Source organism: Nocardia concava NBRC 100430, assembly GCF_000308815.1.
GTDB lineage: Bacteria > Actinomycetota > Actinomycetes > Mycobacteriales > Mycobacteriaceae > Nocardia > Nocardia concava.
In genome coordinates this window covers 57,672-114,785 of record NZ_BAFX01000023.1, presented here as the reverse complement: position 1 = coordinate 114,785, position 57,114 = coordinate 57,672, and the positions used below count along the sequence as shown (strand labels likewise).

Here is a 57,114-nt window from a genome sequence, read left to right as displayed (position 1 = left end):
GAGTAGATCGAGTCAACCGGAATCCGGCCGATTTCCGCACCCGACGCCTTGTTCTGCACGGCCGGGACGTAGCCGCGACCGCGCTCGACCACGAGCTCGATCTCCAGCTTGCCCTTGTCGTTCAGGGTGGCGATGTGCATATCCGGGTTGTGCACGGTCACGCCCGCCGGGGGGACGATGTCACCGGCGGTGACGGTGCCCGGGCCCTGCTTGCGCACGTACATGGTGACCGGCTCGTCCTCTTCGGACGACACGACCAGGCCCTTGAGGTTCAGGATGATGTCGGTGACATCTTCCTTCACGCCCGGAACCGTGGTGAACTCGTGCAGCACGCCGTCGATGCGAATGCTGGTGACAGCCGCACCAGGAATCGACGACAGCAGCGTGCGCCGCAGCGAGTTGCCGAGGGTGTAACCGAAGCCCGGCTCCAGCGGTTCGATGGTGAACCGCGACCGGTTCTCGGACACGACCTCTTCGGTCAGCGTCGGTCGCTGTGAAATCAGCATTTCTTCCTCCTTCGAGCGCCCACTATTTGACGCTCACGATTGGGAGCTGTTGCGGCCCTGAGGAACTCAGGGCCACAACCAGCGGTGCGCTTGACGCGCAACCTAATTACTTCGAGTAGTACTCGACGATCAGCTGTTCCTGGAGCGGAACATCGATCTGCGCACGCTCGGGGAGCTGGTGCACCAGGATGCGGAGACGACCCGGGACGACCTGCAGCCAGCCGGGGACCGGACGGTCACCGACGGTCTCGCGGGCGACCTGGAACGGCAGGGTGCCGGCCGACTTCTCCTTGACGTCGATGATGTCGTACTGCGACACCTGGAACGACGGGACGTCGACCTTCACGCCGTTGACCACGAAGTGGCCGTGCGACACGAGCTGACGGGCCTGACGACGGGTCCGGGCCAGACCGGCGCGGTACACGACGTTGTCGAGACGGGCCTCGAGCAGACGCAGCAGGTTGTCGCCGGTCTTGCCCTTCTGGCGGTTCGCCTCTTCGTAGTAGCGGCGGAACTGCTTCTCCATGACGCCGTAGGAGAAGCGAGCCTTCTGCTTCTCCTGCAGCTGCATCAGGTACTCGGACTCCTTGATCCGCGCGCGGCCGTGCTGGCCCGGCGGGTAAGGACGACGCTCGAACGCCTGGTCGCCTCCAACGAGGTCGACACGCAGACGACGCGACTTGCGGGTGATAGGGCCGGTGTAACGAGCCATTTTTCTACTCTTCCTTTCCCGCTAGACGCGACGCCGCTTGGGCGGACGGCAGCCGTTGTGCGGCTGCGGAGTGACATCGGAGATCGAACCGACCTCGAGGCCGGCGGCCTGGAGCGAACGGATGGCGGTCTCGCGACCCGAACCCGGGCCCTTCACGAAAACGTCGACCTTCTTGACGCCGTTCTCCTGCGCCTTGCGGGCAGCGTTCTCGGCGGCCAGCTGCGCGGCGAACGGAGTCGACTTACGCGAGCCCTTGAAACCGACGTGGCCGGAGGACGCCCAGGAGATGACGTTGCCCTCGGGGTCGGTGATGGACACGATCGTGTTGTTGAACGTGCTCTTGATGTGCGCGTGGCCGTGCGGGATGTTCTTCTTATCCCGGCGACGCGACTTCTGAGTCTTCTTCGGGCCAGCGGCCCGGCTCTTCGGAGGCATGCGCTATCCCTACTTCTTCTTGCCGGCGACGGTCTTCTTCGGACCCTTGCGCGTGCGGGCGTTGGTCTTGGTCCGCTGGCCACGCACGGGCAGGCCACGGCGGTGGCGGATGCCCTGGTAGCAGCCGATCTCGATCTTGCGACGGATGTCGGCCTGCACCTCGCGGCGCAGGTCACCCTCGACCTTCATGTCCGAGGCTTCGATGAAGTCGCGGAGCTTGGTCAGGTCGTCGTCGCTGAGGTCCTTCGAGCGCAGGTCCGGGCTGACGCCGGTCTGCTCGAGGATCTCCTTGGCGCGGGTACGGCCGATGCCGAAGATGTAGGTCAGCGCGATCTCCATGCGCTTTTCGCGCGGGAGGTCGACGCCCATCAGACGTGCCATGTTTGGCGATTCCTTACTTTTGCGGAGGTCTGCTCCCTGTCCGTCCCCTCGTGAGTGGGGCCCCGGCCTCCGTACCGGGGGTAGGCCGCCGTCCGTCCCCTGCGGGACTCGCCGACGGCGACTGGAGCTGGGAGTTCTTCTTCAATTGCCAATCCGAACCGCGATTCGGTGCTTGGCGGTGAATCAGCCCTGGCGCTGCTTGTGGCGCAGGTTCTCGCAGATCACCATGACTCGCCCGTGACGGCGAATCACCTTGCACTTCTCGCAGATCGGCTTGACGGACGGCTGAACCTTCACGTCAGATCCAATCTGGGTTGGTGTTCACTGGCCGTGAACACAGTTTTTCCCCGGCCGGTTTGACCGGGGAAAACCCGGGATTCGCATCCCGGAAGTCTGTTCGCACCCGCGAGGGTGACTCACTTGTAGCGGTAGACGATGCGGCCGCGGGTCAGGTCGTAGGGCGAGAGCTCCACGACGACGCGGTCCTCGGGCAGGATGCGGATGTAGTGCTGCCGCATCTTGCCGCTGATGTGGGCCAGAACCTTGTGACCGTTTTCCAGCTCGATCCGGAACATCGCATTGGGCAACGGCTCGATAACCCGGCCCTCGACCTCGATGGCCCCTTCCTTCTTCGCCATATCCTCCGCGATCCCGGTTAGGCTGAACCTGGTTGGTTCAAGCTCATTACGGCAGGTCGGCCGGAAGTTTCGTGGTGCATGACGGCCAACCCGGTGACATACTCACTGGAGGCGGCACGAAGACATGCCACAGCCACTATGTAAGTCACCAGCGGCCAAGCTTACCCGTTTCCCCAGATCCGGCCAAATACGGGTGCTGTGACTTGGCACTATTACGCGCGAAGTCACCCCCGCGCTCCCCCACACCGGGCACGGCCTTGCCGAAGCTCGCTAAACTACGGCCTGTCCAGCAAGATCGGTCGAGCTTCCGGGGGTAGATGTGAGTCGCGAGAACGACGGCCTCCCCATGCTCCCGCCCTGGCTGTCCGAGAGCGACGTCTCCGACTCCGGCTACGAGGCCCCCGTCCAGAACCTCCCCCACGACGACCTCATCCCGGAAAAGAAAAAGGGCGGCCGCCGCATCTTCGGCAACCGCAACCCCCGCAAGGGCCCCGCCGCGGACCCCACCCCCCAGCCCCAGACCCCCGCGGACCCGACTCCCCCGGCTCCCCGCACCAACGCCGACCGGTCCGACCAGTGGGCTCAGCCGCAGCAGGCAGCCCAGGCCCCACAGCGCGAGTCGATCCCCCAGCGCGATCCCGGCACCCACTTCAACCTCCCCCCGCGCGGCAACCAGTCGCAGCAGCCCGCCGCCCCGGCCAACGGCCACCCCGCACCCCAGCTCAACGGCAACGGCTCGACGCCGCAGCAGTCCAACGGCCAAGGCTTCCCCTCCCCCTCCGCACGCCCCAACACCCCGGCCTCCGGCGGCACACCGCCCACCGCCCAACCGGCGCAACAACATCCGGCCCAGCCGCCCCAGCAGCAGACGCCCCCGCACCTCCTCGGCAGCCAGTTCCCCCAGACCCCGACCACTCCGGAACCGCCCCGCCCGGCACCGAATCCCGGCCCGGCCGAGCAGACTTCAGGACCGGTCGGCCCTACCCCGGGTCCTGCCGGTCAGAACTCCGAATCGCAGTTCTTCACCCCGCCGCCGCTGCCGCCTTCACCCACGCCGCAGCAGGGCGTCGGCGCGTCGCTCGCGGGCACACCGGATCCATTGACCCCGGCCCGGCTCCCGGCCGATCCGACCACCCGCATGCCACTGCCGCCCGCCCCCGGTGAATCCGATTCCCCGGCAGGCGATCCGGCACTCCGCGCGTCCCGTCCGCCGCTGCCGCCCGCCCCCGGCGAGGTCGACTCCGCGACCCCCGACGTCGGCGATCCGGTCGGTGCCACCACGAAGTTCTCCCAGCCGCCCCTGCCCCCGGCCCCGGGCGAGCTCGACGCGACCGGCTCCGGAATCATCACCCCGCCAACCGGTCCGGTCCCGAACACCACCGCCAGCGCGCATGAGCTGCTGGACGCCCAGCTTGCCAGCCTCGGCGGCGCACTCGCGGGCCCGAGCCCGCTGTCACCCAACGCCGACGATGCCGCCTCCGGCGCTGCCGAAAAGTCCGACCCGAATACGGATTTCGACCAGCCCATGGTCCCCGGCCGCCATCGCGCGCTGGACGTACCGCCGCCGCCCGGCCCCAGCCTGACCCCCGGGGAAGGTCGCCACAGTTCCGGCCCCATCCCTCAGGTACCTGGCCCGGGTCTACAAGGCACCGGACCGAGTCCGCAGAGCACCGGCCCGGCTGGACAGGGTGCCGATTCGACGCCACAGGCGCCCGGCCCGCTCGGGTTCGACCCTGCCCCACACATTCCGGGGCCCGGTCCGCAGACGCCCGACGGCGGCCAGTGGACGCCACCGGCCCCGCCCGTTCCCGGTCCGATTCCGGGCGCTCCCGGCCCTGATTCGGCCGCGGCGTCGATGACGGCCAACCAAGCGTCGGGAGCCGTTCCACCGCAGCTGAATCCGTGGGCTCAGGCCCCCGGCCAGGACGACACCGACCCGGACGCGAACCCCTGGGCCAACGCGCCCATGTCCGAGGCTGCCGCCGCGGGCCTGACCGGTCGGCATACGATCCCCACTACTCCAGGACAGCCCGACCCGGCACAACAGGATTGGGCCCAGGGCCCATCCGGCCAACCGGCGAACGGCCAGTTCCCCGGTGCGAACGGCCCCGGTCAAACCCCCTGGGCCGCACCGAACCAGCAGTCCGCCCAGCCCGGATATCCGAACATCCCGAACCAGCCTTGGCCCGCCCCGGGCCAAGACGGCCCTGGCACAGGACAATTCGTCGGCAACGCCCCCGAGGGTGCGGCCCCGGGCGCGCCCGGCCAGATGCCATGGGCTCAGCCGGGGCAGCAGTCCGACGGGCAGCACCCGGTCCCCGGCATGCCGGGGCAGGCCCCCTGGGCCTCCCAGGAACAGCACACCGGCCAGCCCGCTCCAGGCCCTTGGTCCGGACCGGGTCAAAGCAGCTCGGGCACAGGGCAAGTCAGCGGTGGCGCTTCGGGCGAGCCGAGTATTGCCGCGCCCGGGCAGATGCCATGGGCTCAGTCGGGCCAGCAGGCTGATGGGTCGAACCCGGGCAGCGGCCTGCCCGGGCAGGCTCCGTGGGCTTCTCAGGAACAGCCGCCGGGCCGGCAGGACCAGTCGGCCGGACCCGGCCAGGGGCCTTGGCCCGGACCGGGGCAGACCGGCTCGGGCGCAGGGCAAGTCGGCGGGGGCGCATCGGGCGAGACTGGTGTTGCCGCGCCGGGGCAGATGCCTTGGGCGGCAGCGCCGCAGCAGGGTCAGCAGCCGGGGTATGCGACCGGCGACCATTTCCAGAGTCCTTGGGTCGCGCCGGGCCAGCCCTCGACACCTCCGGGTGATCATGGCGAAGTCGGTCAGGCGCCGTTGGGTGCGCCGGGTCAGTACGGACCGGGGGCGGCCGAGCAGTATGGGCCGGCGGCGGCCGGACAGTATGGGCCGGGAAGTGCCGGGCAGTACGGTGCGCCCGGGCAGTACGGCGGTCCGGGGCAGCCGGGGCAGTGGGGGGCGAATGGGCCTGGCGGGCCTGTGCCTTCGCTGGATGATGTGCAGGTGCGGAGGGCGAAGAAGGCGCCTGGGTCGGGGTGGCGGAAGGCCGTGCACCATATGTCGGGCGGGTCCATCAATCCTGGGATGTCGGCGGAGGAGCGGCGGCTGCAGGAACTGGTGGCGCGAATTCGGCAGCCTGTGCGCGGCGATTATCGGATCGCGGTGTTGTCGTTGAAGGGTGGGGTCGGTAAGACGACTACCACCATGGGGCTCGGGTCGATTTTCTCGTCGATTCGCGGTGACCGGGTCATCGCGGTGGATGCCAACCCGGACTTCGGAACGCTGTCGCAGCGCGTGCCTTTGCAGACTCGTTCGACGGTGCGGGATTTGCTGCTGGACGAACACATTCAGCGCTATTCGGATGTGCGCCGCCACACCTCGCAGGGCAGTAGCCGTCTCGAGGTCCTGGCCAGTGAGCGCGATCCCGCCGCGTCCGAGGCATTCAGCGAGGAGGAATACCGCGCGGTAGCCCGAATCCTGCAGCGCTTCTACAACATCATCCTCACCGACTGCGGTACGGGCCTGATGCATTCGGCGATGGCGGGCGTGCTGGATCTGGCGCATTCGCTGGTGCTGATCTCGTCCTCGGCCATCGACGGCGCGCGCAGTGCGGCCGCGACCCTGGACTGGCTGTCCCTGCACGGCCATGACCACCTGGTCCGCAATGCGGTGGTGGTCATCAACCTGCCGCGCCCGGGCGCCCCGAATGTCGGAATCAACCAGCTGCGCGACTATTTCCTGTCGCGTTGCCGCGCGGTCCACATCATCCCCTACGACGCTCATCTCGGTGAGGGCGCGGAGATCGATCTGCATCGCCTGAGCAAGCCGGTCAAGCGCGCCTATGTGGAATTGGCGGCGACGGTCGCGGACGATTTCTCCGCCGACCACCGTCGTTATCGGGGCTGAATCGAATCCGTTCGGCGGCAGGAAGTTCAGCCCCCTCGCTCGCACATGACACGGCACCGATGCGGTGCTAATTTGTGGCTCGCGCCGGTCGGTTCGGCGCGGTGCGGGTTCGGATGGTTCGGCGGCCCGCGGCTGTCCGGTGATGAGGGTTAACGCATGCGTCTGTGGTTCCGGCGATGGTCCGTGGCCGGAATGGGTGTGGCGGTGGTGATTCTGGTCGCGGCGTGCGGGAACGATGCTCCCCCGCCGGATTTCGGGCCGTATTCGACCGTCCCCGGCGACAATGACTTCGACCGGACACCGAGCCGCGGTCGCGGTATTTTCGCCGAATCGCTGCGGTTGGCCGACCACATCGTCTTCCCTACCGATATCGATGGTGAACTGACGACGGTGCGAGGCGGCGGCGTGTCCGCGGACGACCGGGGATTGCACGAGACCGCGTTCTCTCCCCGGCAGCGGACGATCGCCGTCTCCTTCGGCGTGGTCGGTTCCTTCGGTCTCGCGGCCGCGAACCGCGCCGACAATGCCGCGGGCCCGCAGAAGTATCTGGCGGTGTCCCTCACCGCTTTCCGTGACGAGGCGTCCGCCGCCGCTGCGGCCACCGAGATGGCTCGGCTCGATGCCGAGGCGGGTCCGGGCAAGCTGGCCGGTCTGAAGGCCTGGAAGAACGTGGTGATTCGCGTCTATGTCGAGTTGCCCGATCCGGATCCGGCACGACTGGCCGCACTGGTCGCGACCACGTTTCGCAAGCAAGAAGATCAGCTGGCAGGCTTCGACACCGCCGCGGTGCCGGATCCCGCCACCGTCCCCCTGGACCCGGACGGCCTGCTGACCCGGCTCGTGCGCACCGGCGACCCGGTCGCCGATCCGAAGACCTTCGCCGCCTTCGGAATCCGCGCCTACGCCGCCCTGTCCCCTGAGCCCGCCCGGAAGCTCACCGCCTATTCCGGCAACGGGGTGACCGCACTGGCGGTGTCCCACAACAAATTCCTGTATCGGATGCGGGATTCGAAGGCCGCCACGTCGTATGCCGACTGGCTGTCGGAGGACCCGGAGAACTCGGAGTACACCTGGATGCGTAATGCCCGCGATCTTCCCGGCGCCCGCTGCTCGGCGGCCGCCCGCCCGGACCCGAAATCCGTGCAGGCCCGCCGGTTCCGCTGCGTGGTGACGCGCGGCGAGTATGTCGCCGTGGTCTACAGCAACACCGAGACCGATATCCGGCAACTGGCGGCCGCGCAGTACGCGATCATGGCGGGTGCGCGATGAAGGCGCTGCTGCCCGACGATCCGCGCTGGATCGGCCCGCACCACATGATCGCCGTGATCGGCCGCGGCGGTATGGGCCGGGTGCTGCTGGGCCGGACGCCGACCGGAAAGCTGGTGGCGGTCAAGCGGATTCCGCGCTCGCACACCGATGATCTGGAGTTCCGGGCCCGCTTCCAGCGGGAGCTGGAGACCGGTAAGCCGTTGACCGGCGCGCACATCGGCGCCGTGGTGGACAGCGACCTGGACGCCGACCGGCCCTGGCTGGCCACCGAGTATCTGCCCGCCCCGGATCTGGCGACCGTCATCGCGGAGAAGGGCCCGCTGCCGCTGTCCGGCCTGCGCCTGCTGGCGACGGGTCTGGCCACGACCCTGCTCGAGGTGCACCGCGCGGTCCTGGTGCACCGGAATCTGAAGCCCGGCAATGTCCTCGTGACGCCGCAGGGCCCGCGCATCATCGATTTCGGCATCGCCCGCCCGCCGGGAGCCGAGCCCGACCCGAGCGCCGTGGCCTTCCAGGCTCCCGAGCAGGCCGAGGGCCAGCCGGTGACCTCCGCCGCCGACATCTACGCGGCCGGCATGCTGCTGCTCCTGGCCGCCACCGGATCCGTGTCCGCTACGCCGGATTTGCAGGCAGTCCCGCATTCACTCCGCAAACTCGTGGAATCCTGCCTCGCGGCGGATCCCGCGCATCGCCCCTCCGCGCGGCAGATGCTGGAGCAGGCCGAGCGCATTCCCACGGAATCGGCTTGGCCGCAAGAGGTTCTGGATTTCCTGGAGTCGCATCGGGTGGACGCCGAATGGTGGTCCTCGAGCGGCGAACAGGAGACCCGGTACCGGGATCAGTTGGCGCGCTTGGCCGGTCAGCGCCGCCGCACCATCGGCTTGGCGGCGGCGGGCGTGGTCGGACTGCTGGTCGTAGGCGGCGTGGCGGTCGGCTGGAGCCGCTCGTCGCAGACCGACGGTCACGCGCAGCCGCGCACCAACCCGGCGCTGGACCTGACGGCCGCCGAACTGCGGCTGCTGGATGTCTGCGCCGTCCTCGACAAGGCGGTGGCGGGCAAGCTGGGCACCCGCACGGGCGATCCGCAGTCCACCCCCGAGGGCGGCTGCGCGACCACCGTGGCCGACGCCGCGCAGCGAAAGGTCCATTACACCTTCGACATTCCCGACCACGCCATCGGCGTGTCCCAGCTGACCCCGACCGGCCGCACCGTCGCGTGGGCGCCCATCCTGAGCGCGGGCGCCGCGGACAACAAGTGCGACAACGTGGTCGTCACGCAGTCCGGGGATGCCGTGGCGCTGCGCATGTCGGCCGAGGAGACCGATCCCGCCGCCCAGCCCGGCGCCGCCTGCGCCGCGGCCGAGCAGGCCCTGGTGGCCGTGGTCCAGCAGCTCACCGAGTTCGCGCCGCAGCGGCAGTTGCCGCCGGGTTCGGTGCTGCGCCTGGATCCGTGTACGGCGGTGCGGGACAACCTGATCCGCGAGGTCGCGGGCGAGCTCACCGACCATCAGCGCACGCCGCACGCGTGCACGACGGTGGGCCGTTCCGGCTGGGTGCGGGTCGACCTGGTCGACCAGTCCCGGCCGGATCGCGGCGAGTGGACCTATGAAACCGTTCGAATCGGAGAATTCACCGCGTATGTCACCGGCGCACGTTCGGCCAACGACTGCTATCTGACCTATCTGGTACGCCCGACCGAAAAGGACAATGCGGAACAGTTGAAGGTCACCGTGTCCGATCTGTCGAATTCACCGGACGCTTGCGGCAAAGCGGAAAAACTACTGGCCGACGCGATTCAGCGTTTGCCGAAATGATCATCATTTCGAACGAACGCCACTGAATTCCGGCAAAACAGATGGCGGTCCGGGCCACCCTCGGGCCCGGACCGCGCAGGTGTTTTGTTTTTACCAGGCGGGCAGCCGCCGCCGCCCGGCGAGTACGTCGCGCACGAGATCGTCGTAAGCGTCGGACAATTCAGCTAAATGGTGCCAAGCGCCGTGCAGCATTTCATCATTCGCGTCAAGGGTCATCAACGCGTGATGGGCACGGACGGACGCCTCGGCGAGCCGATCGATGACCGATCCGACCGTTTCGGTGTGCAGGGTCGCACCCAGCCGGTGCTGGGGAACCGAGCGCACGATCCAGTCGTCAATGGCCATGACCAATTCGATTCGGCGACGCTTGTTTTCGATGATCGCCGTGGGATCGGACTCCGCGCTGACGCCGCCACGACCGACGATCCGCCGCTCGTGCAGCACCGCGAGGTCGTGGGCGAACCACAGCAGCGGTCCGCCGATGACCCGGTGCCCGCGACAAGCGCGCAGGAGTAGGTCGGAGGTCGGCAATAGGCCGGGTGCCGTCGCCACTAGACCCGAGGCCGAGGGCCGCACCTCCATGTCCGCATACGAAGGGGACACGTCGGGCAATGCCACAACGACCGTGTTTGATGTCTCCGAACCTGCCACGTTGCCTCGCGTTCTTCGACGTATAACAACACCGCATTCAGGACGTTCATTACAATAAACCTCAGAATGCTGCTGTCAAGCCTTACACGACAGTAGAACCACCGGAGTAGACTTCACAGCCTTGAAGCAACAACCGAGGAGCGAGATGGCGGACGGTCCGAGATATCAACGGATCGCAGACCTCCTCCGCGAGGAGATCCGCGCCGGCAAGTGGGAACCGGGCGATCGACTACCGAGTCACAACGAGTTGGCCGAACAGATGCAGGTCTCGATTACGACGGCTCGCAACGCAATTCAACTCCTGGTCGCCGAAAACCTGGTTTACACAGCAACTTCCCGAGGCACCATCGTGCGAAGTCAGGAAGTGCTGGAATCGGTTGTCACGAACCATATTCGGCCCGACAGACCGAAGGCCGCACACGACATCTTCTCGGAGATAGCGCGCGCGGCGGGCCGGGAGCCGTCCAAACAGTTCAGCGCCAGAATGGAACCGGCCAGTTCGGAGGTGGCGCACTGGCTGGGGGTGGCGCGTGACGAGTGGGTGGTGTCCCGCACGATCATGCAGTACCTGGACAACGAGCCGTGGTCGTGGGAGGTCAGCTTCTATCCGCGAGATCTGGCCGAGGCCACGGGAATCGACGCTCCGCACGACATTCCGGAGGGCACCACCCGCCGGCTCGCGGAGCGGGGCTTCGCCGAGACCGCGCATCGCGACACCGTCGTCGCGCGGCCCGCCACCGCGGAGGAGGCGGCGCTGCTGGGGGTCGGTCCGGGCACCATTCTGCTCGATCATTTGCGTATCGGAGCCAACCACGAACGCATAACCCGAGTGACCCGGCATCGTTCCACTGCCGCCCGCAACCGGCTGGCATACGAATTGGGTGACGACGAGGGAACGGACATTATTCGTAAAACTCTGGGCTCGCCTTATCCGCCCGGAAATTCCCATTCCTTCGGTAATTCTCTGCTACCCGGCGCGCCATGACCCCGCACCTGCGTCCGGCCGGTCTCGCTGATCTAGGAACCATCACCCGGTTCCGGCTGCAACGTACGAGCTGGCTGGCCGCACACGGGAGCGACCAGTGGACCCGGGCCGGGCGCGGTCTCCCCATCGAGACCTTCGTCCGGTCCGTGGCCCACGCCGTACGCAATGGTGAAACCTGGATCGCCGAGGTCGACGGCGACCCCGCCGGCACCATCACCATCAACGACCGCGCCGACGAAAACCTCTGGTCCCCCGGCGAACTCGCCGACGCCGTGATCATCCACTACATGATCGTCGACCTCCGCTACGCCGGCCTCCGCATCGGCGAATCCCTCCTGGCCCACGCCGCCCACCTGGCTCACCTCCGCCACCGCACCTGGGTCCGCCTCGACGCCTGGACCACCAACACCGCCCTCCACGCCTACTACCTCCGCTCCGGCTTCCGCCTGGCCCGCATAGCGGGCCCCGAAGCCACCGGCCCCTCCCGAGCCCTCTTCGAACGCCGCACCGCCACCTGGCCCCACCCCCGCCCCGCCCTATCCCTCCCCTCGGGCGAAACACTCCGCCTGACAACAGATTCCACCCCCACCTGGACCCTCACCCAACACCCCTTCCTCCGCCCCCACCCCGACGTGGTCCCCGAACCGGGCCCGACGAGCTAGCCTCGAGGCCTCGACCGGGTCGGGAACCGGTCCCAAAACGCCGACGACCTGACTCGCGCGAGTCAGGTCGTCGGGTAAGACCGCCTCTTACATCGAGGGGAGGTCGGCTACTTGGATCATTTCGTCGCCGCGGGAGCGGGACCAGAGGATGCCTCGGCCGGGTGGGAGGCGCATGGGGCGGATGTCGCCGATCAGCTTGCCCTCGTCTCGGGAGCCGCTCATGAGCAGGGCCGGGACCGAGAGGTTCTTCATGGAACCCAGGACCTGGTCGTAGAGGGCTCGGGAGATGCCGCCCATGTTGCGGGAGATTACGACGTGGAGGCCGATGTCTCGGGCTTGTGGGAGGAGTTCTACCAAGGCGCCCAGGGGGTTTCCGCCCGCTACGACCATGTCGTAGTCGTCGACCACGACGTAGATTTCGGGGCCGGTCCACCAGTCTCGGTCGCGCAGCTGCTGCGGGGTGATGTCCGAGCCGGGGATGCGCTTGGAGAGGTAGTTGACCACTTCCTTGATCATGCCGCCGCAGGTCTGCGAGGACGTGGAGTAGCCGGCGAGCTGGTCGCCCTCCAGGACGCCCAGCAGGGTGCGGCGGTAGTCGATGAGGATGACGCGGGCGGTGTCGGCGTTGGAGCTCTCCGCGATGCCGCGAATGATGTTGCGCAGCACCGTGGTTTTGCCGGACTCGACCTCGGAGAAGACCATGAAGTGCGGGTCGGCGCCGAAGTCCAGGACGATCGGCTGCAGCTCGGATTCGCCGATGCCGATGGCCACCTTGGTGGGGCTCTGCTGAATGCCGTCGCGGCGGATGAGGTCCAGTACGTGCTCGCGCGGGACGCTACCGGGCAGCGTGCGCACCTCGGGCGCACGGCGCTCGCCCCAGATGGCCTGCATCTCGGTGCGCGCGGCGGCCACACCCTCGGCCAGGTTCTGGGCGTTGGTGTCGGAGTCCAGGCGCGGCATGGCGATGAGCATGTGCAGCTGGTCGGCGGTGAGACCGCGGCCGGGCCGGTTCAACGGCACGTTGACCGCGACCCGGCGGCCCATCTCGGAGTCCGAGGGGTCACCCAGGCGCAGCTCGATGCGGGTACCGATCATGTCCTTCACCGAGGCGCGGATCTCACCCCACCGGTTGGCGCCCAGGATGACGTGGATGCCGTACGAAAGCCCCTGTGCGGCAAGCTGTCCGACCTGCGGCTCCAGGCTGTCGAACTCCTCGCGCACGACCTGCCAGTTGTCGATGACCAGGAAAACGTCGCCGAACCGGTCGGCCAGCACCGGGTTGTCGGCCTGCCCCGCGGCCATGGCGTCGTGCTTGCGCCGCCGGAACTCGGCCATGGATTCGATGCCCTGCGCCGCGAACCGCTCCTCGCGCTCGCGCAGCAGCGTGGTGAGCTCGGCGATGGTGCGCCGCACCCGGTCCGAATCCATCTTGCCCGCAACCGAACCCACGTGCGGCAGCCCGACCAGACCGGCCATGGAGCCACCACCGAAGTCCAGGCAGTAGAACTGCACTTGCTCGGGCGTGTGGGTGGCCGCCGCGGACATGATGATGGTGCGCAGCGTGGTCGACTTGCCGGACTGCGGACCACCGACAACCGCGACATTGCCCTGCGCGCCGGCCAGATTGATGGTCAGCACGTCACGACGCTGCTCGTACGGCTTGTCGATGATGCCGATCGGCATCCACAGTTGTCCGTGCCGGTTGACCGGCGAACGCCAGTCCGGATCCGGCAGCAGCATGTCCACGGTCGGGGATTCCTCGAGCGGCGGCAGCCACACCTCGTGCGCCGGACGGCCGTGCCCGGTCAGGCGTTTCACGACGGTCTGCAGCAGGCTGTCGGGCAGCCCCTCGTCCGCGCTGGGCGGCGGGGGCGGCAGCAGATCCAGCGGATCGAACGGCGTCTCGGGTTCGGGCTGCTCGAGAATCTCGACCTGCCCGGCGGTGAACTCCCGCGGCGGCGCTTCCACGACGGTGGTGCCGTCGGCGGCCTGCCGCGCGGCACGCGGCGCGACATAGGGCCCGGAAACGTAGGTCGCGTTGAACCGCAACGGATCCGAGGCGTCGCTCTTCAGATAACCCGAGCCCGGAATACCCGGCAGATGGTAGGCGTCGGTGATACCCAGCACCGCGCGAGATTCGTTGGCGGAGAACGTACGCAGACCGATCCGATACGACAGGTGCGAGTCGAGCCCGCGCATCTTGTTCTCCTCCAGCCGCTGCGAGGCGAGCAGCAGGTGGACGTGCAGCGATCGGCCCAGTCGGCCGATCATCACGAACAGATCCGCGAAATCCGGCTTCTGCGAGAGCAATTCGGAGAACTCGTCGATGACCACGAACAGCGCGGGCAGCGGATCCAGCGGCACGCCGGCCGCGCGCGCCTTCTCGTACTCGACGACATTGGCGAAGTTGCCGGCCGAGCGCAGCAGTTCCTGCCGCCGGTTCATCTCACCGGCGAGCGCGTCGCGCATACGGTCGACGAGCTCGAGCTCCTCTTCCAGGTTGGTGATGACCGCCGCCACGTGCGGCAGCGGATCCATGCCGAGGAAGGTCGCGCCACCCTTGAAGTCGACCAGGATCAGGTTCAGCTGATCCGGCGAGTGCGTGGTGACCATCGAAAGAATCAGCGTGCGAAGGAATTCCGACTTACCCGAACCGGTCGCGCCGATGCACAGACCGTGCGGGCCCATACCGTTCTCGGCCGATTCCTTGATGTCGATCTCGACCGGCGTCCCGTCCGGGGTGATGCCGATCGGCACCCGCAACCGCTCACGCCCCGCGCGCGGCCGCCACACCTTGGCCGGATCGATCTGCGCCGCATCCGGAATCTTGAGCAGGTTCATCAGACCCGGGTCGGCGGCGGAGGTGTTGTCGCCCAGGCTCACGATCTGCGCCGCGGTGGCGATCCGGTACCGCGCCAGGCTGCGCGAGAACGCCTCCACCTCGGCGAGTGTCACGCTGTCGGCATTGGCGAACTTCTCGGTGCCCGCCGCGCTCTTGGCGAACACCTCGCCCCCGGCGGCGACCAGCTGCAGCCCGCGCCGCGCGGCCAGGCTGTTCTCGGCCGAGCTCACGTCGATGACGGTGACCGCGTCCAGACCGGACTCGCTGATCAAACGCTCACTGCCGCTGACATATCCGTCGTCGATGACCACGACCAGGTGCAGCCGCCCCGCGGTCGGCTGCGGATTGCGCATGAACCGCCCGCGCTCGAGCAGGTCGTCGGCCAGCGCCGTCTCCAGCTCACCCAGCGAGCCATAGATCATGCGGGCCGCGCCCATGCCGTCACGCTCGGTGGCGTGCTGCACGTGCGGCAGCCACTTCGCCCAGGACCAGGCCTCGCAGTCGGGTTCGGCGGTGACAATGGCGACCGCCACATGATCGGGCCCGTGAAACGCGGTGAGCTCCATCAGCATCGACCACACCAGCCCGCGCGTGTCCTCGGCCGGACCCTCGATATTGATGGCCGGGAAGGCGCGCAACGACACCGCGGTCGGCAGGTGGTGCACCACGGAATGCGTTCGTACGAAACGCCGCAACGCGACGGTGGACACCGGCTCCAGATCCTCGAGCGGACCGGTCTCCGGCCGCGCCAGCTTGGCGGCGAGCCGATGCGTGCCGATCCCGACCCGCACATGCCCGAAGTCCGGATCGTTGGGTCGCCGCTCCCACATGCGCCGGGTGCCCACGATGGACGGCAGATCCGACGGTTCCGGATGGCTCCAGATCAGCGTCTCCAGCTGCTTCTGCCCGGTGCGCCGCACCTCGCGCCGCGTCTGGTCGAGGTACCGGAAGTAGTCCTTGCGTTCCTCGTTCAGCTCCGCGGAGCTCTTGGACGAGCCGCGCTGACCCATGAGCATGCCGGCCATCGACATGATCATCATCATCGGCATCATCATCATGTACGGGTTGGACAGCATGGAGCGGCCCATCAGCGACATCATGGCGAGCATGCCGATCATGGCGACCACCATGACCACCGGCATCAGCTTGCTCATCAGCGGCGCGGGCACGGGGCGCGGGATCTCCGGCGGTGCCGTCAGCGCCATCTCACCACCCGGCGCACGCGGTGGGGCGATACGCGGGCGACGCACGAAACCTTCGGTTGCCATCAGGTATTTCTCCGGTCGTCTCTAATCGAGGTCGGGCAGTTCGTCGTCGCGTCGACGTCGCCGGAACGGAATCGACACGGCGAGACCGATTCCCAGCGCGGACAGGCAGACAATGGTGCCGACGGTGGCCACCAGCCGCGGCAATCGCGGTGGGCCGATGGGTTTTTCGGGTGTCGGGAAGGCCTGCGGCTTATCGGCTCCGACGTGGATCGGCAGCACCGGATCCTCGGAGTTCAGCACGTCGTCCGGGAACCGCGCGGTGAGCGCCGCGACCGGATCGATCATGCCCGCGCCGACGCGGTCGTCGCGCCCGGTGCCGGGCTGATGCGCGGTGAGAATGATCTGGTTCATGATCTGCCGCGCCGACCAGTCCGGGTACTTCGCCCGCAGCAGCGCCGCCAGCCCGGCCACCTGCGGCGCCGCGAAGCTGGTTCCGTTGAGGCCGATCACTTTTCCGTTGTTGTCGACGCCGGTCGCGTTGATCAGCGCGCCCGGGGACTTGCTGTCGAGCGAGGCCAGATCCTGGCCGATCGCCGCGACACCCACCCACGGACCGTAGAGCGTATTGCCGGACGGGCTGCCGTCGGGCGCGATCCACCCCACCGACAGCGTGTACTTGTCGAACCAGGCCGGACTGGAGATCGTCTTCACGCTCTTCCAGCCGGTCTCGTTATTGCTGTAGGTCCCGTTCTGGGTTCCGCAGCCCGAGGTCGAATCCAGGTTGCCCGCGGCCACGACCACGACCACGCCACGGTCGTAGGCGTAGTGCACCGCGGCTCCGAGCGCCTCGTCACCGGTCGGCGAATCCGCTGCCGTACAAGCGGCTTCGGAGATATTGATGGTCTTGGCGCCCATATCGACGGCACGCACCACCGCCGCGGCCAGGGTCAGGCTGGGCCCGTACCCCTGCGTGCTCATGGTGCCCGGCGGCTTGTCGCCGCCGCCCTGGTCCTTGGCCTGATAGTGATCGCTGAACTGCCGGATGGCCAGGATCTGCGCGTCCGGCGCGACACCCACCAGCCCGTCGTCGGGACTCGGCTTGGCGGCGATGATCCCCGCGACCGCGGTCCCGTGGCCGTCGCAATCCTCGGTGCCGTCACTGCCGGAGACGAAGTCGCCGCCGGGCGCTACGTCCAACCGCGGATTCGGCGCCACACCGGTGTCGATGACCGCGATCACCTGTCCCGCACCGCGATTCCCGAACCCCGGGTTGGCCTGCCAGGCCGCGGGTAGATCCAGCACCTTCTGCGCGACCGCCTCATCGCGCGGCACGACCTTGTTCTTCAGGTACCAGGTGTTACCGCATTCGACCTTCTTCTCGGTCGTCACCAGGGGCGCGGGCTTACCGGCCTTGTCCTGCGCGTCTCGCAGGCGGTCGCGCCCCTCCTGGGTACCGAAATCGGAGGACGGCGGTTCGACCGTCTTGCCCAGCGGCTCCGGGGCAGCGCCCGCCGAGGCCTGCGGTCCCAGCAGCGCACCGCCGAGAACCGCAGCCGCACACAGTGTTCGCGCCCAGTTTCCAGGACGCCGACTCATATGTTCCGAGCCGTCGAGTAGACGTCCATGACCCACAGCACCAACGGGACGATCGATACGATCAGGCCGTATTCGAAGATCTCGTTGAAGCGCCGGGTGACCGGTGTGACCTCGACGTGCGGTCCGATGACGCCGAATCCGATGGCCCCCACCGCGAATACCAGCAGCAGCCCGGCCGAGACCAGCAGCATGCCGTCCTCGCCGAGCGCCAGCCCCACCGCCAGCGCGATGAAAGTGACGCAGCCGCTGACAATCAGCGTGGCCGCCTGGGTGAGATCGGCGAACGCGCGTCCGCGCAGGCACAGAATGATCGAGACGACCACGGCCAGCGCGATGCCCTGCCAGCGATCGGAGTGCAGCGGATCGGCGGTGCCCAGCGCACCGGCGGCCGCGCCGATCGCGCTGCCCATCACGATGCCGGTCTGGAACTGGTTCGCGGTGCGGGCGCGCAGCCCGAGCCCGTGCGCCGACGGCAGCACGGTCGCGCCGATCGCACCGATGCCCTCGATGGTCGGGCGCGGTTCGTGGTCGGCCGGATCGATGGCCGCGCCCGCGGTCGGCACCGGCGGCACGGGCAGCCGGGCCAGCATGGCGGCCAGGCGCGGCACCATCGACAGCACGATGATCGACACGACCATCACGCCCGAGGCGATCTTGGGAATGCCCGTGTCCCAGACCATCCGGACGGCCGCGCCGACCCCGGCCAACAGCAGCAACGTGACCACCGCGGACACCACGGCCGCACCGGCCCCGATGATCCGATAGCCGACGATGGCCAGCAGCAATGTCGCCGCCGCGCCCATCATCAGATGCGGGCTGCCGATCGATCCCGGCACCAGCAGTGCCGCGCCGCCGAAGGTCAGCAGCAGCATGCACAGCGTCAAAACGGTCGCGGTCAGCTCATCGGCGTACTTGCGCATGGCGATCGCCCCGGCGACCAGCGCCGCGATGGCCCCGCCCAGCAGCAGCGGCGGCGCGACGAACCGGTCCCCGCCGGAACGCGCGATCAGCCCCAGCACAACCGCGAACGCCACCGCGGCCACCCCGGCCACGAGTCCGGTCCAGCGGGCCGCGCTCGGCGACCAGCTGCGGAACTCCTCGGCCGTGAGCCTCGACACAGCGTCGATCACGTCGTCGAACAGCGCGGGCGCTTCCTTGGCGGAAACCGCCCGCAGCACCAGCAATTCGCCGTCGTAGATCTCGGCGTCATTGAGCGTCTGACTGGGCGCGATCATGTCGCGGCCCAATTTGGCCAGTGTCCAATGCTGCGATTGCAAGGGCGTGCCGCCCTCTTCACCGCCGATGGGTTCGGGATTGCGGGATTCGATGAGCCGCACCAGATCACCGATGAAGGCGGCGATCGGCACGTTTGCCGGTAGGCCGACGTCGAGCTGGGTGTTCCCCCCGATGACGGACACGCGGCACAATTCGGGCTCAGCGGCGCGCGGGCCACTGATCGACTGTGCTGTCACTTGCTGAACTGCTCCCCTGTCGCTTCAACAGTTGCCCGCCCAGGGCGGTTAACCATAATGTATCCGACTGTCCGCAGCTGTGCGATCGCACCGTGTGGGTGGGGATTGTGAACGAAAGACCAACCAGGTTCGACGAATTCGGGGTTCGACTAGGATGATCGACACTCGCCAGGCCCAGCGCGCCTTCGACGCCGGTGTGCTGTCTTTGGGGTTGAGCATCGAGGGCCAGGAGTCGAATCGGGATCTCGACTACGCGAAATTGGCCTTTCAGCGCGCCACCGAGTGGGATCCCACCATGGCCGACGCCTGGCTGGGCCGGGCCGCCGCCGGTGAGATCACCACGGATGTTCTGAGCAACCTGTACAAGTGCAGCACGGTCTCGCTGGGACGCGAACAGCGCCGGTTGGGGCTGCAGCCGCGTCAGCTTGCCGGACGTTTTCTGCCGGGGCTCTACATCGACTATCCGCTGGCCGGTTTCACCGAGATCCACCTCGCCTGGGCCGCGCATCTGATCGCGGAGAAGTCCTTCGACGAGGCCGAGCAGGTGCTCGACGAGCTCGAAAAGCACCGCCGCGCGCGGGCTTCGGAGCCGGATTTCGAGATCGACGGCCGCATCGCCAAATACGTGCGCGGCATCCTGCACTACAACACCCAGCGCTGGCCGGATGTGATGGCCGTGCTCAACGGTTCCGACGGCTGGGAAGACCCGTATCTGGCGGCCGGCGCGCATGTGATGGTCGGCACAGCCTGCGCCCAGCTGGGTCTGTTCGCCGAGGCGATCCGTCGCATGGAGGCCGCCGAGGCGGGCCCGATTCCGGCCGCGCGCACCGCCGCCATGTTCTGCCGCGGCCTGTGCCTGCGCGAACAGGGTCAGGCCGATGAGGCGCAGTCGCTGTTCGAGAAGGTGTATTCGCAGGCACCGGATTTCGAGGCGAACGCCGCGGCCATGCGTGACCGCACCTACCGCATCACCCTCACCAGCCGGGAGGTGATCGAGGCCCGCACCGACAAGTGGGATCCGGCCTCCGCCCCCTCGCTGGAGGAGAAGCAGGCCGCCGAGCACGAGGACCGCGCCAAGGAGATCCTGGCGCAGGCCCGCGCCGAGCTGGACAAGCAGATCGGCTTGGCGGCGGTGAAGACGCAGGTCGCCAAGCTGCAGTCGAGCGCGCAGCTGGCGAAGATCCGTGCGGAGAAGGGGCTTTCGAGCTCGGCGCGCGGTCAGCATCTCGCCTTCACCGGCCCGCCCGGAACCGGTAAGACCACCATCGCGCGCGTGGTCGCCAAAATCTACTGTGGCCTGGGCATTCTCAAGACCGACAAGGTGGTCGAGACCAAGCGCTCCGACTTCGTCGGCCAGCACCTGGGTTCCACCGCCATCAAGACCGAGGCGCTGATCGACACCGCCATGGACGGCGTGCTGTTCATCGACGAGGCGTACACCCTGATCCAGCAGGGCCTTTCGGGCGGTGACGCGTTCGGTCGCGAGGCCGTCGACACGCTGCTGGCGCGCATGGAGAACGACCGCGACCGGCTGGTGGTGATCATCGCCGGATACGACGGCGAGATCGACCGCTTCCTGGCCTCCAATGACGGTCTGGCCTCGCGTTTCGCCAAGCGCCTGCAATTCCCGTCCTACACCGCGGAGGAGCTCGGGGCGATCGGCCAGGTCGTCGCCTCCAAGCGTGATTCGGAACTGTCCGAGGACGCGCTGGAGGCGCTGGTCGCGACCTGCACCAAGCTCTACGACATGGAGAGCACCGACCAGAGCGGGCAGCCCCGTCGCGGTGTCGACCTGGCCGGCAACGGCCGTTTCATCCGCAACCTGATCGAAGCCGCCGAGGAAGAACGCGAATTCCGGTTGGCCAATGACGAATCCATCGATCTGAGCGCCGTCGACGAGTCGGTGCTGATGCGGATCGAAGGTCCCGACATGAAGGCCGCGCTGAGCACCCTGCTCGCCTCGCTGAACTTGTCGTCGGCCGCCGACTGAGGGGCGAACTGAACTGTGAACGACTTTCCGCGGGGAGCGGGCGGCTATCAGCCGGGCGGAAATGGTGGGAACCCCTACGGCGGGAACGGGGGCTACCCGGGCGACGGGCAGCACCGACGGCCGCCGGGCGGACCCGCACAGGGCGGCCCGGGCGGTTTCGGGCACGGCGGGCCTCCGCCGAACCCGGCAGGTGGCCGCGGTGACTACGGTCGTGACCTCCCACCCAATGGCCCAGGTGGCCGCGGACCCAACGGTCCCGGCGGATTCGGCCCCGGTGGCCCCGGTGGACCCGGAAATTTGCCTCCTGCGCGGCCCGGTGGCCAATCACGCGGCGAGAGCGACGATTTCGGGCGCGGTGAGCGCGGTGGTTTCGACGGCTTCGCGCCGGGTGGCTCGAGTGTCGCCGCACCGCCGCGACCTGCGCCGCCACAGCCGCGATCGGCCGAGGAGCGTTCCCCGGCGGGACAGCCCGCGCCGGAGCCGTCGGCTCGGGGGCGGCATGCTCAGCCTGCCGCGGATTCTCAGGCCGCGAAGGTAGTTTCGGCCGAGCTGCGGTCGGATGATCTGTGGCTGCTGCGGAATCTGCCGCTGTCGCTGGTGATTCCGGTGGCCTTGGTCGGCGTTGTGGCCTCGCTGGTCGCCGTCGCGCTGCACACCCCGTGGTGGGCCGCGCTGATCGCCGGTCTGGTGCCCGCGCTGATCGGTCTGGCCCCGGTCGCCGGTGTCCCGGTCGGCCTGCGCCTGGGCCGCTGGGTCGCGTATCGCTGGAAGCGCGCGCAGCGCAAGAACTTCGACGAGAACGCCACCGTCGACGTCCCGATGCCGGAGGGCGGCAGCTGCGGATTGCGCTGGGACGGCACGCTGTTGACCACCATGCTGCGCATCGATCCGCCGCCGGACACCCTGACGCTGCTGCGTCGCGGCTCGCTGAGCACCGATCAGCTGTTGCCGCTCAACGAGATCGCCGCGTGCCTGCGGCAATACGATGTCGAGCTGCATTCGATCGATGTCATCAGCACCGGCACCCGCACCGCCAGCCCCGAGGCGGTGATCTCCGGTTACGCGGCCAGCATCGCACCGCTGGGTCGCCTCTACGACGAGATCCTCGGCCCGCTGCCCGCCATCGCGCACCGCACCATGTGGCTGGTGCTGCGGCTGAACCCGCTCGGCAATGCCAAGGCGGTCGACAATCGCGGCGGCGGTCCGGAGGGTGCGCTGCGCTCGGCCCTGGTCGCCACCCGCCGGGTCGCGAATCGCCTGGCCGGACACGGCATTACGGCGTCGGTGCTCACCAACCAGGAGATGACGACCGCGCTGCGCGAACTCACCCGCGGCATCCCGGTCGCCGAACTCACCGAGCACCCGGACAATCTGGAGCACAACGGGGTCTACCTGACGAGCTACCAGATCGATCCCCAGCTCTTCAATTCCGATGGCCTGGCCAAGATCTGGTCGGTGCGCAGCCTCGCCACCACGGTGACCGTGCGCCTGCAGCCGGTCCCCGAGCCGAATGCCAAACCCGGCCAGCCGGCCAGCGTCATCGAGGTGGACGCCCGGGTCCGCTACGACACCCCGTACGAGCACGGCGAACCCCCGGTCGCGGGCTTGAAAGAGCTACCCCGCCGCCAGCTTTGGGCGCTCATGGACATCCTGTCCTACGGCACCCAGGAGATTCGCCCCAGCGGCTACCGCGGTCCCGTGGACGTCCTCACCGATATCGCCATGCCGACCGCGGGCTGCGGCCAGCTCATCGGCGCGGACGCCACCGGCAGCGGTATCGCCGTCCCGCTCATCGGCGACGGCTCGCGCCGCATCGACATCATCGCGAGTCTGCCGCTGGCCCAGCAGGTCATCCTGCGCGCCATCGCCCTCGGCGCGGGCGCGGTGGTCCACACGGCCCGTCCCGGGGCCTGGCAGGCCATGGTGGCGAATGTGGCCGCCCCGAACGCGCTTTCGCTGGCGTCCTCGGTGACCCACAGCTCGCGCGGCACCGCGGTGACGGGCCGGCTGGCCAATCCCGCCGCCACGGTCATCGTCTTCGACGGCGTCCCCGCCAGCGCTCCCCCGGGCTCGGCCACCGTGGTCACCATCCACGGTGCGATCTCCGCGGACTACGAGCCCGATGCCGACGTCACCATCGTCCAGCATCCGGACGCCCCCCACACCATCACCGTCCACACGCCCGCCACCATGACGACCGCGCAGATGGTCACGACTCCGGCCGAACAGCACTATTTGACCGGGGCCGCCGCGCGGCGCTGATCATCGAGGGGGGAACGCACAACATGGGTTTCGATACCGGCCGACTACGGTCGACCCGCGTCCGGCTGCGCGCCAGGGCGGCCGCCGCGCTGGCGGTCTCGATCCTGGCGGTCGCCGGATGCGGGTCGGAATCCAGTGGGGCCGAGGACAAGACGGCCGATCTCGGCAAGCTCGACACCGGCAACTACGCGACCAAACCGACGGATCCCACCACCCCCGATCCGGCGACGCGGGCGCGGGTGATCGAGGCGCTGCGGCTGGGCAATATCATGCCGCTGGCCTCCGATATCGATCCTGCGCTGACGGAGAATTCCGATGTCCCGCACGTGTTCTTCAGAAAGAACTCGTTCTCGGGCTACCTCAATATCGACCACTTCGACGAGGACACACCGGGATTCCTGTCCGGCTTCGACACCGCCGCGCAGTCTCCGGCGGAGACCGGTCGCCGCTCGCTCGACGACGCCGTCTTGATCTTCGACAGCGATACCGCCGCCACCGATGCCGCGGCGGCACTGGCGCGCACCGGCTTCGATCTGAAGGAAGAGGAGCGCGCCGATGTCGTTCCGGTGCAGTCGAATCAGCATCCGGGTGCGCAGATGCTGTGGAATCCGAGGAAGCAGAATCTCGCGTCGTGGTACCCGACGGGGCGCTTCGTCATCTTCACCCTGATTCACAATTCCGAGAACGTCTACCTGCAGAACTACTGGAACGAGCCCGCCGAGCCCGCACCGATGGCGTTGGCCGACAAGGCGATCGACGTCACCGCCGACCGGTTGAAGTCCTTCCAGCCGACCGCTCCGGACAAGCTCGGCGCACTGCCGCTGGATCCCGACGGCATCCTCCGGCTGACCCTGGCCCGCCCGGAGGGCGACCGCACCGCCAATGCCTTCACCGGCACCCTCGACGGACACGGCGCCCTGCACAAGCGGACGGACCCCGGCCCGAGCCGGACACTGTTCGAACAGGCCGGGGTCGATCTGGTGGGTTACGGTGCGGGAGAACTGATTCGGACCCGCGACGCCGCTGGCGCGCAGCAGTACTTCGACACGGCCTTCGTCGACAAGTTCCAGCACAGGATCGACCCGCCGCCGGGCCTGCCCGGCGCGCGCTGCGTGAAGTACCACGGCCCGCGTAGTTCCGCGTTCCCCTACAACTGCTACGTCACCTTCGGACGGTACGTCGCGGCGGTGTGGTCTCAACAGCTGGGGGACGTGTATCAGCGGATCTCCGCGCAGTACGCCATCCTCGCCAACGACAAGTAGGGAATCGTGAAGCTTCTCCGTGCTCACCGTTCCACCGCCAGAACGGTTTTCGGCGTTCTCACGCTCGGCCTGACCGCCGCGTTCGTGGTCGGCTGCGGGTCCAGCGTGCCGGGGTCCGCGACCGCCGGTGAGGTCGATGTCCGGGCGCTGCCGGTCGGCAACTACCCCACCGATCCGCTCGATGTCCGCGTCACCGACTTCTACGGTTCGTCGGACGGAAAGGCGCTCGCCCTGGCGCGTTTGGCCGGCAATATCGCTCTCGGGGCGGACGTCGATCCGAAGTTCGGTCACAATGTCCTGGCGCTGCCATTGGTTTCGACCGACACCGCCAAGTCTTCGATGGTCCTGGCCGGTGCGGTCCAACCCGTGCTGGAAAGCAACGGCATGATGTTCGGCTTCTCGTCCTCGGCCAGCACCCACGACCTGGTCAAGTCCACCGACTGGGACTTCTCGGGCAACTTCAACCCGTTCGCGGGCGCGGCGAGCAATCCGGACGCCACCTCGCTCAACGTCACCGTCCTGCAGTTCCCCGACCGGCAGCGGGCACAGGCGGCCGCCGATCAGATGGAGGCCGCCGACTTCGCCGTCGCCGCCGACCAGAACGTCCGCGTCACCCTCAACAAGCAGCCGAGCGCCAAGGCGCATTGGCGGCCCGGCGTCGCGTCCCTTGCCGCCACCCTCGCGACCGGCCAATACGTCGTGAACGTCTATGTCGCCCAGCCGAAACCGGAACTCGAAGGCCTGCGCGCCCTCGCGGAGCAGGTTCTCGCGGCCCAGCTTCCCCTCCTCGACCAGGCGCCCGCGCTGTCCCCCCGCGAGATCTTCCGCATGAAGTACGACCCCGACGCCATGCTCCGCCGCACCCTGCACCCCAGCGAATATCTCAAGGCCGACCCCATCGTGGAAGTCACCCACATCCCCCGTGGCTACCTGCACTATGTCAGCGACGTGACCACAGTGAAGCCCCTGCTGGAGGCCAACGGCGTCGACCGTGTCTCCACGGCCAGGAAGGGCGGCCTCCTCCTCCGCGCCCGAGACGCCAACTCCGCCAAGGCACTCTGGTCCGGCATCAACCACATCATCAGCGGCTCCGCCGAGGCTCCGGCGGGTGTCCCCGACGTGGCCTGCGTCGAGAACCCGCGCCCCAAGTCCGATCCATCCTGGTTCGCCTACGACGCCTGGAACGCCGCCGACAAGTTCCTCTGCACCCTGCACTACGACCGCTACGTCGCCCGGGTGGCGAGCAACCAGCTGGTCGACGCCCAGCAGAAGGCGGCGGCACAGTACGCGCTGCTGGCCAACAGCCAGTACCTGTGATCACGCGAACCGCTTCCTTTTGGTCATCAGCGCGGCTCGTCCACGCGGACTGATCCGCCAGCGACCGCGAGGTTGACTGGCCAGGATAAGCCCCCGAAATTCGAGCTGTGCGAGCGCATTTCGGGTCCGCCAGCTCGTCAACGTCGCCGCCTGCCGGATCTGCGCGGCGGTCAGCGTCTGGTCCGGGTGCAGCGCCGCCAGCACGGCGACCTCGGCAGGATTCATGACCAACTCACCTCCCGACTCGCGAGCGGTGTCTCCCGGCAGCATGGCCCGGCGCATGCGGGACTTCCAGAAACCCACCCCCGACGAGCGGAAGCCGAAGGCACCCAGCCTTTCCCGAGTGACTGTCCGCGTAGAACCCCCACACGGACCAGCAGATGACGGCGGCGCAAAGGCCGAGAATAGACAGCAGCGCCCATGTATCCCAATGCATTACGACATCCCCTTCGAATGCGTATCGCTGATCTTGGTCTGTTTTCCGGCGGCTGCGCGCTTTCGCCAACTCCAAGTAGACACCCTCGAGGGCCTGGAAATTGAGTACACGGTGAACTGTCCACGAACTAGAATGAGGTGTCCACGGTGAGCGGTATCGCCCATGGACACAGCGATTTTGGACAAATCCATCGTGAACACTTATCCAGATAGCGAGACTAACAAAATGGCCGGACTGGCTGCTTCTCGCGTTGCATTCGGTACATACATTCGCGAACTGCGAACCCGCAGTGGCAAGAAGCCACTGGCGGCCGGTGTGGAAATCGACAAGTCGCGACAGACCGTCGTGCGGATGGAGAACGGGTACCCGACGAACGCGAGCACGAACGACATCGAGCGACTGCTCGGGTTCTACGGAGCATCACCCGAGGACAGGGATGAGGCACTGCGGCTGTGGCGGGAGATGCGGGCCGAGGAGAAGATCGCTCAGCAGCAAGGTGATTCGCGAGGCTACTGGCAGCCATATGCCGATCAGGTCGTCGCTCACATGCCTCGCTATCTGCGACTGGAAGCGGCTGCCAACCGGGTGACCAGCTACCAGTCGGTCCTGGTGCACGGGCTCTTGCAGACTTCGGACTACCGACGCGCCATCGCCCTGATCGATGAGCCGGACCTGTCGACCGTCGACGCCGAACGACGGCTCGAACTCGCGGTTCGCCGACAAGAAAGGCTCAACGACCCCAACTTTCACCTCGAGCTGCTCATGTCCGAGTCGGTACTCCGCCACCAGCCGGGTGGCCCGGCGGTCATGGCCGGGCAGTTGAGCCGGCTGGCCGAAGCCGGCGAGCACGACAACATCAGCATCAGACTCATCCCCTTCGACGCGGGATCTCATCGCGGCCTGACGGTCCAGCCGTTCACCCTCATCCAGTTCCCGCCCCTGAGCCGCGATGTCGCCGACGCCCCGGTGGTCTACCTCGAAAGCGGATCGGCCGGCGTCTACCACTCCAAGCCCGAACTGGTCGGTGAATATCAAGAGGTGCTCACCCGGGTCAGGGCGGTAGCGTTGAGCGAAAGCGACACGCTCGACGTCATTTTGAAGATCGCGAAGGAGTACGAGGCGTGAATAGTCAGCCGCGTGCCTGGTTCAAGTCGACTCGATCCAAGGCCTCCGAAACGTGCGTCGAGGTCTGCTTCGATTCCGGCCGGGTCGGCGTACGCGACTCGAAGAACGTGGGCGGTCCGGAGCTGTTCTTCGAAGGATCTCAGTGGGATACCTTCCTCCGCAGTCGCATCTGGCAGCACTGACTTCACCCGGATACCGCGTCGTCGACCTACCGCCCTGAACTGCCGACGACGCGGCACATCCCTGATCAGCCCAGACCTGTGAGAAGTCCCCCACCGGTCCGCCACGCTGCACCCACACCCCCAACCGCCCAGTACACTCTGCACACCAGAACCAAGGTCACTTGCAAATCCGGTACGGGGGGTTGTTCGACATGCGTCATGACTTAGGTCGACTACGGTCGGCCCGCATCGGAGTGCGCGCGGCAGCTGCAACAGCGCTGGCGGTTTCGGTGCTGGTTACTGCCGGGTGCGGATCTGAATCGCATGCGGCAGAGGACAAGCCGAGCGATCTCAGCAAGCTCGACACAGGCAACTACGGGACCAAGCCTCAAGATCCGACAACGTCGGATCCCGCGAAGCGTGGACGCCTGCTCGAGGGCATGCGGCTCGGCAATATCCTGCCCCTCGCCCTGGATATAGACCCGGCCCTTTCTCACAATGCGTCGGTCACGAACGTCTTCACCGAGGCGAATTCATTCGACGGCCTTCTCAACGTCGACCACTTCGCCGATGACGCGCGGGGTTTCATTGTGGGCTTCGCTACCAGCGGACGCCCCTCGGAAGATGCCAACCTCGGGTACACACTCACGAACGCTGTCATGATCTTTGACAGTGAGAGCGACGCCTCGTCTGCCGCGACTGCCCTCGCTCGCAGCGGTCTGGCGCTGAAGGTCGGCTCACAGGTCGATTCTTTGCAGTCGAGTCAACATCCTGCCGCTCAGATTATTTGGTCTCCGACCGAACAACGACTCGCTTCCTGGTATCCCACCGGGAGGTTTGTCATCTTCTCGCTGATCGATCAGGTTGAGAATCAAGCCGTGGAACAGGCTTTCGGCCTCGCTCCCGAACCTGCACCGCAGGCACTGGCCGACAAGGCCATTGACGTGACCACTGCCGCTCTGAAGAGCTTCCAGCCGACACCGCCGGACAAGCTCTCCGCCCTGCCGCTCGATCCTGACGGCATGCTCCGATTGACCCTGTCGCGCCCAGCGGGCGACCAGACTGTCGAGGCGTTCTCCGGGACCTTCAACCAACACGGCATGCTGCACATCGTCGGTAACCCAGCCGAATACAAGGCTCTGTTCGACAAGGCCGGAGTGGACAGTGTCAGCGACGGTGCGGGATTCCTGGTGCGCGCCAAGGATGCTGCTTCTGCCCAAGGCTTCCTCGACACCGTTTCCTCCTCGCGGTTCCAGCGCCGAATCGACCCGCCGGCCGGGCTCCCGACGGCCCGATGCGTGAAGTACCACGGCCCCGACGACCACGCGGCGCCTTTCCACTGCTACGTGTCGTACGGCCGGTACGCCGCGACGGTGTGGTCTCAGCAACAACAGGATGTGTATCAACGGATTTCCGCGCAATATGCAATTCTGGCCAGCAACAAGTAGGGGGGATCATGACGAATCCAGATACTCATCGGCACACTGGCAGAACTGCTTTCGGCACGCTTACCATCCTTCTGGTTGCAACCCTGCTCGCCGGATGTGGCAGTGAGGTAGCCGGAACACCGGCTGCGGAGGAAATCGATGTGCGGAAGCTCGCAGTCGGCAATTATCCAACCGATCCGCTAGATGTCCGTTTTACCTACCAGCACAATGCAAACGACGGCAGATCTATCGCGATGGCCCGGCTGGCGGACAACGTCGTTATCGGATCCGACGTCGACTCGAAGTTCAGCCACAACGCCCTGAAACAGACGATCTACCCGTTGACTTCGCCTCAGGGCGATCTGTCCCGCGTGTTGGCCGGAGCTGTCCGACCTGTGCTGGAAAGCAACGGCATGATGTTCGGCTTCTCGGCCGCCGCGAGCACCCGCGAGCTGCCAAAGTCGCACGAGCGCGATCAGTCGAATAATTTCAACCCCTTTGGCGGTGCTCTCGGTAATCCCGATGCCACCGCCTTCAACGTAACCGTGTTGCAATTTCCCGATCAGCAGCGAGCACAGACGGCTGCCGATCAAATGGAGTCGGCCGATTTCGCGGTCGCGGCAGACCAGAACGTTCATGTCACGCTCGCCAAGCAACCGGACGCCAAGGCCCATTGGCGGCCTGGCGTTCCGTCGATGGCAGCCACCTTGGCTCACGGGCAATACGTAGTGAATGTCTATGTCGCACAGCCCAAACCAGATTTGGATGAGCTGCGCGCACTCGCTGAGCAGGTCTTCGCGGCGCAATTGCCGTTGCTCGACCAAGCACCAGGGTTATCACCACACGAAATCTTCCGTCTGGACTACGATCCCGACGCTATGCTACGCAGAACTCTGCACCCCACCGTCGCATTTGAGGCCAACCCGGTCTACGAGACCGTCCATACGGCACGAGGCCATCTCCACTACCTAAGGGATCAGACGACCTGGAAACGACTGCTGGACGATAGCGGCGTCGATCGCATTTCCAACGCAAGTAGCGGTGGCCTTTTGTTCCGAGCCCACGATGTCGAGGCTGCCACCAAGTTGTGGTCCGGAATCAAAGCCACCACAAGCGGATTCGTCGAAGGACCCGCCGGCGTGCCCGATGTTTCCTGCAGCCCCAGCAAGGATGACATCGGGGACGCATGGTGGGCATATCGCAGCTCGGGAACCCCCACCTACATCTGCACTCTGCATTACGACCGTTACGTCGCTCGTGTGGCATCCATGCAACTGGGCGACGCTCAGCAGATGGCCGCTGCGCAATACAGCCTGCTGGCCAATAGTCAGTACCTGTAAGGAATCGGGATGAATATCGGACCGGGCACCATTATCCGCGGCTACCGCATCGAACGCATACTCGGGGCTGGCGGCATGGGCACCGTGTATTTGGCCAAGCATCCGGAGTTGCCACGCTGGGATGCGCTGAAGGTGCTGAGCCCGCAGTTCAGCCGGGATGCCGAATATCGGGCCCGATTCGAGAGAGAAGCGAATCTCGCCGCTGCTCTCGATCATCCGAACATCGTCTCGATCTACAATCGCGGCGAGGACAACGGTCAGCTCTGGATCGCGATGCAGTATGTGAACGGCATCGACGCGGCCGCGGCTGCCGAGCGGGATCCACAGTCGATCACTCCGTGGCGTGCGCTGCACATCGTCACCGAAGTAGGCCGGGGCCTCGACCACGCGCACCGCAGGGGGCTGCTGCACAGAGACGTCAAGCCTGCGAATTTCCTACTGTCTATGGGAGACAACGGCGAAGAGCGAGTTTTCCTGACCGACTTCGGCGTCGCGAAATCGACCGAGGACACCAACGAACTGACGCAGGCCGGCGGTTTCGTCGCCACCATCGCCTACGCATCGCCCGAGCAGTTGAGCGGACAACGGCTCGATCATCGTGCGGACATCTACAGCCTCGCCTGCTCATTCGTCCGCTTACTGACCGGCCAGAACCCCTATCCGGGAACACAACCGGCGGTGGTAATGATGGGTCACCTCAACGAGCCGCCGCCGCGAGTCACCGCGATCGATCCCACGCTTCCTGCTGCACTGGATGAAGTGATCGCGGTGGCGATGGCAAAGAACCCAGCGGAGCGATTTGACACCTGTCACGAATTCACAACCGCCTTGAAATCAGCCCTGGAGTACGGCGTTTCAGGCCTGTCGATGAACACTGTGCCGCACAACCGGCCCCCTGCGGTCTCGGCACCGCCGCCCGCAGAGTCCGGTACGACTGAGAAACCCAAGGCGCGCAAGCGCACTTTGCTTGTCAGCGGCGTGGCAGCAACCGTTATCGCTCTGGCCGCCGGGGTGGGCGTCTGGGTGACACAGCACGGATCATCGGCCTCTGCTACTCAGGGCCCGCTTGCCGACGCTCGCGCGCAAAACCCTACCTTCAAGGGCAAAACCATTGCAGTGGTGGATATCTCGGGCAAGAGCGGCTTTTCCGCGGACATGGATATCCAGTTGAAGCCAGGACCGCAATCGAAATTCCTTGAGGACCTCGGCTTCACCTACAACACCAACTGCCTTCGCAAGGGCGACGAGCCGAACCCTCGCCCGATCGCATCGGGATTCAATACCCAATACGACGCGCTCTCACCCATCTCGACGGGTTATCTGCTCGCGGTCCGCAGCGACACCGATGCGGGCGGCGGCGGTCTGGTCAACCTTCCGTCAGCAGTTTCGGGGTCCAAGGCATCTGTAATCGTCCTCGACGACCCCGCCGCCGTCGCCGCCGTCCGTCAGTGGTCGGATAACTCGGAGCAGATCCTGATCGACAAGCTGGTGCCGGTCCTCCGCAAGAGCGTCCGTTAGATCCGAGTCGATCAGGGCCCGCACGCCTTGTCGCAGCTCGGCGGCAAGGTATCCCAACTCATCTGGGCGTCCTCCGCGGACAAGGTAGGCCCGGCGACCAACGTGTTCAGGATCTGTGAGGGGGCCAGGCGGGGCTTGGACTCCAAGCCGAGAATCCCTGCGGTCTTGGCGTCCGGGATGCCGTACAGCACCCCATTGTCAGCGAGATAGAAGAGGCTTCCGAGCTCCGGACTACCCGGCTTGTTATCGGTGGCCTGTATGAATTCTCCGGTTGCCGGGGACACATAGACACGGTCGACCCGATCACCACGAGAACCGTCGGCGGTCGCCAAAGTGACCGGTGCCTGCGAGTCACTCAGCGGGTAGCGCGTACCGATCAGCAGTTGGACCTTGGCCCAGTCCGAGGGCGCTTCGGTGGCGTCCGCTTGATCTCGGCCGAAACCGTTCTTCTTCGCCCAGGTAATGCAGGCGACCGGGTTCTCCGACGCGGAGATGATCTTCGGTGAGACGGTCGGGAAGTCGTCTACCGGCAGCCCGGGGGCGATCTTGTCGTTGCCGTGCTTCTGGGGGATGCCCGCGATCGCATCCGGCGTCACCGGCACGAAGGCGTCGGCATTCTTCTGCGAGAACGTAATGAACTGAGCGGTAAACATGGACACGCGCTGAATGGCGTTGTCCAACACGACATACAGATCCGATTTGCCCGAACCATCCAGTGCCGGCACCTGAATGATGCTGCCGATCTTCACATTGCTCAGCTTGCCCTGGGCGAATTCGCCCGCACGCGGGATCGTGGGAGCAACCAGCGGCGGGACCTTCACGGCCGCGCTGACAAGATCGGACGAAATCGGTCGCGAGGTGCCAAGATCGAGTACCTGCGCGAGCGCGCCCTTGGTGACGTCGTCGTTCTGCGGGTTGATCTCGGCGACCTTGCCGTCATAGATCAGATACGTGTGGTCCTTCTGCTGGCTGTCCGTCTTCTTCGCCAGCACCGCGGACCCGGGGTCCGCCGCTTTGATGTGGTCGTTGAGCTGCAACTTCCCGGCGATGACCGTGGTCTCCGCGCCGGTCGAGGAAGCCGATCCGCCTGATGCGGAAAGCGGCACCTTGTCGCACAGCGTCCACTGAGATCCGCCGCCCTGTCCGCTGGCGGGCAAAGCGGCTGGTACGCCGGGAATTCCACGGATCGGACCGCGTGGGATCGTATTGAGCTTGCTGTCCTTCACCGATTTCGGCGACTCGGTGGTGTTCGAGAGCAAGCGGGCCGACGCGAGATTCAGCGTCGGGTACAACGTCAGCTTGGTCTTGTCATTCTTGTCCCGCACCACGGTGTAGAGCGCGCCGCTGTCCTTGCCCATCACGATGTTCGCATCGCCGACGGAACCCTGAGGACGAATGAAGGCCATGATCGCGGCGCCCGCGACCACCAGCACCGCGAGAACCGCCCCGACCATCAGGGAGCGGAACTGGGACCGCATGGGATCGTGCAGCATGCGCACATCACGGCGCACCAGCGCGTGATCGAGTCGACGCAACAGGAAGCGGTACCCATTGACCTGGGCACGGGTGGTCAATTGGGCTGGCACTAACCAAATCCTCCGTCGAACCGGAACCTACGGGCACAAAGATTACTGGGCTTCAGCCAACGACAGCGCACCCATCCTTCGCGGAAGGGTGCGCTGTCGCGAGTGGCGGCGTCCTCGTCAGGCGAAGGAGTTGCCCACCTTGGCGTCCGCCGCGAGGGCGTTCGTCAGGGCGCTCTCGACCGCGGCAGTCACAGCGTCCAGGGTCTGCAGGCACTTGTCGGCGTACGCGCTGTCCCAGTCGCGCTTCGCGGCGATGACAGCCTCCAGCGCGCCGTTCTCCGCGCCGCTGTTCGGGTTCGACCAGGCGGTCTTCAGGCGCTCGACCGCCTGGCCGAGGTCGCTGGTGGTGTCGACAGCAGCAGTGCCGTCACCGGCGACAGCAACCAGGTCGCGGTGGTACTGCCGCAGGTGCTCCGCGAGCTTGGTCATTCCCTCTTTGTCGTAAAGCATGAGTCTTCCTTTGCAGATGTTGAAAGTTGGAGTGGGCGTTAGCTGTTACTAGCCGAGGTTCGTGAGAGCCTGGTTGAACTTGTCCTGGTTCGTGATGTCCACGTTGGAGAACACGTCCGTGCCCGAGCCAACCTTCTCCTGGAACTCATCCATGGCGTGGTTCAGCTTCTGGGCCTCTTCGTCCCAGGCCACCGCGGCGGAGTTGAACGCACCGGCCGCCTCACCCTGAAAGCTGCCCTTCGAGCTGTCGACTTCCGCGGTGATCTTCTTCAGGATGTCCTTGATCGAAGCGACCACGTCCGCCATGTGGCTCTGCGCGGCCTTCGCAATTTCCGCATCATTTGCAACCATCGTCTGTACCTTGCCTTTTCTTCGGGATTGGATAGGCGATGCGTTGCGCACCACCGGTTTCGGGCAGATCAGCTGTATCGGGTCACGCGTGATCCACTACAGCCACCTCCCCCCGGGCAGCGAGTCGATCAGAGCCGAGATCGACTGCGCGATACGGTGATCACTGCCCGGTGTCAGCGTGGACCAGAGTTGCTGGTCCGGGGCGACCCCCGGTGCGGCCACGATGCGGCCCCGTGCGGTGTCGTAGACAGCGACGGCTCCGGGCGATCGGTCTGTGAGGCCGTCGGCGTAGGCGTAGGCCACGATTTCGGCGTAGGCGTGGGTGGCCGAGAGGGCGAGACCGTAGGTGGTGGCGTCGGTGTCGGGGACGCCGAGATGGTAGACGGTGCTCGCGTAGTCCTCGGAAGTCGTTGCGGTGTCGAGGCGTTCGGCCAGATCCGCGGATTCGGCGCTGAAGGCCGCGAGGTCGGCGGGCGGGCAGGGGCCGAGAGCGCCGAGCAGGGGGCGGGTCAGGGAGGCGGCGGAGCCGTCGGACCACAGCGGCTGGATGTCGAGAGTATCGCCGCGGCGGATGGCGACCGCGTGATCCTCGGCGCGGCGGGCCACGCAGACGCGGATGGGACCGTTGGCGGTCTGTACCCGCATGGCCAGTTCACGCTCGGGCTGGGCTAGGACGAAAAGCGCTGTGGCGGTGTCGGTGTCGACGTCACCGTGGGCATCGACGATGCGACGGGCGCGTAGGTCGGCGCGGGCCTGTTCCTGCGCCTGCTCCCATTCCTGGTACGACTCCTGGCGCGGGCCGATGGACAGCACCAGCGGCAGGGTCTGCACACCGAGATGCCCGGCGAGCGCGATGACGCCGTCGTTGGTCAGTGTCGTCATGCACCGGCCCCTTGACGTTCGCCGGGATCGGTTGCCGTGGTGGCGTTCTCGGAACCAGCACTGCCGGATCCGGTGCCGCCCGCGTTGAAGGCGATGTCGACCGGCGGACGCTGCGCGGCCGGGTCCAGGCCGCCGAGCACCGCGGGCGCGACCTGCATGCCGGAGGTGAGGCCCAGCTCGTTGTCGCCGGCGGGCGCGCCCACCAGTCCGGCGCGCGGGGTGTGGTCTTCCTCGTCGGTCTGGCCAGACGCACCCATCGCGGTGGGAGCCATACCGGCCCCGGTCGACTGGACAGTGACCGGCTGCGTCGTAACGCGTTGCGTCGTAGTCTCTTTGGCTTCGATCGCATTGGTGCGCAATTGGGTCATCGGCATCGGCGGCAGGTTCAGCGAGCCTAGCGACAGGTTCGGTATCGAACCCGGTGTGAGCGTGGGCGTTTCGACCTCAGCCGGGGTGGCCGGTTGCTCTGCGGGCTGCGCGGGTGTGGTGACCTGCGGCGGCGCCTCGTGCTCCCACGGCTTGGCCAGCGATTCGGTGGCGGCCTCGTAGGTCCGCATCACCCGTGCCGCAGCGGCTTTCGCGGCGTCGGCATCGGTGTCGACCTTGGTGAGGCCCGCCAGCAGCGGTGCGCCGAAGGCGAGCCCGAGCTGACCCATCAGCTGCTGCATGTCCTTGAGCTTCTCGACCTCGTCGACATCGGGCATGGTCAGCTTGGCGAGTTCGTATGCGGCCGCGTGGGATTCGGCCTGTGTGGCATTGCCGGCGGCGGCCGCGGCGGAGGCGCCGAGCCAGTCGCGCAATGCCTTGATGCGTTCGATGAAGGGACCGCTGTGCTTGGATTCCCAAGCGCTGTCCAGGATTACGAGAATGCGCTCGTACTCCAGGGCGGCCGCCGCGAAACCCGTGCTCAACCGCGCCCACGCGAGACCCGCCTCGGCGGCGGGCACCGCACCGGCGCCCGTCACCAGGTCACGCGCCAGCTCTTCGGGCGGCTTGGATTCCCAAACCGTCTCGGTGAAGCCGGGTTTCGTCGGTTCCAGCATCGAGGATGCGCCTCCGCTCAGGCGAACCCGAGGACGGACTGGTCCTCGACCTGGCCGAAGGTGTCGAACTGACTGCGCAGCGTGGTCGCCAGGTTGCGCAGCTCGGTGACGCCGTCGGTGCCCGAAGCCACGAACGACGCCGCCACCGCGTTCAGCGTCTGCGCGGCCCGCAGCGACACCTCATCGGCCCCGGCGGGCGCGAAATCCAGTTTGGCCTGCTCGACACCGAGCCCGCCCGCGAGCCGGTCGGCCAGCGCCTCGAGCTGGGCCGCGGCGTCGCGTGCGGTCGAAGCGTCGAACTTCAAACCGTCGAATGCGTTGGTGCTCATGCCAATCCTCCTGTAACCCCTGGCTATGCAATCTAGAGTGTCAGCGCCTTGTCCGGCGGCTCTTCGATGGCTTCGATGGCGCCGACGACCGGCAGGACCACACCCTCGATGAGCCCGACCACCTCGTCGCCGTGCGCCGCGGTGACCAAACCCGAACGGTCCGAAGTGGATTCCTCGTCCGCGGCCCCGGCCCGGCCCGCCGCGCCACCGGCCCCCGCCATGGTGGGCGAGGTGGTGGCGGTGGTGCGGCCATTGGCCTCGGTGGTCGTCTTGGGCACACCGGCCCCGGACGTGACCTCCCCGGTGGGAATTCGGCTGGTGCCCAGCGTCGATGCCGGGCTCGTGGTGGTCGGCGTCCCGCCGCCACCGAACAGCGTGGCCAGCGGACTGCCGCCGCCACCGGTGTCGGTCTTGGTGGTGTCCGGGTTATCGGTCTTCTTGTCGTCGGTCTTGACCGTGGTGTCCGTGGGCGTGTTCTTGTTGGTGTTGGTCTTGTTGGTGTCGGTATTGGTGTTCGTATTGCTGTTGCTCAGCGCCGAACTGATCTCCTGCGCCCCGGTGGAAACCACCGACGCACCCTTCTCGACCACCTTCTCCGCGACCGTCGGCGCGACACTGGCGATGGGCTGCAGCGCGGTGCCGACCATATTGAACAGCGACTCGATATTGGACGCGATCGGCGCGCCCGCGATCATGATCTTCGTTCCGGCCGCGATGATGTCGGTCGTGGGGCCCGCCAAGGCGACCTGGGTATCGGCCACGATGCCCAAACCCTCGAGAATTGTTTCGGTCGCGGTCTCGATCAACCATGGGAGACCAGCGGGAGTGGCCAACAGCGCGATGCTCCCGGTCACCTGAATGACGAATTTGTTGATGAGAGCCACCATCTGGGCATTGCCCGCGGCGACGACTCCCTGCGCGACGCCCAGGATGGCGTGCTGGTTCGTGCCCTGCAGGGCCACCTCGCCACTCTGCGCCTCGACCGTCTGACTCTTCGTCTGCGCGGCGAGCGCGGCATCACCGGTCCAGGTGTTCATGACCGTGCTGGTGGCGGACTTGCTCTGCGACGCAGCGGAAGTCAGCGCACTGACCATCGAGGTCAGGATGGTCGCCGGATTGAAGCCGCTGTTCAGGATTCCGCTGCCGAACGACTGCAGCATGCTGACGACCGGCTGGATCAGCGTGGTCACATCGATCGTCGGCAGCGTCGGCAGCTGGATCCCCGACAGATCCGGCAAGCTGATGGACGGCAACTGCGGCAGCTGCGGCAGTCCCAGGTTGCTCACGACATCCGCGACCGGCGTGTCGAGGTACGCACCGATGGGACTGCTGCGCAGCCCGTCGAGCACCGTCGGATTGGACGGATTCGTCACAGCACCGTCGAGAGGAAGCTGGCCGCGGAGGTGACCTCATTGGTGGCGTACGCGCCGACCGCCGCGTACGCCGTGGTCGCCGTGTCCGCGTGCACCGCCGCGATCTCCGCCGAGGACATCAGGAAATTCCCCTGCGCCACCGCGAAGGCCGCGAGGAACTGCTGCCCGATCAGGCCGAAGGTCGGCACGGCCTGCGCGAGCGCGGTACCCACATCCGCCGCGGCCGTCCCTGCGACCTGAGCGGCGATGCCGGCCTTCTCGGTGCCGTACGCCAGGATGGGCGGAAATTCCGCCGCCACGTGATCCGTCATCAGTGTCCCTCCCACTACCTTTGATCTTGCACAGACTACAAGTACGAAATCCCTTGGGCCAGTCCGCAAGGCGCAAACTCTGGCTCAAAGTTGTGTAAACAAACCGGGATTACCCGGCCACTTCCTCATTGAACCGGTTCACGATCTCCGCGCGCCGCTCGAACGCCCGCCGCGCCGCCTGCGCCGCCGTGCTCACGACGGCCTGCTCGAACTCCCCCGGCGTCATCCGCGAAACAGCGCTGCTGAACTGCAGATCCGTGAGCGCCCCATTCCCGTCGACCTCGGCCATCACAGCCCCGTCCTCAGACGTCTCCCGCCCCCTGACAGCCTTCATCTGATCCGCAAGATCCTGAAACCGATACAGCTGCCGCCGAACCTGCTCCTGCAACTCATCCATCGACGAAACCACGAGCGCCCCTCTCACACCGACCTGAGCCAGCTCTGCGGCTCATGATCGTAGTCCTGCTCCTCAACGATTTCCTGCCGAGCAACATCGGCTTCGGTGGGCAGCTTGGCCCTGGCGATAGCCTCCGCCGGAACTCCCGCCTCCTCCAACTGCTTCCGGAGAGCGAGGCCAGCCCGGTTCGCAGCCTTCTGACAGAGTCGCAGAACCTCCCCAGCCAACTGCTGCGGATCCCGATGCAACTCAGCCGATTCAACCTTCAGAGCCAACGGCAACCCTTGATTGGTAGCCCGCACCCGAATCGACCCAGACGTATTGGCAACCACCAACGAGGCCCACTCCTCCCCACCGGTGCCAGCTCCAGCCGCCCCCGACTCAGTCACTGCGAACTCCCTCCCAGTTAGCTTGGCGTAGAAGTACCATACGACAGCGACGGGGGGCCAGCGATATTCCGTCGGCCGAGATGCCAATCACCCTCGCTCATCCTTGATCGCTCGCACAACGTCCGCAATCCGCGCATTGATCAATGAGGTGGCACGGGGGGTATCGGCCGAAAACACCTGCCGTGGAGTGCCCTCGGTGATGATGTACCGGCCATCGTCCTCGAGATCACGCCATTCAAGGCGGTGACGGGTGATACCTCGGGGGCCGAACACCGATCGTCCTTGAATCACATCGATGAATCCACCCCGTTCATGCGGTGCCGCGAGGAACGCCCGGCTCTGCGCAGGGGCGGAGGAGGACACACTGTGGTCGATGATCGAGTGCCCGTATGAGTAATCCAGCTCGGTCTCAACGTTGCGTTCGGCCAGGACAATGTCGCCCTGCCGTCCACCGTCTGCCTCGGGCAGTGCTTCAGCGACCATCCGCCCGAGTTCCAGCGCATCGAACTCAGAGACGATGAATCCCTTTGCATGAATGACAGATTCGCCTGGTTCCTGGTTTACGAGAAATCCACGAGTACCGCGGCGTGCTGCCAACATTCGGACGCTTCCCGCCGGGTCGCGCTTGTCGTAGCCGTTCCAGCCCCAGACCTCGATCCTGATGTCCGCGTCTCGGATTTCCGGCAGAACGCCGTCGAACGACAAATCGCGGCGGGCACGCAGGTCTTCACGAAGCTCGGCCAGCTCCTGCACGTACCGCACCCACGACGAGGTCCGACAGGTGTACGCGAGCGGCGCCGGCAATGACTCCTCCGGCAAGTCCCGCCATTGGACGTAGAACTCGTCGTCGGTGAATCTCCAGGTGGCCTTCATTTCTCGGCCACGGGCGTGACTGCGGCCGGGGCCTCGCCGACAACCTCTTCGAAGTGCTCAGCCGACGTGAGGAAGGTCGGCCGCTTGTGCTCCTTCGACTGCCCCTGGGCACCACCAGCCTGGCCCATCGAACCCATGCCGGGCATCGACGATGCACCGCTCGATGATGTGGACGATGTGGCGATACCCGCCCTCGACGTCGACGTGAGGGTCTCCTGCTGCTCGTCAGTCGCGACAGTTGACCGGGGGAACGATTGCGACTTCGGCGATTCCGGCGACTTCGGACTCGTCGGCGTCCCTCCGGGGCTACCCGGCGTCGATCCAGGAGTGGCCGGACTGCCGCCCGGGTTCAACAACGACGACAAGTTGGTCAGCTGCTGATCGAGCTGGGTTTGCTTATCGTCCGTCTGCTTGGTCGTTTGTGCCGAGAGCTGCTGTTGAACGGTCGTCGCTACTTGCTGCGCAACCGATTCCAGCCCTTGGACGCCGGTCGACACCGCCGACGACAACTGCTGCGCCACCGTCTGAACCGTCGTCGCCACTTCCTGCGCAATGGTCTTCAGAGTGTCGTCACTGGTTGGCTGCTTCGTGGTATTCGGGTCTTTGCTGGTCGGCGACTCCGGTTGCTTGCCATCCAGGTTCGGCTGGTCGGTCGTCGGCGTTCCCGGGGAGGAGGGGGTACCCCCGCTCGGGTTGTTTCCGCCTGGGACATTGGGCTGTTGTGGGGTGGACGGCGTGAATGGGCTCACCAGAGCTGATGGGCTGGGTATCGACGGCACGGAGTTGAAGGTCTCTTGCCAGCCGAAGTGATACACCGACTGAAATATCGGGCGGAATTCTTCACACATCTTCCGCTCGTCGTCCTTGTGATCATAATGTGCGGTCGCGGCTGCCTCGCGAGTTGTCGAGATCCACCCGCCCGAGTAGTTCAGCAGATCACCCACGGCCCACATCGTTTCAACCAAGGTCGTAGCCTGGGTGATATACGAATTCAAAGCATTTATGATCGAGTCAATTCCCGGCCCAGTCCATTGCTCCTTGCTCCGCATACCGGCAATGTCCTGATTGAATGTCGCGAACTTGCCCTGAAGAAAATTTGCCCAGGACTTCCAGACCGCACCGGACTCTACGAGCTCAACACCATTCGTGATTCCAACATTGGCGAGAAGCTCGATCTGTTTGCCCGTAATACTCTGAGAAGATTCCAGGGACAGCAGGTACTGCGATTTCGATCCGGAATCCGCGGCCTGCGTACCCTTGTGGTCCGTATTAAAGTTCTTGGGAGTCTTACCATCACCCCAATCATCAGTTTTCGGAATGCCAGCCTTCGTATACCCATTGAAGCTGTAGACCGCACCCTGAATATCAGAGTATGGCGTGTCCTTGCCGTGGCTGTTCCTCAGGCTATCGAAATACTGCTTGGATTCGTCGTCTGTAGCCTTGTAACCTTTTGCGGCACACGAGAAGGCGTTACCCATCTCTTCGAGTATCTTCACCTGAGCGTTGAGCGCGTCGCCGAGGTCATTGTCGAGCTTCGAGAAGATGCTGGTCATGGCCCGGCCAGAGTCCAGTTGCCCGAAGCCCTTGTAGCCGTATCCCGTGTCGAAGGATCCCCCGAGAGGCGAGTGCGCAGTCTGCCCTTCGCTGAGCCGACCCGTCACGCGCTTGCCGGTAACGGTGGCGACGGCCGCAAGCAGGTCCGCCGCGTGTTGCGCGGCCAGATCCGCGACACCGTCATCAACGTTCAGCCGAATGGTGCCATTGAAGACCTTGTTGGAGAATCCATCCCAACTCGTCGGATCAGCCATACGGCCCGCTCCCTCCCGACTCCGACGTCATAGCGAATCCCATTGATTACGAATGCAAGTTGTCCATCGTGGCAGCAGCGACCTTCTTCAACATCTCACCGATCGAGTCATCCAAGCCGCTACCCGAATCCGTTGGCGATGCCAGTGGGTCGGGATTGGACTGCGAGAGCGTTAGTTCGAGAACAAGACCGCCGTCGCGCACGGCCACAGTGGTCACCCGCTGAGCCTTACCGGCTTCGACACGGCGGTACGCGGAATCGCCTATGCCCGACAACTTCGAGACTCGGATCGAGTCGCTCTGTGATGAATGAAACTTACTCGAGTTGAAGGATTCGAATTCAACTGCAGGATCGACCTTTTTGTGGATGTTCGCTGTCACCACAAGCGAGCCACTGGCCGAGCTGCTCTTTCCATATGTAACCAGCATCTGACAGGTCATCATGTCGATCGCCGAAGAGGTCGCGTTGTGCTCGATGGCGGGCGTGCTGGCCGAGTATCCAGCCTCCCGCAACGCAGAGACATCCGCTGCCTTGCAGAAGTTGTCGACGAGTTGATATCCGCGCAGGTCCGGCGCATCGCCAAGACTTTTGTCGCTGCTGCTTCCAGACACAGCGAAGACCCCGACAGCCCAAACCGCAGAGGCGACCAGTGCACCGCCGAGACCCCAGGCCCACCATTTCGAACCCTGTCGCCGGGGTCGTTGCAGCTGTGAGAAGTCCGGGGCATTGAACTGAGGGACCTGCTGAAACTGCTGTTGCGTCGGGTACACGGGACCAGACTGGAAAGTCGGCTGCTGGTTTCCCGACGCAGGAACCGATGTGGTTGCGCCAGACACGGTTCCGTTGTTGCCCTGTTGAGCCCCCGGTGACGACATGGCCCGACCGTACCACGGGGTATTCAACCGAGCAGACCGCGATGTCTGCCGCACATCATCGCCGGCAACCCGGTCGCCGCGGGAGATGATGCCCGTGACCAGCACAGCATTCGACTCGATGACGGCGCATGTCCGGTTCGGACGATCGTCGCTGGATCGCTGGCCAGCGGACATCGCCGCCGATTAGCGATGCATGAGGCCTGTGGATAGGCTTCGGGCGATTAGCGTTGAAATGGAGGGGATTTCATGGCTGTATTGATCGGCCTCGGTGTTGTGGTCGTCATTCTCCTGATCATCATGGCCGTGACGGGGAGGGCCGCCGACAAGAAGCACACACAGAATGTGTCGGCCAGGCTTGGGGGTTCGCCCGGGTGGCCGACGCCGACGTGGCAGAAGGATCACAAGCAACTGGGTTTGAACCCGTACTACCGGAAAAGTCTCCGCAATGATCGCCCCGTACACGGCCACGTGGAGGTTCCAGGTGTGCCAGACACGCGCCTACCCTTCGTGACCTACAGCTGCCGCCTGCAGCGCACTGAGCAAGGGATCACCAGTAGCACCACATATACGTGGGCTTTCACGGCCATCGCCATCCCCGCGGTGAATCCGAGCATCTCGGATGTGGAGATCCTGTCCACGATGCGCTCCGCATCAGGCAAGCCGGTATGGGAACCCTACTGGGAGAACCGTTCTCTGGAGGATCAGTTGTACCGGACCGGGGACCAGCAATTCGACGAGTACTTCACCGTCCACTCCCCCGATCATCACGGTGCGGCAAGCGTTTTGACGGAGCGGGTCCGCCGCGCCTTCCTGCTTCTCTACAAATTCAATCCAGCGCCCCGAGTCCGCATCAGGCAGGGAGTCCTCTTCGTCTGGGCTCGGCAGGGTGTCGGACAGGAGGTCAGGGATTCGGCCGAATTCCAGAACCTGCTGTCCGCGGCGGCAATCCTCGCTTTCGAGCTCAACGCCGCCTCTGTCGCGACAAGCCGCTGAGACTCTGATCGACGGGCAGCTGGGCCGAAACGTTTCCGAATTTCGAAGGTACGCACACGATCACCCCTCAATCGGATTGCCCGCCTCATCCCACCTCCGAACCGCGGTCAAATGTCCCCTACCGTTGAACTCCCGCTCCTCAGCGAGCTGCCCATTGTGATGCCAACTGCGCCAAATGCCCTTCGGTCGGCCGTAATCCACCTCGCCCTCGGACTTGAGCGGACCGCCAGCCCACCACTCCCGGTCAGGACCGTGCGGTACCCCAGCGACGTAGAACTCCTGAGATAGCAACTGATCGCCGATCGTTTCGACCACCTCACCCGTGAACGGCTCACCGCGGAAGGTGAGCCGTAGGTCATCGTCCGTGGCGATCTCGTGCCGACTGACGCCGTAGTCGATCCTCTGCATATCGGCATCCCTCTCCACTATGTCGGAAACTCGCCCAGCCAGCTTCGCTGCACGACATGCCGAGGCAAGTAGTCGGACTCGACATCAACCGGAAAATCGGCATCGAGGGCAAGGCAGGTCATTGCCAGCGGGCCCGCGGCAATCATGCCGGTGCGGTTGTCCCGGCGGTCGTCCTCACCCGAATCCCAATACGCGTCGTGTGACTGAAGTGCTTGCGCCAAGCTGCTATTGAACTCATCCCACTGTTCATCGAGGAATCGATAGAACAGGTCTATCGGCGGATAAAGAATCCGGAGCAGCAGGTCCGAGGGCGTATGTCTGACGTTCGCCGGATCGGTGGTGTTGAAGGTAGCCCGAAGCTTCTCCGGCAGACCGGCACCTTCGGACCAATACACCGACCCCGCAGCACGGAGCAGCTCAGTCGGGACTTCGGAGAGCATCGTCAGCCGCGCTTGATCCCGCCCCATCACCGCGTAGTAGAAGGCCGTCACCCAGTTGCCTGCATCGGCAATACCTTGCGTGGAACCTGCGGGAAGCATCAAAATCCGCTCGCCGAACCGGATTTCGACCATGCCCTCAGCGGCGGTGGCAATCGCGAAGATTGCCGACGAAGCCTGCATCACCTGTACATATGCCTGCCAGGTTTCGACCTTGCTCGCCATCGGGTCCAAGCAGGAGCGCAACCCTGCAAGCCGCAACGACGCCTGAAGAACACCCTTCAGGCGCCGTGGATGCGCTTCCACACGGCTCAGGTTGTGCTCGATCCCGTCGGTGATACTCCGGTCTTCGCGGTCCGGATCCTGGATGTCGAGGTGGTGCCTAGTTACCGCCCGGCTGCACCTCTCTGTCATAGAACGACGACTATGCGGTCGTGATTACTTGTATCGCCAGCCTTTTCGCCTCTGGACTGACCTCGCCGAGTAAGAAGTCACGAGCAACGATGTGGCGCACCAACTCCGGGTCCGGCGGAAAGGCATGTTTGCGCAGGTAATGCGATACCGCCCCGGACCAGACCCAGGCACCGTCGGTGCGGAACGTCAACGGCACGTCTCGGACCGACGGGATGAATTCGTCGACCTCGAAACTACGAGCGGCCAGGACCATCGGAGCGGAGTCGAGGTAGGCAAGGAGGCGGTCACGCAGGTGCGTGGGCAGCGAGGCCCGGACCGCGACGGGGCGGCCGTCGGCATCGCGGTGGTCGTAAACGCGTGCGAGCCTTGGTAGTTCGGCGAACTCGGCAGTCACTGTCGGAATCCTTCCGCCTGCGGCTTCGAAGTGGTCAGCTCTGGTCTGCGAGCCGTCGGAGCTCAGAGAGTGAGGGTGCCTGCTGCTCAGGAACAGGTTGAATCACACCGAACGTTCCAGCGGCGTTGGCTGGAAGCGAGCGGCACCGGCGAACCGCATCGAGCGCCGATAGACCAGTCCTGTGTGCGTCGATGAGACGTGCGCGCCACAGTCCACCTGCGACCACACCGACATCGCCGACCGCAGCGCGCGGGATATACCCGGCGGCGTCGTCGCTCACCGATGCCCAGACATAGCCGACGACCACGCCCTTCAGGACGACGCTCAAATAGATGACGGCTGAGCCAGTTTCGTCAGGGTAAGTAGATGTCGGCACCGGTGCGATCGCACCGAAGCCCTCGGATCGATCCTCAGGACTTCCACTGGGGAATGTGCCGTCCTGCACCCACGGACCGTCACCGATCGGGTGATCAGGGTTCAAACGCAGCGCCAACTCCTGAATGGTCCGAGCCTCCCCCATCTCGGCATCGCCGACTATCCCACCGAACCGCGGATCCTCAGGCCTCCCAACCCAATACCTGATCGCCTCAGCCGCCGTAAGCCCCATCCGATAGCTCTCTTCGAGCCGATCATTCCAGTAGACAGCAGATTTCACCCGATCGGCCCCAAAGTCCATCTTCGTGAAAAACCCCGCAGAATTCCCATTCTGCGACCCCCACAGGTAGCCCACCAGGACATCGCCGAGCGTCACCGGAAAATAGAACACCGGAAGACGCGTCCAGGCATCATAATTCGCCATCATCGCATCGTCAGCGACCACTATGTCCTCACCTATCGCGCCGTCGGGCTATCGTCTCGGGTGTCACTCGCCAATCATCTTCTCGGCATCCCTACATAGCCCTCCGCTGAAATCCTCAGTCTTGAGCCTGACGGAGCTTGTCCTGCAACCACTCTGGCATATGCTCCTCATCGCGAGGGTAATATTGAAGGTCCAGCACATAGGCACCGGCAGTCAATTGCGGACTGAAGTCCGGTTCGGCGTCATAGTCGAATTCAATACTGTAATCGCCTGATCGATCAATCACATACCGCGCAGTGAACCATGCACCCTTCCCAGGCTCATACATTGCTGCACGCAACTTATCAAACTGTCTCATTGCCAGTGTCGGCACTGAATGCCGCGACGAGACACCGTCTTCCGCGATCGATTCGAGGCGTGCACTGTCGATCTGAACCGTGCTCCTGAACTCGAAGCGAATCTGCCGCCATCCCGGAGCAACGGCCTCGACCAAGGCATGCCCCACCGCTTGGAGAACCTCGGACTGGTCGAGGGGTCCAGCTGAATCTTCCTGTGCCATAGGTCGATCCTTTCATACGATCATCGCAGGCAGCATATCGAAGCTCACGACATCTGCCTGGGCGGAATATTCTTGAAACTCAATGTATCAACCAATGTACCGTCGACAGCGTACTCGACATCGATGTACATCGGTGCCGAGATATCGGGGCTGTGGGGGTCATAGTCGAGTGAGATCTTCACGTTCAATGTCGGAGGTGGATCCTGGGCCAGCAAGTGCTCCCAGTGCCCCTCGAGCTTGCGCCAGTTGTCAAGTGGAGTGGTGTTTCCGGGGTCCTGGTTCAAACTCTCGAGCATCGGGACCATATTCAAGGCCTCACCCGGGCCACCAAATTCGGTGCCGAACAGGTGGCCTCCGTTGAATCGGACGGTTTCAAAAAGTATTGCCTCAGTTATCGAAGGCTCCCGATCGAATATCTCCTTGAAGTCCTCGATGGTCTGCTTGTTTATTTTGGCATATTCTTTTTCACCTGCATGCCCGATCGGGGTCTGATCTGGACCACGCCGCCCCTCATCGGAGCCGGTCAATTCCAAGCGACCTTCGGCCTGAACCACTCTGCCGTGGGAATCTGTTGAATAAATGAACCTATTGTCAACGGTATAGACCGCCTCAGGGAAAGCCTGCCTCAGATCAGGGTTGAACCCTTCACCTTCCAGTCTCCGGAGCGTCGTGTTTCGCATCTGCTTTCGGCCGGAATCAGTCACCACTTCAGAGACACGACCATCGTGGCCTGTGATGAACAGACCTCGGTCGCGCCCAGCCTTGTCGGTTACGCGGTATGCGGTGTTCGGCTCGAGTGGAATTGGGGCACCCGTCTTCGGGTCCCTACCAAATGGCTTGCGGCGCTTCGGTGCAAGCGGATCATCCGACGCGACATGTTTGACCGGTCGATCGCCGACCAGATCTTCGTATGGATGTCTCGGCATATCATCGTTGACGAACGCACTTCGCTCCCTGGCGCTGTTCGGATCGACGCCATGCTTATCCTGCTCACGTGTGCCCGGGACGAAACCGTCTTCGGAGACTTTGGTTTTCGTGCCGTCTGGGTGGATAAGCTCCCAGTCACCATCCGGTGGGATGCGGGGGCGGCGGGTGCCCTGGGAGGTGGTTTCGGCGGTCGAGGAGTAGATGTGGCCTTCGGGGTCTGTCCAGGCTGGTTTGGTGGGGGCTAGGACTTCCCTGTTGGTGGCTTTGGCCAGGCGGGCGGCGGCGTCGGTGGAGGCGGCGTCGCAGCCGATCAAGCGGATGGGGCGGCCGTCGTAGCCTAGTTCGGGGAGGCGGGCGGCCAACTGTTCCATGGTGTATTCGCGGCCGTCCAGGAGGACGGTGCCGCGGTCGGTTAGGTGGGCGTCGATGGTGAAGAAGCGGGGGTCTTCGGGGACCTGGTGCGCGAGGGCCTGCAACTCCGGGTCGTTGTGGAGGGAGAGGCCGGCGGGGGTGCGGTCGGCGTAGTGGCCCAAAGGGTCCGCCGGTGGGTTGTGCTCATCGATCGGATGAGATGTATTCGGTTGGGGGTCATCTCCGTTGGGGCGATGTTCGGGATCGGTCGGGCGATGTTCGCTCGGCTCTGGTGCGTGGTCGGTCGTGTGCGGACCGGGTTCGTGTGGCGGTGTCGCGGTGTCCGAGGGGTGGGGGCGGAACGTGTCGTAGTTCTCCGACAGGTACCTGGCCAGATCGGGGCGGTACTCCTCGAATAGCCGCAGGGCGGTCGGCGATGTCGTGTGATCGAGCATGCCGAGCTTTCCCATGAGGTCGTTCAATCCGACGCGGAGACCTGGTAGCTCGGGGGCGCGGCTCGGGTCGTGGTATGCCGAGGCGAGGTCGTATAGGCGCTCGTGCAGCTCCTTGAAGCGGTCCATCAGGTGCGGGGTGAGTGTCGAAGGGCGATCAGGCGATTCGACGGGGTGTTGCGGCTCGTTGTCGAGCCGGAGCGGAACGTCTATGTCGGACCCATCGATCGGACGGGCCCGATCAGCTCCCGGCTTGTCCGGCTTCGTATTCGGATCGTGAGCTTGCGGGACCTCGAGATTGGGTTCGTGGACGTAATCCGCCGGCACGAGCTTGCCCTTGACCAAGTAGTCGACGTACCCGTCGTCGTAGCGAGCGCCCTTGGGGTCCTCGATGACGTCGGTGATCAGGAATTTTGATCCACGCTGGAGGATGAGTTCGTTCTCGGGTCCGGCCAAGCCCTTGTCGCCGACCCATGCACCCTTCGAGTCCGCCGGAACCTCCAGTTCCACACGGACTTTGAGCCTGAACTCCTGAGGTGGAGTGGGGCCCAGGCTGGTCGACATATAGCCGTGCTCGGTCTGGACGGTGCCCTTCAACAACATTGGGTTGCGGCCGTTCAGTGGTTGGCCGTCCGCACCGATGAAGCGGTCCAGGCTTCGCATGCTGATTCCGCGGGAAACCTCCACGCCCTCGGGAATCGGGCGGTTCATCGCTTGGTCGAGGTGTTCAACCTGGGATCGGAGGACGTCCAGGGTCGGTTCGCCGCCGAAGTATTCGCGCATCCCGGGCAGCTTGTCGGCGTTGCGCGACAGTTCCTGGAGCCGACCGTGCGGGTTGGGATCGTTGACTACATGCTCGATCGTGGCGCGGAGGCGCGGATCGAGATGGGGATCGCGGGGGTCTGGATGCTCGGCCAGAATCCGGTCGAGCACTTCCACTTTCGGCATGATCGGGCTGCCGTTGGTGACTCGCCTGAGTTGCTGGTAGTGGCCTTCGTCCTCGACGAGCTTGGCAAGCAGCTTCACCGGGTTCTCTGCACGCAGGAATTCGTTGATCCACGACTTCTTCGTGTAGCGCTGCAGCTCACGTAGCTCTGGTTCGGACATGGTGTCCCGGATCGGAGCGAGCGTTTCGTCACCGTAGTGGCGCGCGGCTTCGGGCGTATCGAAGCGCTGAATGGGATCGTGCGCGGGCGCCACAGCCTCCGGCTCTGCCGGGTGAATCAGTTCATGCGCGGTGGGTTCGTGCTCGGCATTTGGATGCGCATCGTCGTTCGTAGGTTCGTGGTGGGGAGATCGCTCCCGCGAATCCTGGTGTGGCGCCTCGGAAGCTAGTCCGTCTCGCCCTGCTCGCGGTTGATCCGGGTGATCTCCGACTCGCCCCACGCCTGCCAGATCTTGATCTGGTCCTCGGTGGCCGGGCGGCGTCCCTTCTTCTCCAGGTCGGCCGTGTGCTGACGGATTTTCTCCGCCCACTTCTGGTCTTCCGGCGACAGGGGCTTGCGGCGCTCCATCACTTTCCGCGCGATCCGGTCGAATTCCTCCTTGTTCATGCTCTGTCCTTCCTAGGTCCTGCAGTTCGATGACGAACTTCTCGTTGCCGTAGCGATCGGTGACTCGGTATTGGTCTTTGACGAGGAACTTGTTGCCCGGGGGGAAGACGACTTCGTCCTGCTGACGCGATGCCCAAGAGATATCTTTCCCGAACTTGGAGTCGATGATCAGCTCGATATTGCCGCCGGGCATCGAGCCTTCCTTGTCCGAGGAAGCGAACCCGGGGTCGAACGGGGTCTTGCCCTGCTGATAATCGTCGAGGAATCGCGAGAGTTTGACCGGGTCGTCGATGTAGAGGGATCGGTAGACAACCCCGTGATGGTCGGGAAGCTTGTTGTAACCGGAGACCAGCGTGCGGATTTCGACGTCGCGATCGTGCAGGGTGTGGGTGTTGCCGTTGCGGGTCGCGTCGTTGACCGGCTCGTTGAGGGTGAAGAACTGGTTGCGGCGGATTGCGTCGATCTCGGCATCCGTCAGGCGGGAGATCTCGGGGTGCTTCCCGGTTTGCTCGGCGCGGATGTCCTGGACCTCGCCGTCGCTGATGCGGTTCTTGGCAGCGTATTCGTGTGAAGCGGCGGGGTCTTCGTAGTGCGGGTTCGCGTAGTAGGGCTTGTCTTCGACAGGTAGCTTCGGTCGCTGCGGTTCAGCACCCTCGGGTAGGTGCGATGGACCGTTGTGGTCGGGGACGCCGTGGTGTGAATCCGGTTGACCGATCCGGGCTTCCGGGCGCTTGGCGGCCGGATGCTCCGGTGTACCGGATTCGCGGGGCTGCAACGGGTTTCCGTGCGAGTCGTAGATGATCGCGTGGGTGTTGGCGACGTTGGTGCGATCGCCGGGGAAAGGGTGCGGGCCTGCGCCGAGGGCGGAGTCGTGGATGACGAGCAGGCCGCCGTCGTTGGTGACGGTGTAGGCGTGGGCACCGACGCCGTTGGTGTCGACGGGGCCGCGGTACTCGTCAACGACGATGGCGGTCGCACCATCTCCCATGCGGTATAGCTGATCGGCCAGGACACCGGGAGTATCGATCGGCTGCATGTGGGCGCCCGCGGCGTTCTCGAGCTCTTCGGCGGACATGCCCCGCTGGGATATCTGCGGATCGTCGGGGACGTGGATGTTCGGGTTGCCGGTCAGCTCTTGGGCATGCTGAAGAGCCTGCGGTCCACAGTCGTTCGATGGTGGGTGCTCTGCCGGGAGCTGCGGCGTGTGCTCGGCGACCGGGTCGGGGTTGCGGTGCTCCTCGACGATGCGGTCGTAGCCGTGCGGAGCACGTTCGACCGGGTCGTGGACCGGTGGGCGGAAGTGGGCCGGGTCGTTCGGGGTGGAGCCGAAAGTCCGTTTGAAGTCGCCGAGTTCGGAGCGATCGGGGCGTGCGAACTCCGGGATGACCTCATGCGGCAGGCCGGCGGCGATCTTGCCGAAGTTGTAGAGCGATTCACTCGGAACACTGCGGCCGTCACCGTCGTGGAACTTGTAGTAGCCGGTGTGGGTGCCGATATCGCTGAGAGTTCTCAAGCCGCCCGGGAATTGAGCAGTGATGCGACGCGCACCGAATGAATCGACCGACGGGTCCAGACCCAGTCCGAGACCGAGAGCCGGTGCGGCACGGGAGATGTCATCGGGGTGGCTCGAGCCGATCCAGGTCACCGGGTCCCGAGGTGAGCTGGCGACGAACACGTTATCGCCGATGCCGAATCGGGAAGCATGCGGCACAGGACCCGCGCCGGGAGAACCCAGCAGGGTAATCGTGGAGACCTCGCCGGACAGGCGACCACCCGCGCCGGCGAAACTCGTTGTGGTGGAACCGTAGCTGTGGCCGAAGACGTGCACATCCGGCTGGGCCGCGCCGTCGGGCAGTGTGGCGTTCTGTTTCCGAGTTTCGTTGAAGGCAGCCAGATCTCGCGCCAGGAGCTGACCGCCGCGTTTGGCCAGATCGGTGTTGGCCATCTCCTTGAAGATCTTCGGAAGACCGCTCGGTGCGTCGTAGCCAATCCAGGCGATCGACGCCACCTCGCTGGGGTCCTTCGTATTTCGCGAAGTCTCCCAAAAGTGGTTGAACGAGTTGTTCAGGTTCACCTTCAAGCTGCGGACCGTGGTCGTGATGCCCGGGACGTGGTACGACACCGTTGAGGCTCTGTCCACACTGCCGAACGCGACGACAGCCCGGCCCTCACCGTTGAACGCTCTCGCGTCGTAGGAGAGCACCTCGACCGGCGGCCGGTGACCACCGTTCTCCTTCGCGTATTCGTCGGCGAGTTTGTCGGCCAGCCGCAGATTGTCGACGGTCTTGGACAGGTTCTTGTACTCCCGGTAGCCGTCGGGATCGAAGAACCTGTTCGTGAACTTGTCGACCCGTGGGTTGTTCGCACGCAAGTCGGCCATGTCCCGTGCGATGGACAAGCGATTGGCCTGGTCGCGCACGGATGCCGGAATGCCGTCGGCATTACCGATTTCGTGTGGATGCACCCGCGTCATCGCGGCTTGCTGATCCTCGGTCAGCGAATGCCACCACTCGTGATTCTCCCGGGCCCGGTTATGTGCTCCGGCTTGGTCGGTGTCCTCGCGGTGCAGCAACGTCGAAGGGTCGGCCTCGTGGCCCAGCCGGTCGAGCGCGTCCTGAGCGTGGAGCCGCTCCGCGTCGGTGATCGGCCGGTCCTCCGGCAGCACAGGACGATCCGGATGTTCCGCGGGCCCGTGGGATTCGTGATCGTGCGGCTGCTGTGTGTCATGGGATGGCTGATCGTGTCCGTCGTGATTGGCATCGTTGGCCCGGTCCGATGACTGGTCCGAGTTGTCGTGCCCTTTGCCGACGGTGGCGTCATGATCGGCCGCCGCGTCGTCTTGTCGACCGCCGATACGGCTCTCGGGCTTGTCACCATCTTTGGTGTGCGACGTGTCGGACCGATCACTGTCGGTGGGCCGCGCGGTGTCGGTGCGGTCGCCCTCCGGTGTGCGCGTGGCCTGCTCATCTGTCGGGCGAGCGGTCTCGGACCGTTCTGGAGGCAGACCCGCGGCATGCTCCTGCGGCGCAACCTGTGCTCGGTCAGCGTCGGCTCGGGGCGTAGCCGCCTCGAGCCCAGTCGCTTTCGCCTGTGTACCCGTACCGATTCCGGTATCGCGGGTTGGGGCCGCACCCGCCTTGGGGGCTTCGGCTGCCGGCGCAGGATTCGTCGGCGCCTCAGATCGCGGGGTAGCCGTGGCGGGCCCGGACCGCCCTTCGGGCGCGGGCTGGCCGCCGGTCGTATGTGCCGGAGCCGAGGGTTGGGCGACATCGGAAACCCTTGGCGCTCCGCCATTGTGAGTGCTCGCGGGGACTTGGCTTACGGGTCCACTGCCGCCCGACTGCAGGTTCGTGAGCCCGTTCCCGTTGTCCGCGTGTGGCGTCTGCTCGACCGAGCGAGCGCCGACCGGAGCGGTGCCGGGAGAATTCGCTCCGGGCTGATTTTGACTGCCATGATCGTTGGTCGCGTCGTGAACAGCGGTGTCGGCCTTGATATCTGACACCGATGCCGGATGGATCTCCGAGCTGGGCGCCTGGTTCGCCAGCTGTGTGTCGGTCGGATTGGTGACGGCGGGGGCTTTCGTATCGCCGTAAGTCTTCATCAAATGGGACCCGAGGCCGCCCACAGCGCCTGCTGTGATCATGCGGGGATCGAGTTCGGTGTTACCGGTCGCCAAAGCGACTGCGCCCCAACCGGCCAACCCGGCCACCGCACCGGTGCCCAGGGTCTGGAAACCGGCGACTGTCATGGTCCCGAGGCGTTTTTGCGGACTGAAAACGCTTGTCAGTCCCTTGCCCAGCCCCGCACCGACCGGCGCGGCCACCAGACCACCGACACCACCGGCCAGGGCCATGGTGCCAACCTCACCCCAGTCGAACTTCGTGCGTCGGCCCTCGTACCGCTGCCACGCTTGAATCGCGATATCCGGGGCCGCCCCCAGCCCCGCACCAACGGCCGCACCCGCACCCAAGTTGAAAGCGGCGACCGTGAACTTCGCGAGAACCGCCTTGATTCCGGTGAGCTCGGCCCACTTCACCTCATGCCCGACGAGGTAGTTGATCAACCGCTTCATCAAGATCCGCACGGTGACGCGGTTGGCTGCGACGACAGCGGCTTCCTCGACGGGCGCGGCGAACAGCGATGCCGCGGCGATGGCCATTTCCGTGGCCATTATGAGCAGGGTCGCGTGGAACATGAGCTTCGTGTATTCGAGCTCGGTGCCCGTGCCATCGGCCATCGACGCGACACTGTCGAACCATTTGACGAGGTTGTCGATCGACAACGCCTGAGGGTCCCCGGTGGACTTCAGCGTCTCGAGTTGCTTGATCATCTCCTTGCCGCCGTCGCCCTCGGGGTATGCGACCTTCACGGCGGAGATGGCGTCGTCGATATCGCCCTTGATGGCCTGGAGTTGCGCTGCGGCGGACCGCCAATCGTCGGCAAGACCCCACATGAGGTCCTCGTTGCCTTCTGGCCACTTCATGCCGACGAGATAACCGAGGGTTCCGACGAGGGGTGGCCGCCAGATCATCGCGTGCCTCCCGATCCGAAAAACACGCGCTCAACTGCGGTTTCGGACCGATGCCCCCGTGCTGTCACTCCCGCCCCCGGACCAGAACCGACTTGTCAGCTATTCAACTGTCCACCAGGTGTTTTCACGAACGAACAGTCGATGATCTTGCGCTACGCTGCCATAGAAGTCGCCGAACGGCAACCTGGAAATCCGAACCGGCTATCAACCAGCAGCCTCGGGAAGGGGTGGCACCATGCGATCGCTGTGGTTCATTCCCCACGGCAACACCGTCACCGAGCCCGAAGGGACGACGGGCTATCGAGGCGGATGGTCGTCCACACTCCACCCGATCAGCACCAGGCAAGCCGCGGCGGTTGCCGCCCACGGACGCCGCCGGGCCCGGGAAATGCTCTCACTGCTGGAAGGTGCGGGCTTCGTCGCAGTCGAGGACGGCTCCGAGTACTGGAGCGAAACCGAGCTGGTCGGTGAAGGTTTCAATCGATTCGACAAGGGATACAACGGTCGGGTTCACAAGGTCTCGGCCAACCTGACCTTGCCCGGCTCGACAGTCGACATCAGCGAGCTGGCGCGCCGATTCACCGATCTGCCCTCCACCATCATCGAGCGCGTCCGGGCAGATACCCGCGACCAGACCTACACACTGTTCCTCCCCGGGAGGCACGGACACACCGGCAACATCAAGATGACGAAGCGGGAAGATCCGCCGCGGATCACCGTGAATCTTCTTGCCGTGAGTAAGCGGTACTTCTACCGCTGGGACAAGCGGGACTCGATCTGGAGGATCCTCCTCCAAAACCGAACCGAGCAGGATTACGAGGACCGCAAGGCACGTGAAATAGCTCGCCTCGGTTTCTCCAGCCGCGACTGGCCGGTGCACGCCACGCTGCCCGACGGCATGGTGGAAGAGGAGGCGACCGATCGCGTGCGCCTCTATCTCATGGGAGCGGGCGTCGACACCGCTGCGGCGAACCTTCGTGCTCAGCGGATCGAGAACGGCTGGGACGTAGCGATCTCCGGCGATCCCGCGCTCGACGCCCTGGGTGTCCTGCGAATCACCGATTCCGGACGCATCGGCCCGCCCGCCGAGTGAATTCGCGGCAACCATCGAATCCGGATCTGAATCACCCCTCGCGAATGTGTAGGGTCGCAGACGTATCCGAACGGGCGGCCCGTAGCGCCCGGTCGACGAGGGGAGCGACATCGTGAGCAAGCCGCAGGACGGAAATCAGGACGAGGAATTCTTCAAGGAATTCATGTCCTCGTTCGTGCAGGCCAGCGGTAACGAGGCTCCCGCGTTCGATGTCATCTCACATCCGGGTCCTTCGGCGGTCGTCGACGAGAAGCAGATCACCGAGCAAGCACGTGAGCTGACGCACCAGATCGCCCGCGAGCTCGCGGCGGACGGACCGGAGGGCTGGGAACGCATCGATGCCGTCTTCGCCTGGACGGTCGCCGCGCAGGCGTGGAATGTGGCGTACTCGGCGAACGGACGCGGCGTGCGCGCCGAACCTTCGCAGGCCACGTTGCTCGCTGTGCAGGAGCAGCGCGAAATCGCCGCACAGCTCCCCACCGGGCCGTGGTGGCGCATGCGGCTCATCATCACCAATTCGGGTGAGATCCAGACCGACTATGACTACGGCGACGAACCGTTTCCCGACGATCAACTCTTCCCAGCCGAGGCCTACCGTGCGGACCTGCAGGAGTACCCGCGCGACCGACTACCGGTATGGCTGGCCGCCTACGTCGGCAATGAAGGCCGGCAGCAGCGTTCGCCCCGGGTCGCGGCCGAACAGGCTCGCATCGACCGTGGCAAGGGCATCCGTGGCGAGGTGAGCACCACGGATTTCCCTCCGCTGCCACTGCTTTGGGCTCGATGGACCGCCATGGCGGCCGCCTACGCGGCCCTCGGTTCCCCCCAGGGGCCGCGCATATTGCCCGCGCTGGCCTGGTTCGAGGGCGCTCAGCGCAGCGGAAGCACCCTGTATGTGCTGCCCGGCGATCGCGCCGTCATCTCCGGCGGCGTCTGGAACGCACCGGCACTGGACGCCGCATACAACCAGGGCAAGCCGCTACCCGAACTCTATGCGGGCGCGCCGGATTGGATCACCGACGCCATTCTCAACCCCCGATCGGTCTCGGGCCTGCTGTCGTTCTGCTATTGGTGGGAGAACGGAAACTGGCATCGCGGCGAATCCCCGACCGGACCAGGTCTGGCCGAAGCGGTGCCTGGAATTTGGACCGCCGAGGCTACGGTCGACATCATCACGAATGTGCTCGCGACGGCTACCGAACAGCCTGTGAGTGACCTCACGAGGACCGCCGTCGCGACCCTGGTGGCAGCAGCGGAGGCTGGAGTCGTCACCTTCGAGACCATCTCCGCCGCTTTCGATCCCAGTCGATTCGATGTCGACGCCGCGCTGAACCAGTTCTCGCTCGCCGGGCTGCGCACCTTCGTGGTGCTGCCGCCGCTGTCTCGAATCGACGCAATCGAGCAGGTGGCCAGGCATATTCGAAACAGCGGCGCGGATACCACCGGGTATCCCCTGGACCAACTGACCGCGGATCGAATCGACGCCGGTTGGATGGTCTATGTGCCGACTCAACCCGGAGAGATCATGCTCGGCCGGGCCATTTACTACATTGCCGACGACGGAGTGATCGAAGCGTCCTCGTCCTCGGTGCCGCCGAATGTCTACATC

General features: G+C 65.4%; 46 protein-coding genes (1 of these 46 cut by a window edge). 17 read left to right on the top strand and 29 right to left on the bottom strand.

What is annotated here, in order from left to right; genetic code table 11:
- The 6 genes from ON43_RS06215 to infA all read right to left on the bottom strand — a co-directional run.
- Nucleotides 1–506 (bottom strand): DNA-directed RNA polymerase subunit alpha (locus ON43_RS06215; RefSeq protein WP_040804566.1); only part of this gene is annotated, 506 nt, incomplete at its 3' end.
- A 106-nt stretch (nucleotides 507–612) separates the two neighbouring features.
- Complete coding sequence (rpsD, locus tag ON43_RS06210) at nucleotides 613–1,218, bottom strand: 30S ribosomal protein S4 (RefSeq protein ID WP_040804565.1); 606 nt, start codon at nucleotides 1,216–1,218, stop codon at nucleotides 613–615.
- Nucleotides 1,219–1,239: 21 nt separating this feature from the next.
- Nucleotides 1,240–1,653 carry a 30S ribosomal protein S11 gene (rpsK, locus tag ON43_RS06205; RefSeq protein WP_019045110.1) on the bottom strand — a complete coding sequence of 138 codons (414 nt, stop codon included), beginning with the start codon at nucleotides 1,651–1,653 and terminating at the stop codon, nucleotides 1,240–1,242.
- A 9-nt stretch (nucleotides 1,654–1,662) separates the two neighbouring features.
- Nucleotides 1,663–2,034, bottom strand: a complete 372-nt coding sequence (gene rpsM, locus ON43_RS06200; RefSeq protein WP_040804564.1) for a 30S ribosomal protein S13 — start codon at nucleotides 2,032–2,034, stop codon at nucleotides 1,663–1,665.
- 183 nt (nucleotides 2,035–2,217) lie between these two features.
- A complete protein-coding gene (gene rpmJ, locus ON43_RS06195; protein ID WP_033085975.1) occupies nucleotides 2,218–2,331 on the bottom strand; it encodes a 50S ribosomal protein L36 in 114 nt (37 codons plus the stop codon).
- A 119-nt stretch (nucleotides 2,332–2,450) separates the two neighbouring features.
- Nucleotides 2,451–2,672 carry a translation initiation factor IF-1 gene (infA, locus tag ON43_RS06190; protein ID WP_040804562.1) on the bottom strand — a complete coding sequence of 74 codons (222 nt, stop codon included), beginning with the start codon at nucleotides 2,670–2,672 and terminating at the stop codon, nucleotides 2,451–2,453.
- Between the two features lie 2,473 nt (nucleotides 2,673–5,145).
- Here infA and ON43_RS47320 point away from each other — a divergent pair.
- From ON43_RS47320 to ON43_RS42200, 3 genes are all read left to right on the top strand, one after another.
- On the top strand, nucleotides 5,146–6,591 hold the full coding sequence (locus ON43_RS47320) for a MinD/ParA family ATP-binding protein (RefSeq protein WP_444543736.1): 1,446 nt from the start codon (nucleotides 5,146–5,148) through the stop codon (nucleotides 6,589–6,591).
- Between the two features lie 156 nt (nucleotides 6,592–6,747).
- On the top strand, nucleotides 6,748–7,860 hold the full coding sequence (locus ON43_RS06175) for a DUF7373 family lipoprotein (protein ID WP_040804557.1): 1,113 nt from the start codon (nucleotides 6,748–6,750) through the stop codon (nucleotides 7,858–7,860).
- Nucleotides 7,857–9,674: a serine/threonine-protein kinase gene (locus ON43_RS42200; RefSeq protein ID WP_051177991.1), complete on the top strand. Its 1,818-nt coding sequence runs from the start codon at nucleotides 7,857–7,859 to the stop codon at nucleotides 9,672–9,674. Before ON43_RS06175 ends, ON43_RS42200 begins: the two co-directional genes overlap by 4 nt.
- 90 nt (nucleotides 9,675–9,764) lie before the next feature.
- On the opposite strand, the gene ON43_RS06165 is transcribed toward ON43_RS42200, so the two are convergent.
- Entirely contained in the window at nucleotides 9,765–10,277 is a 513-nt protein-coding gene (locus ON43_RS06165; RefSeq protein WP_245568488.1) for a DUF4254 domain-containing protein, read from the bottom strand.
- Nucleotides 10,278–10,470: 193 nt separating this feature from the next.
- On the opposite strand from ON43_RS06165, the gene ON43_RS06160 reads away from it, so the two are divergent.
- Together ON43_RS06160 and ON43_RS46730 are read left to right on the top strand one after the other, a co-directional pair.
- Complete coding sequence (locus ON43_RS06160) at nucleotides 10,471–11,310, top strand: GntR family transcriptional regulator (RefSeq protein WP_051177987.1); 840 nt, start codon at nucleotides 10,471–10,473, stop codon at nucleotides 11,308–11,310.
- Complete coding sequence (locus ON43_RS46730) at nucleotides 11,307–11,972, top strand: GNAT family N-acetyltransferase (RefSeq protein WP_083913189.1); 666 nt, start codon at nucleotides 11,307–11,309, stop codon at nucleotides 11,970–11,972. The genes ON43_RS06160 and ON43_RS46730 overlap by 4 nt, the downstream gene beginning before the upstream one ends.
- An 87-nt stretch (nucleotides 11,973–12,059) precedes the next feature.
- Here the strand turns inward: ON43_RS46730 and ON43_RS06150 are convergent, their stop codons facing one another.
- The 3 genes from ON43_RS06150 to eccD are packed head-to-tail and all read right to left on the bottom strand — an operon-like array spanning nucleotide 12,060 to nucleotide 19,036.
- A complete protein-coding gene (locus tag ON43_RS06150; protein WP_040804554.1) occupies nucleotides 12,060–16,082 on the bottom strand; it encodes a type VII secretion protein EccC in 4,023 nt (1,340 codons plus the stop codon).
- 21 nt (nucleotides 16,083–16,103) lie between these two features.
- A complete protein-coding gene (gene mycP / locus ON43_RS06145) occupies nucleotides 16,104–17,618 on the bottom strand; it encodes a type VII secretion-associated serine protease mycosin (protein WP_040804552.1) in 1,515 nt (504 codons plus the stop codon).
- Nucleotides 17,615–19,036 carry a type VII secretion integral membrane protein EccD gene (gene eccD, locus ON43_RS06140; protein WP_051177999.1) on the bottom strand — a complete coding sequence of 474 codons (1,422 nt, stop codon included), beginning with the start codon at nucleotides 19,034–19,036 and terminating at the stop codon, nucleotides 17,615–17,617. The genes mycP and eccD overlap by 4 nt, the downstream gene beginning before the upstream one ends.
- Nucleotides 19,037–19,244: 208 nt before the next feature.
- Between eccD and eccA the strand changes: the two genes are divergently transcribed.
- The 4 genes from eccA to ON43_RS06120 all read left to right on the top strand — a co-directional run bounded on the left by eccA (nucleotide 19,245) and on the right by ON43_RS06120 (nucleotide 25,921).
- Nucleotides 19,245–21,080: a type VII secretion AAA-ATPase EccA gene (gene eccA / locus ON43_RS06135; RefSeq protein ID WP_040804550.1), complete on the top strand. Its 1,836-nt coding sequence runs from the start codon at nucleotides 19,245–19,247 to the stop codon at nucleotides 21,078–21,080.
- Nucleotides 21,081–21,377: 297 nt separating this feature from the next.
- The gene (eccE, locus tag ON43_RS06130) at nucleotides 21,378–23,342 is read left to right on the top strand and encodes a type VII secretion protein EccE (protein WP_245568487.1); all 1,965 of its coding nucleotides are present in this window, start codon (nucleotides 21,378–21,380) and stop codon (nucleotides 23,340–23,342) included.
- 23 nt (nucleotides 23,343–23,365) lie between these two features.
- Nucleotides 23,366–24,604 (top strand): DUF7373 family lipoprotein, encoded by a 1,239-nt coding sequence (locus ON43_RS06125; RefSeq protein ID WP_040804549.1) that lies wholly within the window; start codon nucleotides 23,366–23,368, stop codon nucleotides 24,602–24,604.
- A 6-nt stretch (nucleotides 24,605–24,610) separates the two neighbouring features.
- Nucleotides 24,611–25,921: a DUF7373 family lipoprotein gene (locus ON43_RS06120; RefSeq protein ID WP_040804548.1), complete on the top strand. Its 1,311-nt coding sequence runs from the start codon at nucleotides 24,611–24,613 to the stop codon at nucleotides 25,919–25,921.
- On the opposite strand, the gene ON43_RS06115 is transcribed toward ON43_RS06120, so the two are convergent.
- Nucleotides 25,922–26,146, bottom strand: a complete 225-nt coding sequence (locus tag ON43_RS06115; RefSeq protein WP_157513932.1) for a hypothetical protein — start codon at nucleotides 26,144–26,146, stop codon at nucleotides 25,922–25,924.
- A gap of 373 nt (nucleotides 26,147–26,519) precedes the next feature.
- On the opposite strand from ON43_RS06115, the gene ON43_RS06110 reads away from it, so the two are divergent.
- The 5 genes from ON43_RS06110 to ON43_RS06090 all read left to right on the top strand — a co-directional run bounded on the left by ON43_RS06110 (nucleotide 26,520) and on the right by ON43_RS06090 (nucleotide 31,928).
- Entirely contained in the window at nucleotides 26,520–27,482 is a 963-nt protein-coding gene (locus ON43_RS06110) for a helix-turn-helix domain-containing protein (RefSeq protein ID WP_083913188.1), read from the top strand.
- Nucleotides 27,479–27,664, top strand: coding sequence for a DUF397 domain-containing protein (locus ON43_RS06105; RefSeq protein WP_040804545.1), 186 nt, complete (start codon nucleotides 27,479–27,481; stop codon nucleotides 27,662–27,664). The genes ON43_RS06110 and ON43_RS06105 overlap by 4 nt, the downstream gene beginning before the upstream one ends.
- A 233-nt stretch (nucleotides 27,665–27,897) precedes the next feature.
- Nucleotides 27,898–29,091 (top strand): DUF7373 family lipoprotein, encoded by a 1,194-nt coding sequence (locus ON43_RS06100; protein WP_157513931.1) that lies wholly within the window; start codon nucleotides 27,898–27,900, stop codon nucleotides 29,089–29,091.
- 8 nt (nucleotides 29,092–29,099) lie between these two features.
- A complete protein-coding gene (locus tag ON43_RS06095; RefSeq protein ID WP_157513930.1) occupies nucleotides 29,100–30,410 on the top strand; it encodes a DUF7373 family lipoprotein in 1,311 nt (436 codons plus the stop codon).
- A 9-nt stretch (nucleotides 30,411–30,419) separates the two neighbouring features.
- Nucleotides 30,420–31,928 (top strand): serine/threonine-protein kinase, encoded by a 1,509-nt coding sequence (locus ON43_RS06090; RefSeq protein ID WP_040804542.1) that lies wholly within the window; start codon nucleotides 30,420–30,422, stop codon nucleotides 31,926–31,928.
- An 11-nt stretch (nucleotides 31,929–31,939) separates the two neighbouring features.
- Here ON43_RS06090 and eccB read toward each other — a convergent pair whose 3' ends face one another.
- The 12 genes from eccB to ON43_RS44650 all read right to left on the bottom strand — a co-directional run bounded on the left by eccB (nucleotide 31,940) and on the right by ON43_RS44650 (nucleotide 42,768).
- Nucleotides 31,940–33,502, bottom strand: coding sequence for a type VII secretion protein EccB (eccB, locus tag ON43_RS06085; protein ID WP_245568486.1), 1,563 nt, complete (start codon nucleotides 33,500–33,502; stop codon nucleotides 31,940–31,942).
- A gap of 129 nt (nucleotides 33,503–33,631) precedes the next feature.
- Nucleotides 33,632–33,964, bottom strand: a complete 333-nt coding sequence (locus tag ON43_RS06080) for a hypothetical protein (protein WP_157513929.1) — start codon at nucleotides 33,962–33,964, stop codon at nucleotides 33,632–33,634.
- A 48-nt stretch (nucleotides 33,965–34,012) separates the two neighbouring features.
- Nucleotides 34,013–34,315: a WXG100 family type VII secretion target gene (locus ON43_RS06075; RefSeq protein ID WP_083913187.1), complete on the bottom strand. Its 303-nt coding sequence runs from the start codon at nucleotides 34,313–34,315 to the stop codon at nucleotides 34,013–34,015.
- A gap of 96 nt (nucleotides 34,316–34,411) precedes the next feature.
- On the bottom strand, nucleotides 34,412–35,197 hold the full coding sequence (locus ON43_RS06070) for an ESX secretion-associated protein EspG (protein WP_040804535.1): 786 nt from the start codon (nucleotides 35,195–35,197) through the stop codon (nucleotides 34,412–34,414).
- Entirely contained in the window at nucleotides 35,194–36,240 is a 1,047-nt protein-coding gene (locus ON43_RS06065; RefSeq protein ID WP_040804533.1) for a PPE domain-containing protein, read from the bottom strand. Before ON43_RS06065 ends, ON43_RS06070 begins: the two co-directional genes overlap by 4 nt.
- 17 nt (nucleotides 36,241–36,257) lie before the next feature.
- The gene (locus ON43_RS06060; protein WP_051177986.1) at nucleotides 36,258–36,569 is read right to left on the bottom strand and encodes a PE family protein; all 312 of its coding nucleotides are present in this window, start codon (nucleotides 36,567–36,569) and stop codon (nucleotides 36,258–36,260) included.
- Nucleotides 36,570–36,601: 32 nt separating this feature from the next.
- On the bottom strand, nucleotides 36,602–37,942 hold the full coding sequence (locus ON43_RS06055; RefSeq protein ID WP_040804532.1) for a hypothetical protein: 1,341 nt from the start codon (nucleotides 37,940–37,942) through the stop codon (nucleotides 36,602–36,604).
- The gene (locus tag ON43_RS06050; RefSeq protein WP_040804529.1) at nucleotides 37,939–38,253 is read right to left on the bottom strand and encodes a hypothetical protein; all 315 of its coding nucleotides are present in this window, start codon (nucleotides 38,251–38,253) and stop codon (nucleotides 37,939–37,941) included. The genes ON43_RS06055 and ON43_RS06050 overlap by 4 nt, the downstream gene beginning before the upstream one ends.
- A 109-nt stretch (nucleotides 38,254–38,362) precedes the next feature.
- Nucleotides 38,363–38,650, bottom strand: a complete 288-nt coding sequence (locus ON43_RS06045) for a YbaB/EbfC family nucleoid-associated protein (RefSeq protein ID WP_040804591.1) — start codon at nucleotides 38,648–38,650, stop codon at nucleotides 38,363–38,365.
- A gap of 476 nt (nucleotides 38,651–39,126) precedes the next feature.
- Nucleotides 39,127–39,912: an ESX secretion-associated protein EspG gene (locus ON43_RS06035; RefSeq protein WP_040804527.1), complete on the bottom strand. Its 786-nt coding sequence runs from the start codon at nucleotides 39,910–39,912 to the stop codon at nucleotides 39,127–39,129.
- A complete protein-coding gene (locus tag ON43_RS06030; protein ID WP_040804524.1) occupies nucleotides 39,909–41,720 on the bottom strand; it encodes a hypothetical protein in 1,812 nt (603 codons plus the stop codon). Before ON43_RS06030 ends, ON43_RS06035 begins: the two co-directional genes overlap by 4 nt.
- A 46-nt stretch (nucleotides 41,721–41,766) precedes the next feature.
- Nucleotides 41,767–42,768 carry a hypothetical protein gene (locus ON43_RS44650; protein ID WP_157513928.1) on the bottom strand — a complete coding sequence of 334 codons (1,002 nt, stop codon included), beginning with the start codon at nucleotides 42,766–42,768 and terminating at the stop codon, nucleotides 41,767–41,769.
- A gap of 72 nt (nucleotides 42,769–42,840) precedes the next feature.
- Between ON43_RS44650 and ON43_RS06020 the strand changes: the two genes are divergently transcribed.
- A complete protein-coding gene (locus ON43_RS06020; RefSeq protein WP_040804517.1) occupies nucleotides 42,841–43,587 on the top strand; it encodes a hypothetical protein in 747 nt (248 codons plus the stop codon).
- A gap of 60 nt (nucleotides 43,588–43,647) precedes the next feature.
- On the opposite strand, the gene ON43_RS06015 is transcribed toward ON43_RS06020, so the two are convergent.
- From ON43_RS06015 to ON43_RS05990, 6 genes are all read right to left on the bottom strand, one after another.
- Nucleotides 43,648–43,995, bottom strand: coding sequence for a toxin-antitoxin system YwqK family antitoxin (locus ON43_RS06015; protein ID WP_040804587.1), 348 nt, complete (start codon nucleotides 43,993–43,995; stop codon nucleotides 43,648–43,650).
- Between the two features lie 17 nt (nucleotides 43,996–44,012).
- Nucleotides 44,013–44,657: an immunity 49 family protein gene (locus ON43_RS06010; RefSeq protein WP_167333415.1), complete on the bottom strand. Its 645-nt coding sequence runs from the start codon at nucleotides 44,655–44,657 to the stop codon at nucleotides 44,013–44,015.
- Nucleotides 44,658–44,856: 199 nt separating this feature from the next.
- Nucleotides 44,857–45,240: a hypothetical protein gene (locus ON43_RS06005; protein WP_051177981.1), complete on the bottom strand. Its 384-nt coding sequence runs from the start codon at nucleotides 45,238–45,240 to the stop codon at nucleotides 44,857–44,859.
- A gap of 34 nt (nucleotides 45,241–45,274) precedes the next feature.
- Nucleotides 45,275–46,060, bottom strand: a complete 786-nt coding sequence (locus ON43_RS42195; protein WP_051177979.1) for a hypothetical protein — start codon at nucleotides 46,058–46,060, stop codon at nucleotides 45,275–45,277.
- A 94-nt stretch (nucleotides 46,061–46,154) separates the two neighbouring features.
- Nucleotides 46,155–46,598, bottom strand: a complete 444-nt coding sequence (locus ON43_RS05995) for a hypothetical protein (protein WP_040804515.1) — start codon at nucleotides 46,596–46,598, stop codon at nucleotides 46,155–46,157.
- A 44-nt stretch (nucleotides 46,599–46,642) separates the two neighbouring features.
- Nucleotides 46,643–54,412, bottom strand: coding sequence for an alpha/beta hydrolase (locus tag ON43_RS05990; RefSeq protein ID WP_040804512.1), 7,770 nt, complete (start codon nucleotides 54,410–54,412; stop codon nucleotides 46,643–46,645).
- Between the two features lie 235 nt (nucleotides 54,413–54,647).
- On the opposite strand from ON43_RS05990, the gene ON43_RS05985 reads away from it, so the two are divergent.
- Both ON43_RS05985 and ON43_RS05980 read left to right on the top strand, forming a co-directional pair.
- The gene (locus ON43_RS05985) at nucleotides 54,648–55,505 is read left to right on the top strand and encodes a hypothetical protein (RefSeq protein ID WP_040804510.1); all 858 of its coding nucleotides are present in this window, start codon (nucleotides 54,648–54,650) and stop codon (nucleotides 55,503–55,505) included.
- Nucleotides 55,506–55,617: 112 nt separating this feature from the next.
- Nucleotides 55,618–57,114: the 5' portion of a hypothetical protein gene (locus tag ON43_RS05980; protein WP_245568485.1), read on the top strand. It continues 42 nt past the right edge of the window; the window shows 1,497 of its 1,539 coding nt (coding positions 1–1,497); the start codon lies at nucleotides 55,618–55,620; its stop codon lies off the right edge, out of view.

Coding starts and splice junctions, on each gene's coding strand:
- ON43_RS05995 (WP_040804515.1), bottom strand. CDS start 46,598: ATGGCACAGGAAGATTCAGCTGGACCCCTCGACCAGTCCGAGGTTCTC.
- ON43_RS06020 (WP_040804517.1), top strand. CDS start 42,841: ATGGCTGTATTGATCGGCCTCGGTGTTGTGGTCGTCATTCTCCTGATC.
- ON43_RS06060 (WP_051177986.1), bottom strand. CDS start 36,569: ATGAGCACCAACGCATTCGACGGTTTGAAGTTCGACGCTTCGACCGCA.
- ON43_RS06010 (WP_167333415.1), bottom strand. CDS start 44,657: ATGGCGAGCAAGGTCGAAACCTGGCAGGCATATGTACAGGTGATGCAG.
- ON43_RS05985 (WP_040804510.1), top strand. CDS start 54,648: ATGCGATCGCTGTGGTTCATTCCCCACGGCAACACCGTCACCGAGCCC.
- rpsM (WP_040804564.1), bottom strand. CDS start 2,034: ATGGCACGTCTGATGGGCGTCGACCTCCCGCGCGAAAAGCGCATGGAG.
- rpsD (WP_040804565.1), bottom strand. CDS start 1,218: ATGGCTCGTTACACCGGCCCTATCACCCGCAAGTCGCGTCGTCTGCGT.
- ON43_RS44650 (WP_157513928.1), bottom strand. CDS start 42,768: ATGTCCGCTGGCCAGCGATCCAGCGACGATCGTCCGAACCGGACATGC.
- ON43_RS06160 (WP_051177987.1), top strand. CDS start 10,471: ATGGCGGACGGTCCGAGATATCAACGGATCGCAGACCTCCTCCGCGAG.
- ON43_RS06095 (WP_157513930.1), top strand. CDS start 29,100: ATGACGAATCCAGATACTCATCGGCACACTGGCAGAACTGCTTTCGGC.
- eccA (WP_040804550.1), top strand. CDS start 19,245: ATGATCGACACTCGCCAGGCCCAGCGCGCCTTCGACGCCGGTGTGCTG.
- ON43_RS06015 (WP_040804587.1), bottom strand. CDS start 43,995: ATGCAGAGGATCGACTACGGCGTCAGTCGGCACGAGATCGCCACGGAC.
- ON43_RS05990 (WP_040804512.1), bottom strand. CDS start 54,412: ATGATCTGGCGGCCACCCCTCGTCGGAACCCTCGGTTATCTCGTCGGC.
- ON43_RS06115 (WP_157513932.1), bottom strand. CDS start 26,146: ATGAATCCTGCCGAGGTCGCCGTGCTGGCGGCGCTGCACCCGGACCAG.
- ON43_RS06070 (WP_040804535.1), bottom strand. CDS start 35,197: ATGACGACACTGACCAACGACGGCGTCATCGCGCTCGCCGGGCATCTC.
- ON43_RS42200 (WP_051177991.1), top strand. CDS start 7,857: ATGAAGGCGCTGCTGCCCGACGATCCGCGCTGGATCGGCCCGCACCAC.
- ON43_RS06050 (WP_040804529.1), bottom strand. CDS start 38,253: ATGACGGATCACGTGGCGGCGGAATTTCCGCCCATCCTGGCGTACGGC.
- rpsK (WP_019045110.1), bottom strand. CDS start 1,653: ATGCCTCCGAAGAGCCGGGCCGCTGGCCCGAAGAAGACTCAGAAGTCG.
- ON43_RS06075 (WP_083913187.1), bottom strand. CDS start 34,315: ATGGTTGCAAATGATGCGGAAATTGCGAAGGCCGCGCAGAGCCACATG.
- mycP (WP_040804552.1), bottom strand. CDS start 17,618: ATGAGTCGGCGTCCTGGAAACTGGGCGCGAACACTGTGTGCGGCTGCG.
- ON43_RS06080 (WP_157513929.1), bottom strand. CDS start 33,964: ATGCTTTACGACAAAGAGGGAATGACCAAGCTCGCGGAGCACCTGCGG.
- ON43_RS06030 (WP_040804524.1), bottom strand. CDS start 41,720: ATGGCTGATCCGACGAGTTGGGATGGATTCTCCAACAAGGTCTTCAAT.
- ON43_RS47320 (WP_444543736.1), top strand. CDS start 5,146: ATGCCATGGGCTCAGTCGGGCCAGCAGGCTGATGGGTCGAACCCGGGC.
- ON43_RS06045 (WP_040804591.1), bottom strand. CDS start 38,650: ATGGATGAGTTGCAGGAGCAGGTTCGGCGGCAGCTGTATCGGTTTCAG.
- infA (WP_040804562.1), bottom strand. CDS start 2,672: ATGGCGAAGAAGGAAGGGGCCATCGAGGTCGAGGGCCGGGTTATCGAG.
- ON43_RS06175 (WP_040804557.1), top strand. CDS start 6,748: ATGCGTCTGTGGTTCCGGCGATGGTCCGTGGCCGGAATGGGTGTGGCG.
- ON43_RS06065 (WP_040804533.1), bottom strand. CDS start 36,240: ATGCTGGAACCGACGAAACCCGGCTTCACCGAGACGGTTTGGGAATCC.
- ON43_RS06035 (WP_040804527.1), bottom strand. CDS start 39,912: ATGAAGGCCACCTGGAGATTCACCGACGACGAGTTCTACGTCCAATGG.
- ON43_RS06110 (WP_083913188.1), top strand. CDS start 26,520: ATGGACACAGCGATTTTGGACAAATCCATCGTGAACACTTATCCAGAT.
- ON43_RS06125 (WP_040804549.1), top strand. CDS start 23,366: ATGGGTTTCGATACCGGCCGACTACGGTCGACCCGCGTCCGGCTGCGC.
- ON43_RS46730 (WP_083913189.1), top strand. CDS start 11,307: ATGACCCCGCACCTGCGTCCGGCCGGTCTCGCTGATCTAGGAACCATC.
- ON43_RS06150 (WP_040804554.1), bottom strand. CDS start 16,082: ATGGCAACCGAAGGTTTCGTGCGTCGCCCGCGTATCGCCCCACCGCGT.
- ON43_RS06090 (WP_040804542.1), top strand. CDS start 30,420: ATGAATATCGGACCGGGCACCATTATCCGCGGCTACCGCATCGAACGC.